This is a genomic window from Streptomyces sp. NPDC025806 (assembly GCF_055558275.1).
Map to the genome: position 1 here is coordinate 1 of NZ_JBVHMU010000016.1, position 55734 is coordinate 55734.

The window sequence follows — 55734 nt, forward strand, 5'->3', positions numbered from 1 at the left end:
GCAGCTGACCGAGGAGGTCAAGACCCGCAAGGGCTGACCCGCTCCACTGTCGACGGGGCCGCGTGGTGTTCATCACCGCGCGGCCCCGTCCGCGTGACGGGACCATGCAAGGGAGCCATTGACTGACGTCATCACGGCCGTTAACTTCACTATGCGGATTGTTGATTCCGTGGAGTGGAAACATCGAGCATATGGAGGGTGCAGTAATGGGTCAGCAGGAGAAGGTGTCGACGAGCCTCGCCGGAGCGGTCAGCGAGGGCATCAGCGCCTCACTCGCCTCGGTCGACGCGGAGCTCGGGCGCCGCTACCCGGGAGACCCCGGCACCCGCCAGCCGGTCCACACCGTCTACGTCCCGGGCGACGCCTTCGACGCCGGTACCATCCGGTCCTGGGGCGACCAGGCGCTCGCGATGCTCGACGAGCACGCGCCCGACGCCGCTTCGTTCGCCAAGGTCCTCGGCCTGAGCGACGAGCTCGCCGAGCCCGTCTACAGCCGCGTACGCGCCAAGCTGGAGCGCGAGCCCGTCGAGGACCTCCGGGTCGACTTCGAGGACGGCTACCGCCCCAAGTCCGACGCCGACGAGGACGAGACGGCCGCCCGCGCCGCCCGCGTCATCTCCGAGGCGTTCGCGAACGGCACCGCCGCCCCGTACATGGGCATCCGCATGAAGTGCATGGAGGCCCCGGTCCGCGACCGCGGCATCCGCACCCTCGACATCTTCCTCACCGGCCTCATGGAGCACGGCGGCCTGCCCGAGGGTCTCGTCCTCACGCTGCCGAAGGTGACGTACCCCGAGCAGGTCACCGCGATGGTGCGGCTCCTCGAGGCCTTCGAGAAGCAGCACGGCCTGGAGGCCGGCCGGATCGGCTTCGAGATCCAGATCGAGACCAGCCAGTCCATCCTCGGCGCCGACGGCACCGCCGCCGTCGCCAAGATGATCGACGCCGCCGAGGGCCGCGCCACCGGCCTGCACTACGGCACCTTCGACTACAGCGCCTGCCTCGGCGTCTCCGCCGCCTACCAGGCCAGCGACCACCCGGCCGCCGACTACGCGAAGGCCGTCATGCAGGTCGCCGCCGCCGGCACGGGCGTCCGCGTCTCGGACGGCTCGACCAACGTCCTGCCGATCGGCACGACCGCCAAGGTCCACGACGCGATGCGCCTGCACTACGGCCAAACCCGCCGCGCCCTGGCCCGCGCCTACTACCAGGGCTGGGACATGCACCCGGGCCACATCCCCACCCGCTACGCCGCCGTCTTCGCCTTCTACCGCGAGGGCTTCGAGGCCGCCGCCGCGCGCCTCGCCGCCTACGCCAAGCAGGCCGCCGGCGACATCGCCGACGAGCCCGCCACTGCCAAGGCCCTCGCCGGCTACCTCCTGCGCGGCATGGACTGCGGTGCCCTCGACTCGGGCGAGGTCGTCAGCCGGACCGGCCTCACGCTCGCCGGCCTGGAGCACTACGCGGGCCCGCGCCGCGGCGACCTGACGGTCAAGGGCAAGTAGCCCCCGCCGCACCAAGACTCTGCCCCTCCCCGGGGTCGGCCGGGGAGGGGCAGAAACGTGTCCGGGACCGGATCGCTCAGTCGGCGGGCGGCAGCTCGCCCGAGCCGCGCCGGATCAGCCGCGTCGGCAGCTCGATGCGCTCCGGGAGCAGCGTCGCCCCGTCCAGCTGACGGAACAGCCGCTCCGCGGCCGTGCGGCCCAACTGCGCCGCGTCCTGCGCGACAACGGTCACGCCGGGGCTCAGCAGGTCACCCAGCTCGATGTCGTCGAAGCCCACGAGCGCGACGGAGCGCCGCTGCTCGGCCAGGACGCGGATCACCGTGACCGTCACGCGGTTGTTGCCCGCGAAGATCGCGGTCACCGGGTCGGGCCCGGCCAGCATCTCCTCGGCGGCCCGCCGCACCCGCTCCGGGTCGGTGACCCCCAGCGACATCCAGCGGTCCGCCACCGGTATACCGGCGTCCTCCATCGCGGCGCGGTAGCCGCGCAGTCGTTCCGCGGCCGTGTGGATGCGCGGCTGGTCGCCGATGAAGCCGATCCGCCGGTGCCCGCCCGCGATCAGGTGCGCCACGCCGTGCCGGGCCCCGCCGAAGCTGTCGGAGAGGACCACGTCCGCGTCGATCCGCCCGGCCGGACGGTCCACGAACACCGTGGCCACACCCGCCGCGATCTCCGGCTCCAGATAGCGGTGGTCGTCGCCGGCCGGGATCACCACGAGGCCGTCCACGCGCCGCGCGCACAGCGCGAGCACCAGCTCCTGCTCTCGCTCCGGGTCCTCCGCGCTCGACCCGTTGATGAGCAGCGCGCCGTGCGCCCGCGCGACCTCCTCCACGGCCCGGCTGAGCGGCCCGTAGAACGGGTCGGCGAGATCCTCCAGGACGAGACCGATGCTCGCCGTACGGCCTTTGCGCAGGACGCGGGCGCTGTCGTTGCGCCGGAAGCCGAGTGCGGCGATCGCCTCCTGCACGCGCCGCTCGGTGTCCGGGGTGACGCCCGGCTCCCCGTTGACGACACGGGACACGGTCTTGAGGCCGACTCCGGCCCGCGCGGCGACGTCCTTCATCGTCGGGCGGTTGCCGTAGCGGCTCTCGGTGCGGCGGGCGGTACGGTCCACTGTGCGCTGTCCTGTCCTGTCGTCGCGGCCGTGCGACCGGTCGAGGCGACCGCACTCGGAGGCGGGGCGACGGCCGTTCGTCAGGTGTTCATGATGCGGTATGCCGGTGTGGCGTCGAGCATAGGGCCTGGACAACGTTGTCAGGGTCGGGGGAGACTGTCGACCGCATGCTCAGGCTTCCTTAGAGTTGCCTCCTCGACCTGCCTTTTCCCGGCCTTCCCCAGGGGGATCCGACACCGATGCACATGGACCTCGTCGCCGCGCTGGACATCGGCGGCACCAAGATCGCCGGCGCCCTGGTGGACGACCGGGGCCGCATCCTGCTGCGGGCACAGCGGCCGACGCCCGCGCAGGAGGACGGCGACACGGTGATGGGCGCGGTCGAGGCGGTGCTCGACGAGCTCGCGGCCTCCCCGCTGTGGTCCGGCGCCCGCGCCGTCGGCATCGGCAGCGCGGGGCCCGTGGACCGCCCCGCGGGCACGGTCAGCCCGGTCAACGTGCCCGGCTGGCGCGGCTTCCCGCTCGTCTCCCGGGTCCGGTCCCGCGTCGGCGGCCTGCCCGTCGAGCTCGTCGGCGACGGGGTGGCGATGACGGCCGCCGAGCACTGGCAGGGCGCCGCGCGCGGCCACGACAACGCGCTGTGCATGGTGGTGTCCACCGGCGTCGGCGGCGGCCTGATCCTGGGCGGACAGCTGCACCCCGGCCCGACGGGCAACGCGGGCCACATCGGCCACATCAGCGTCGACCTCGACGGAGACCTCTGCCCCTGCGGCGCGCGCGGCTGCGTCGAGCGCATCGCGAGCGGTCCGAACATCGCCCGGCGCGCGCTCTCCGACGGCTGGCGCCCGGGGCCCGACGGCGACGCGTCCGCCGCGGCCGTGGCCCGCGCCGCCCGGGCGGGCGACAAGGCGGCCGTCGCCTCCTTCGAGCGCGCGGCCCAGGCCCTGGCCGCGGGCATCGCCGCCACGGCGACGCTCGTCGAGATCGACATCGCCGTGATCGGCGGGGGAGTGGCGAAGGCGGGCGAGGTCCTCTTCGCGCCGCTGCGCCGCGCCCTGCGGGACTACGCCACGCTCTCCTTCGTCCAGCGCCTGGAGGTGGCCCCCGCGTCCACGGGCACCGACGCGGGGCTCGTCGGAGCGGCGGCCGCGGCACTGCGCACGGGCGCCCGCCCGGACGAGGCGCACCACCCGCAGGCCGTCTGACCCGACGCCGGCCGGCTTCCCGGCGCACCGCCGTTCACCTGCCCTTCGCCCAGGATTCGTACGCGATTTCCGGGCATCGCGGGCTTCTGACGCCGTGCTTGAAGTGCGTGCTCCTGTTCCCCTACGGTCGCTGGAACGCAGCGCCCCCACAGCGCTCGTCCCCCACCCCCCCTTACCCCCATGTACGCCGTCACGTCGTCTACCCGTGAGGGTCACCGAACCATGCGAGCGCTACTTTCCGGCAAGACCGCCCGACGGGCCCTGCGCCCGGTCGTCGACCTCATCGACCAGCGGATCGACCAGCGCGTCGAACGCCGCGTCGCCCCGCTGCGCAATCGCCAGCGACCTCTGGAGCTCCTGCTCGACGGCACCGGACGCGGCCCGTCCCGGCTCCCCGCCCAGGTCCATCTCGACCGTCTCGTCGGGGAGTTGGAGCAGCTGACCGGCGACCGGGACGGCGCGGAACGCAACGTCGCCCAGTCCTTCCGCCTCCTCATCGCCCTGGAGTCCCTCGGCGTCGGCCGCATCGCCGGCGGCACCATGAACATCTGCGGCAAGCTCTCCGCCGTACCGCTGCTCGACCCACCGAACGACGACGTCCTGGAGATCGGCACGCTCTACGGGATGTTCGGCGCGGCCCTGATCCGCATGCTGGAGCGCGCGGGACGCGATCCGCGCCTGACGATCGTCGATCCGCTCGCCGGACTCCAGCTCCAGCCCGGCACCACCGAGGGCGCCGACCCGACGGGCGCCCCCGTGCGGGGCGCCGCCGTCCGCACCAACCTCGCCCTCGCCGGCGAGGCGGGCGCCGCGGCCCGCATCCAGCGCGGCTTCTCCGGCGACCCGGACGTCCGCGCCGCCGTCGCCGACCGCGCGTACGGCGTGATCATCGTCGACGGCGACCACTCGGCACCGGGCGTGGCGGCGGACCTGGCCTGGGTCGAGGAGATCGCGGCGCCCGGCGCCATCGTGGTCCTCGACGACTTCGGCCACCCCAAGTGGCCCGGAATCAAGGAGGCGTTCGAGAAACACATGGCGGGCGACACCCGCCTGAAGTTCCTGGGCCAGGCGGCCAACTCGGGGTTCCTGCGGGCGGATTGACGTTCCGCCGACGGCCGCCGGGCCGCATGCGTGAAGCAGGCGGCCCGGGGCCGAGGCCTCAGCCGGTCAGGCGTTCCGCCAGCAGCAAGGCGCCGATGGCGATCATCATGGCGCCGCTGACGCGGGTGACCAGGCGGGCGGCCGAGGGGCGGGTGCTCAGGACGGTGCGGGCCAGGACGCCGACGGCCAGGTAGACGACGGCGCACGCGATCAGGTGCACTGTGCTGAGCAGGCCCGTCTGCGCGGCCGCCGGCCAGCCGGTGGTGGGGTCGATGAACTGCGGGAACAGCGAGAAGTACAGCAGCAGGGCCTTCGGGTTCAGGCCGCTGGTTCCGGCCCCCTTGATCACGGCCCGCAGCCGGGAGGTGTCGGGGCCCGCATCGACGGCCGCCGGCACGGCCGGCTGCCGCAGTACGCCCCAGCCCAGCCACAGCAGATAGCCGGCGCCCGCCACGGTCAGTGCGGTGAGCGCGGCCGGGTAGCTCGCCACGACGACCGCCAGGCCCGCGACGGCCACGAGGGCGTAGACCGCGTGTCCGGCGATGAGTCCGGTGACCGCCGGGACGACGGAACGTCCCCTCAGTCCGGCGGAGATCGCGTAGGCCCAGTCCGCGCCCGGAGTGAACACCAGCAGCAGGTCCACCATCAGGAAGGCCGCCAGCGTCGTCGTGTCCATCGATCGTTCCCTCTCGCGTTGTTGCTCTGGAGGGAAGGCTAGGTCGAATCACCCCGAAGGTGTTTGCATCTTTACCCCGCTGCGGCGGCATCTGGGGGAGAATCTTCGTCATGGACGCAATGGATCGGAAAATTCTTGCTGAGCTGCAGTTCGACGGCCGCCTCACGATCACCGAGCTCGCCGCCCGGGTGCAGCTCAGCGTCTCGCCCTGCCACCGCAGGCTGCGCGACCTGGAACGCGAGGGGGCGATCCGCGGCTACCGCGCGGTCGTCGACCCGGCAGCCGTGGGCCTCAACTTCGAGGCGCTCGTCTTCGCGACCCTGCGCTGGGAGACCCCGGACACCGTCACCGCGTTCGAGGAGGCCGTGTCGGCGGTCCCGCACGTCCTCCAGGCGCAACGCCTCTTCGGTGAACCGGACTACCTCCTGCGCGTGGCCACCAGCGACCTGGCCGCCTTCCAGCGCCTCTACGACGAACAACTGGCGCGCCTGCCCGGAGTCCAGCGCCTGACCTCGACCCTGGTCATGAAGAACGTCATCACGGACCGGCCGCTGCCCGAGTAGGCGCGGCCCGGCAGCCCGCCGGGCTCAGCGGAGCGCTTCGTGGAGGGTCGGGACCGGGGTCAGGAGGTCGGTCAGGCCTGCCACGTCGATGATGCGCAGGGTCAGGGGGTGGCGGCAGATCACGGTGGTGCGGGCGCCGCGGGCGCGGGTGCGGCGGCTGGCGCGGACCAGGAGGGTCAGGCCGGAGCAGTCGAGGAAGGTCGTGGCGGTCAGGTCCACGGCCACGACCCGGTACGGGCCCGCCGCGACCGTGTCCAGGAGCGGCGTCATCCGCTGGAGCGCGAGGATGTCGATCTCCCCGTCGAGCTCGACCACGACGCTGTCGCCGGTCTCGCGGATCACGGGCGGCGGGCCGGGGTCGGCGGCGGAACGGGTGAGGGTGAGGTGGTCTGCGCGGTGGCCCTGTCGCATGGGTCCCCCCGGGTTCGGGCACCTGTCCGACTCCGGGAGGGGAGCCGAGGGTGAGGTCACGGAATCTCGGTATGCGGACGAAAACGCGGACGCCGGGGGCTGGGGCGTCTGCGCGGTCACGGTAACGGCCGGGCCCCCGGGTTACCCCGAGGTCTCGAATTCCCGCACGGACTCGTCACTTGATGGAGTGAATCGGGTGGTGACAGGTTGACCGAAAGGGGCAGGGGGGGGGCGGTGGCGTGATGGCCGCTGCCTCGGTCCGGAGCTCGCGGAGCGTCTGCCGCGCCGCGCGGACGTGCGGGGGCGGGCGGGCGAGGGGTCGGCCTGGCTGCCCCGGCTCGCCCCGCGCCTGCCGCTCGCCGTGCCCGTGCCGGTGCCGGTGCCGGTGGTCTTGGGTCGGCCCGCTCCGGCCGTGCGGCGACCGTCGAGGAGGTCGGCGTCCCATCGTGTCGCACATCAACTGGCCGGATTCCTACGGGCGTTGCCCGTCGTGGTCCTGCCTGTCGAGCGGGCGGGAGACTGTGCGCGCGGGACGCCGGAACCCGTCCCGTCATTGCTCGGCTCGCCCCTGTCATGGCGGCGACTTCCGCACCGGGAACCTGCTGATCGTCGCCGGCCGGATCGGCGCGGGCGTCGGCTTCGGCGGCCTGGGCTCGGGCGACCCCGCCGTCGACCTCGGCACTGACGACACGGCCTGGCCGCGGGGCTGGGCGCGTACGCCGGCACCAGCCCGGCGATCGCCGCGCAGGCTGCCCGCCAGGTTCGCCCGCGAGATCCGCGCGGCGCTCGCCGGCTGACCCCGCCCGCGCCCGGCGCGCACGGCGTGTCCGACCCCTCATCGGTGCCTGGTTTCCGTGGCAGGGTGTTGCGGGCAAGCCTCTGAGGGCCGACGAAGAGGGGGAACCGTGATCGTCTGGGTCAACGGCGCGTCTCGTGCGGGCAAGACCACCGCCGCCCGGGAGCTGATCGATCTGATCCCGAACTGCACGCTCTTCGACCCCGAGGTGATCGACGCCGAACTGGAGCGCCTGCTGCCGCCCAAGCGGCTCGCGGAAGTCAGTGACCGGCAGGACCTGCGCATCTGGCGACGCCTCGTGGTCGACACCGCCGCCGCCCTGCACGCCGAACTGGGCGGGGTGCTCGTGGTGCCCCTGGCGCTGCTGCGCCAGGAGTACCGCGACGAGATCTTCGGCGGGCTCGCCGCCCGCCGCATCCCGGTCTGCCATGTGCTCCTCACTCCAGGGGAAACGATCCTGCGCGAGCGCGACCCCGCCGGCGAGGCGCCGGCGGACATCGAGCCGTACCGCGCCGCGTTCACGACCTGGCTCGCCGCCGACGCCTACCCCGTCGACAACGGCGGCCTGACCCCGCGCGAGACCGCCGTACGGATCGCCGCCGCCGTCCGCACGGGGGAGGCGGCGCCCTGCGACATCGTCCAGACGCCCGAACCGACCGCCGAGACCGTCGCGGCCGGTGTCCTCCTCTTCGACGCCGAGGACCGGGTGCTGCTCGTCGACCCGACGTACAAGCCGGGCTGGGAGTTCCCCGGCGGGGTCGTCGAACCGGGGGAGGCGCCCGCGCGGGCCGGGATGCGGGAGGTCGTCGAGGAGACCGGGATACAACTCGCCGACGTGCCCGCCTTGTTGGTCGTCGACTGGGAGCGGCCCGTGCCTCCGGCGTACGGGGGGCTGCGGATGCTGTTCGACGGGGGGCGGCTGGAGAGCGGAGTCGAAGTCGTCCTGCCCGGGCCGGAGTTGAGGGCTTGGCGGTTCGTCACGGAGGAGGAGGCGGCGGGGTTGTTGCCGCCCGTTCGGTTCGAGCGGTTGAGGTGGGCGCTCAGGGCGCGGGAGCGGGGTGCTGCGCATTATCTGGAAGCGGGTGTGCCCTTGGGGTGACCTGGGGGTGGGTGCGGGGAACTCGCCGTAGGGGTGCGGTGCGGTGCGTTGGCGGCTTGCGGTGCGTCGTGGCTGGTCGCGCAGTTCCCCGCGCCCCTGGAGGCATGCGGCTTCGCCGCGCCTCCTCCCACCGGTGTGCCCCTGGAGGCATGCGCTTTGCCTCGCGTCCCACCCTCGGTGTGCCCCTGGAGGCATGCGCTTTGCCTCGCGTCCCACCCTCGGTGTGCCCCGGAGGCATGCGTTGCGCCGCGCGTCCCCCAGGGGTGCGGTCCTCAGGCCGGGAGGTCGTAGGGTGCGGCTGCTGCGCGCAGGGTCGCGCCCGCGTTGCTCGTCACCGGGTCGCCGTGGCCGAAGCAGGCCAGGTCCGTGTCCAGGGACGCCAAGTGGTGGGCGGACTGGACCGTCTGGGAGCGGTTCTGGTTGAAGACCCCGAGGATGACCTGGGAGTCCACGGGGGAGGCGGCGATCGCGTCGCCGGTGAACAGGACTCCGTGGTGCGGGAGATGGAGGGCGATCGAGCCCTCCGTGTGGCCCGGGGCGGGGATCACCACCGCGCCGCCGCCGACGCCGTCGAGGAGTTCGCCGTCCTTCAGTTCCCGCACCGAGGGCGGGAACTCGGGGTGCGTGGGCGGGGCGGGGAGCGCGGCCAGGGCCGCTGCGTGGATCGGGCGCTCCCAGTCCTCGAAGACCGGCTCCGGGCCGGGGCGTTCGCCGCGGATGTAGGGAGCGTCGAGGTGATGGGCGAGGATCTCGGCGCCGCTGACGCGGGCGAACTCGACGGCGCCGCCCGCGTGGTCCTCGTGGAAGTGGGTGAGGACGATGCGGCGCACGTCCTGCGGGGCGTGCCCCCAGTCCCGTACGGCGTCGGCGATCGGCCCGCCCGCGCCGTACGCGCCCGCGTCGATCAGGGTCAGCTCGGAACCGTCCCGCCAGAGGTAGGCCTGGCCGACGGGGAAGCGCAGGAGGCGCAGGTGTGGGGTGAGGTCGCGGATCTCGGTCACGGGGTAGGGCTTCATGGCGTGACCGTAGGCGCGGAACAGGCCGAGGGCCGCCCGACTCTGCCCGGAGCAGAGAGGAGCGGCCCTCGGGAACGCGTCAGTGGGCGGCGGCCGCGTACTTCTGGAGGAACAGCGCCTCCGCCACCGAGAGCCGCTTGAGCTCGTCCGGCGACACGCTCTCGTTCACCGCGTGGATCTGCGCCTCCGGCTCGCTGAGCCCGATGAGCAGGATCTCCGCCTCGGGGTAGAGCGAGGCCAGCGTGTTGCACAGCGGGATCGAGCCGCCCTGCCCGGCGAACTGCATCTCCTGGCCGTCGTACGCCTCCGCCATGGCCTCGGCCATCGCCGCGTACGCCGGGCTCTTGGTGTTCGCGCGGAACGCCTGGCCCTGACCCACCTGCTCGACGCTCACCTTCGCGCCCCACGGGGTGTGCGCCTCGATGTGCCCGGTCAGGAGCTTGGTCGCCTCGGCGGCGTCCTGGCCCGGCGGCACCCGCAGGCTGACCAGCGCGCGGGCGCCGGCCTGCACGGACGGCGTCGCGCCGACGACCGGCGGGCAGTCGATGCCGAGGACGGTCACGGCGGGCCGCGCCCAGATCCGGTCGGCGACCGTGCCGGAGCCGATCAGCTCGACCCCGTCGAGCACCTTCGCGTCCTTGCGGAAGCTCTCCTCGTCGTACTGCAGCCCGTCCCACTGCGCACCGCCCGGCAGCCCGTCGACGACGGTCGAACCGTCCTCGTCGCGCAGCGAGTCCAGTACGCGGATCAGCGCGGCGAGCGCGTCGGGCGCGGCCCCGCCGAACTGGCCGGAGTGCAGATTGCCCCCCAGCGTGTCGACCTGGACCCGCACCAGCGTCATGCCGCGCAGCGTCGAGGTCGCCGTCGGCAGGCCGACCCGGAAGTTGCCCGCGTCGCCGATGACGATGGTGTCGGCCGTCAGCAGGTCCGGGTGCTGCTCGGCGTAGCGCTCCAGGCCGCCCGTGCCCATCTCCTCCGAGCCCTCGGCGATGACCTTGACGCCGACCGGCACGCCGCCGTTCGCCTTCAGCGCGCGCAGGGCGAGCAGGTGCAGCAGCACCCCGCCCTTGCAGTCGGCGGAGCCGCGCCCGTACCAGCGGCCGTCCTCCCGCTCGGTCAGCTCGAACGGGGGCGTGGCCCACGCGCTCTCGTCCAGCGGCGGCTGCACGTCGTAGTGCGCGTACAGGAGCACGGTCGGGGCGCCCGCCGGGCCGGGCAGGTAGCCGTAGACGGACTGGGTGCCGTCCGGGGTGTCCAGGAGCGCGACGTCCTGGAAGCCCTCGGCGCGCAGCGCGTCGGCGACCCAGTTCGCGGCGCCCTCGCTCTCGCTCTTCGGGTACTGGTCGAAGTCCGCCACCGACTTGAAGGCCACCAGTTCGGTCAGCTCCGCCTTGGCGCGGGGCAGCAGAGAGGCGACGGTCTCGGCGATCGGATGCGGCGACATGGGCACGCTCCTCGTGGGTGCGACGTTGTACGGGGTGTGCCGATGATCCTCCCACAGCGGGTCCGCGCGGAGCCGGTCGTAGGATGCGGGGGAGCAAGGCGGCAGGCAGTCCCATCAGTGGCGATTCGGGAGCAGTAGACCATCGTGAGCAGCGAGAACCCGGCGGACGGCAACGAGATGGGCGACGAGCGCGACCTGAGCGTGTGGGACGTCGTCGTGGTGGGCGCGGGACCCGCCGGGGCGTCCGCCGCGTACGCGGCGGCGGTCGCCGGCCGGCGGGTGCTGCTCCTGGAGAAGGCCGAGCTCCCCCGGTACAAGACGTGCGGCGGCGGCATCATCGGCCCCTCGCGCGACGCGCTGCCGCCGGGCTTCGAGCTGCCGTTCAAGGACCGGATCGACGCGGTCACCTTCTCGCTCAACGGCAAGTACACGCGCACGCGGCGCTCGCGCAGCATGCTGTTCGGTCTGATCAACCGTCCGGAGTTCGACGCCCAGCTCGTCGAGCACGCCCAGAAGGCCGGGGCCGAACTGCGCACGGGCGTCACCGTGTCGCGCGTCGAGCAGCACGGTTCGGCCGTCCCCGACCGGCGCACCGTCGCCGTCGTGCTGCAGGACGGCGAGACGGTCCTGGCGCGGGCCGTCGTCGGCGCGGACGGCAGCGCCAGCCGCATAGGAGCGCACGTCGGGGTCAAGCTCGACCAGGTGGACCTCGGTCTGGAGGCGGAGATCCCGGTGCCACAGACGGTCGCCGAGGACTGGCGCGGGCGCGTCCTCATCGACTGGGGCCCGATCCCCGGCAGTTACGGCTGGGTGTTCCCCAAGGGCGACACGCTCACCGTCGGCGTGATCTCGGCGCGCGGCGAAGGCGCCGCCACCAAGCGGTACTTGGAGGACTTCATCGGGCGGCTCGGCCTCGCCGGGTTCGAGCCCGCCCTCTCCTCGGGCCACCTGACCCGCTGCCGCGCCGACGACTCGCCGCTGTCGCGCGGCCGGGTCCTCGTGTGCGGTGACGCGGCCGGCCTGCTGGAGCCGTGGACCCGTGAGGGCATCTCGTTCGCGCTGCGCTCGGGGCGGCTCGCGGGGGAGTGGGCGGTGCGGGTCGCCGAGGCGCACGACGCGGTGGACGCGCGACGGCAGGCGCTGAACTACGCGTTCGCGATCAAGGCCGGGCTCGGTGTCGAGATGGCCGTGGGCCGGCGGATGCTGACCGTGTTCGCCCGGCGGCCCGGACTGATCCACACGGCGATCACCGGCTTCCGCCCCGCCTGGCACGCCTTCGCCAAGATCGTCCGCGGCTCGTCCTCGCTGGCCGAGATCGTGCGCACGCACCCGCTCGCGGGACGCGCGCTGTCCCGGCTCGACAAGCAGGAGGGCGACGCGGTCAGCTCGTGACCGTGATGCGGAAGACCGGGTGGTCGGGCGCGATGCGGCGCAGCTCCTCGTCGGAGGAGTCGGGGCCGACACCGTTGAAGAACACCCCGACCTCGGCCTTCCAGCGCTTCAGGTAGGACCGCAGCAGGGCCGGCTTGTCGTCGTCGGCGACCTCGACCGCCGTGAACGTGTCGGCGCGCTTGCCGAGGCGCAGCTCGCCGCCGCCCGCGGCCCGCATGTTATGCGTCCACTGCACATGGCCGCGCGGCGCGACGAGGTACTGCTGCCCGTCCACCGTCAGCAGGTTGACCGGCGTCGTGCGCCACTCGCCGCTCTTGCGGCCCCGGACGGCCAGCACCCGGGAACCCCAGACGCTCATGCCCCGGCGGGTGAACCAGGCGACGGCCCGGTTCATGACGTTGACGGTGAACCATCCGGGCTTCTGCACGTGCGGGGTCGACGCGGACATCGTGTCCTCCAGGAAAGTGTGAGCGGTGCTCTCGCTTGAGAGCAGTCTGCACCCGTGGGGTGTGCCGACGCAAGAGCAGTGCTCTCTTTTGTGTGCGGCGTTCCGCGATGTGTGCACCGCTCCGCTCGCGTGCGAGACTGGCCGCATGAGTACGACCCGCAGCACGCCTTCCCGGACCACCCAAGGGGCTCGCGCACGCGCCCGGATGGAGATCACCGCGGCCATCAAGGACGAGGCGCGCAGACAGCTCGCCGACGAAGGCGCGGCCAAGCTGTCACTGCGCGCCGTCGCCCGTGAGCTCGGCATGGCCTCCTCGGCCCTGTACCGGTATTTCCCGAGCCGCGACGACCTGCTGACCGCCCTGATCATCGACGCGTACGACTCCCTGGGCGAGGCCGCGGAGAGAGCGGACGCCGGCCGGGCCGAGGGAGCCACACCCCTCACGCGCTGGGTGGACGTCTGCGTCGCGGTACGGGTCTGGGCGCTCGCGCACCAGCAGGAGTACGCGCTCATCTACGGCTCGCCCGTGCCGGGCTACAGCGCGCCGCAGAGCACGGTCCCGGCGGCGGCCCGGGTCGGCCTGCTGCTGATCGGCCTGGTCCGGGAGGCCCACGAGGCGGGTGAGACCGTTCTGCCGCCGCTCGAAGGAGTGGCGCGGCCGGAGGCGGAGCGGATCGCCGCGGATCTCGCGCCCGATCTGCCGCCCGAGATCGCGGCGGCCCTGGTCACGGCGTGGGCGCAGCTCTTCGGGCTCGTCGGCTTCGAGGTGTTCGGCCAGTTCCAGCGCGTGGTGGAGGACCGCGCCGCGTTCTTCGCGCAGGCCGCGACGCGGCTCGCCGAAGGGGTCGGGCTCACGCGATGACCAGGGCGGGTCCGCCCACGACGCGGGCCGTCGGGCGGCGCGGCGGAGCGTGCGGCGCGTACTCCGCGGGGAGTATGTGTGATCGCCACGCCGGGCTGACGCCGGTCGCGGGGCCCGGCCCTTAGCGTGGCGGCATGGACGAACGACGCGAGCGCGCCGGCGGTCCGCCGCCCGGCGACCCGGGCGGCGGGCCGCCGTGGAGCGGGCCGGGCCCCGGGTGGTGGAACCAGGGGCCCGCCTGGTGGAACCGGACCGGCGGCCCGCGGTGGCCGTGGCGGTCCACGGTGTTCGTCACCGTGTTCGTGCTCGTCGGGTCGAGCTTCGCCGGGCACGGCCAGACCGACCGCGTGCAGCTCGACGTGTTCGCGCGCCTGCTGCTGCTCGCCGCCGGGCTCGCGCTGCTGTGGCGGCAGCGGTACCCCGTCGCCGTGGCCTTCGGCACGGCCGCGCTGGCGCTCGTCTACCTGGGCGCCGGATATCCGTACGGGCCCGTCTTCCTCACCGTGGCGCTGGCCTGCTTCTCCGCGATCGTCGCCGGGTACCGGTGGGCCGCCTGGGGTGCGGTCGGGCTGCTCTGGGCCGGGCATCTGGTCATCGCGCACTGGCTCTACCCGCACCTGCCGCCCGCCCACGACGACGCCGCGTCCTGGGGGCAGGAAGGCCTGATCCTCGCCTGGGTGCTCGCCGTCGTCGCCGTCGCCGAACTGGCCCGCGCCCGCCGCGAGCAGTGGCAGCAGGCCCGTGCCGAACGGGAACGGGCCGCGCGCCGGCGAGCCGACGAGGAGCGGCTGCGCATCGCCCGCGAACTCCACGACGTCCTCGCCCACTCCCTCTCCGTGATCAACGTGCAGGCGGGCGTCGGCCTCGCCCTCCTCGACGGCGACCCGGAACAGGCCCGCACCGCCCTCACCACCATCAAGGCCGCCAGCAAGGAGGCCCTCGGCGAGGTGCGCCAGGTCCTCGACACCCTGCGCACGCCCGGCGACGCGCCCCGCGCCCCGGCCCCCGGACTCGACCGGCTGCCCGAACTCGTCGAGCAGGCGGGCCACGCCGGACTCACCGTCGACGTCGCCACGGAGGGGCGGCCGGTGCCGCTCGCGCCCGGCGCCGACCTCGCCGCTTTCCGCATCGTGCAGGAGGCGCTGACCAACGTCGTACGGCACTCCGAGTCCCGGCGGGCCCGGGTGCGGGTGCGGCACGCCACCGACGACGTGACCCTCACCGTCGACGACGACGGGCCCGCGAGTCACGCCGAGGCCGGCGGCAGCGGCAACGGACTCGCCGGAATGCGGGAGCGGGCCGCGGCGCTCGGTGGCACCATCGAGGCGGGTCCGCGGGCCGACGGCGGATTCCGGGTCGTCGCCACGCTGCCGCGCACCCCGCCCGCCGCGTCGTCGGCGCCCGAACCGTCATCGGAGGCCCCCCGTTGATCCGCGTCCTGCTCGCCGACGACCAGTCGCTGGTCCGCGCCGGATTCAAGGCGCTGCTCGACGCCCAGCCCGACATCGAGGTGGCGGGCGAGGCCGCCGACGGGGAGGCGGCGGTGCGGATGGTCCGCGAACTGCGGCCCGACGTCGTGCTCATGGACATCCGGATGCCGCTGCTCGACGGGCTCGCGGCGACGCGGCGCATCGGTGACGATCCGGATCTGTCGGCCGTGCGCGTCGTCATGCTGACGACCTTCGAGCTCGACGAGTACGTCTTCGAGGCGATCCGCGCCGGGGCGTCCGGGTTCCTCGTCAAGGACACCGAGCCCGACGAACTGCTGCGGGCGGTGCGGGCCGTCGTGCACGGGGACGCGCTGCTGTCGCCCGGGGTGACGCGGCGGCTCATCTCGGAGTTCGCCGCGCGGTCGAAGGAGCCGGCCGCGGCGGGGGCGCTGGCGCAGCTCACCGAGCGGGAGCGGGAGGTGATGGCGCTGGTCGGGATCGGCCTGTCCAACGAGGAGATCGCACGGCGGCTCGTCGTCAGTCCCCTCACCGCGAAGACGCATGTGAGCCGGACGATGGTGAAGCTCGGGGCACGCGATCGCGCCCAACTCGTCGTCCTGGCCTACGAATCGGGCCTGGTCCGCCCGGGCTGGCTCGGCTGACCCGATCCCGTCGCCGGGCTCTCGCCGTGAGGTCCGGGCGGGTGCGCCGGCTGCCGCCCGGTGGGGCTTCTCGCGCCCCGCGGCGGAGCCGCTGATAGACACAGCCCCGCGCCCCTGACGGGGCACGGGCAGAGGGGCCGGCTCGCACCCCCGTGGCGGGCCGGTCCCTCTGGTGCGGGGTGGGGTCAGTCCCGTACGGGGACGCGGTCCTCCGCTGCCTCCGGTACGGAGCGGGCCACGACCACCGAGTCCTGCGAGCGGCTGCGCCGCAGGCCCGGCAGGGTGATCAGCAGGCCCGCCACCGCGATCGCGGTGACGACCACGAGGCCCGGCCGGAAGCTGTCGAGGACGGCCTGCGGGGAGGAGCCCTCCGGCGCGTTCGCGGTGACGACCGCGGTCACGACGGCCAGGAAGATCGCCCCGCCCACCTGCACGGACGTGTTCAGGAGGCCGGAGACCATGCCCTGTTCGTCGTCGTCGACACCGTTGGTGGCCTGGATGTTGAGGGACGGGAAGACCAGGGCGCACGCGGCGCCGATCAGCAGCATCGTCGGCAGGATGACGACCGCGTAGACGGGGTCGAGGTTGATCCGGAGGAAGAGCGCGTAGCCGACGACCATCAGCCCGAACCCGACGGCGATCAGCCGCGGGGTGCCGAACCGGTCCACGACCGCGCCGACCTTCGTCGAGGACAGCGCCACCAGCGCACCCGCGGGCAGGAACGCCAGCGCCATGCTGAGCGCCGACCAGCCGAGGAGCGACTGCAGGTACAGCGTCGCGAGGAACTGGAAGCTGACGTACGAGCCGAAGAAGGTCATCGCGCCGAGCTGGGCCCGGATCTGCGAGCCGGAGCGCAGCACGCCGAGGCGGATCAGCGGGCCGGGGGAGCGCCGCTCGATGCGGACGAAGAGGGTGAGGAGGACGGCGACGGCGAGGAAGGAGAGGAGGGTGCGGGGTGAGCCCCAGCCGGCCTCCGGTGCCTGGACCACGGTGAAGACGAGCAGCAGCATCGACAGGGTGCCGGTGACGGCGCCCGGGACGTCGTAGCCGCGGTGGTTCTCCTCCTTGGCGCTGTGCGGGATGAGCTTGATGCCGACGAGCAGCGCGATCAGGGCGATCGGCGCGGGCAGCAGCATGGTCAGGCGCCAGCTGGCCTCGGTGAGCAGTCCGGACAGGACGAGGCCCATGGAGAAGCCGGTGGCGGCGCAGGTGGTGTAGATGGACAGGGCGCGGTTGCGGACCGGGCCCTCGGCGAACGTCGTCGTGATGATGGACAGGCCGGCCGGTGCGGTGAAGGCCGCGCTGAGGCCCTTGATGAAGCGGCTCGCGATGAGCAGCGGTCCGGAGTCGACGAGTCCGCCGAGCACGGAGGCCAGGGCGAAGACGCCGAGCGCGATCAGGAAGACGCGGCGGCGCCCGAGCAGGTCGGCCGCGCGGCCACCGAGCAGCAGCAGGCCGCCGTAGCCCAGGATGTAGCCGCTGACGACCCATTGGAGGGTCGCCGTCGACAGGCCGAGTTCGGTGCCGATCGAGGGCAGGGCGACGCCGACCATCGAGACGTCGAGCGCGTCGAGGAACATCGCGGCGCAGAGTACGAGCAGGGTCCCCCACAGTCGGGGCGACCAGTGGGACTGATCCGGTGCGGTCGACTGAGCCTTGGCGGTCGGCTCCGGGGACGACGGAGCGGACGCCGCGGCGTCGGTGAGCGGAGAGGTCATGTGCAGCACACTACATGCACATGCATTGACTGCAAGTGCATTTAATTCCGATGCAACAAAGGGCGTCTTTTCTGCTACGGTGCGGTTATGACGGCACAGGAGTCGGGAGCGAGGGCCGGCGCGGGCCTCGTGGATCAATGGCGGGACATCCTCGCCAAGCACGCGCGCACCATGTGTGAGCTCGATCGTGAGCTGCACGGACACGGCCTGGGCGCCAGCGACTTCGAGGTGCTCGACGTGCTCGCCGAAGGCACCCCGCAGGACGACTCCGCCGGGTTCCGCGTGCAGGAGATCGCCGGCCAGGTCCACCTGAGCCAGAGCGCACTGTCCCGGCTCATCGGCCGCCTGGAGAAGGACGGCCTCGTCGCGCGCGGCATGTGCAGCGAGGACCGCCGCGGGGTGCGGGTGTGCCTGACCCCGAAGGGGCGCGCTCTGCACACCGAGGTGCGGCCGCTGCAGCGGGCCGTCCTGAGCCGGATGCTGGAGTCCGACGCCTGACGGCCCGCACGGCCCACCGGCTCAGCTCCAGGTGATCGCCGAGTTCTCCCGCCACAGCGCGGCGACGGCGGCGTCGCCACTCACGGACGGGAACGGGGCGCGGTTCCACAGCGCCACGTACAGTTGTGCGGCGGTCCCGGCAACTTCGCAGTCGGCCTCGCCCGGTTCGCCGAGCTCGGTCGCCGGGGGATCCTGGCTGATCCGCACGGTCCAGACGCGGTCCGCGTCCGTCGCGCGCACCCGCAGCGTCTTCGGCACGTCGGACCGCACCCGGCTCTTGGGGCGGGCGTGCATCCCGAGGAGCAGCTCCTCGATCCCGTCGACGGCGAGCTCGCGCGGGACGGTGTCCGGCGCGGTCGCGAGCGCCGACTGGGCGTCCACGCGGTGCACGGTCGTCTCGTGCGCCTGACGTCGCGCCCAGAACGCGAGCGGTGACGGAGCGGGCAGGAAGCTCCAGCACGCCACGTCGGGCCGGGCCCGCGTGAGCGTGTCCACGAGCCGCGCGTACCCCTCCCGGAACCAGGCGACGAGCGCCTCCCCGTCGAGATCGGGCAGCCCTCCGTCGGGGTGGTACGAGGTGTGGCCCTCCGCGACGAAGGCCGCGGCCCAGCGGTGCACCATGCCCGTGTGCCGCAGCAGGTCGCGGATCTGCCAGTCGGGGCAGGTGGGCACCTTGGCGTCGGTCCCGGCCCGCTCGGCGGCGTCCGCGAGCGCGCGGCCCTCACGGTCGAGGGCCTGAAGGTGTTCGGCGATGTCCATGCGGTGAGTGTGCCGGGTGGAGACCGCTTCGGGGCAGGAGTTTTCTCTGTTCTCCTGTGGCCTCAAATGCGTTGCCCGGGAAGGGCGGAGCCGCTAAGTTCGGTGCGCCGTCCGCCCGTTCGGGAGGACCGGCGCCGTCGACGAGGGGGTGTGGAGCACATGCGCAGGAGTGCCCGGCAGCTGGACCCGCGTACCGCCCATGACCGCATCCTCATCACGGAGACACCTTGTCGCTGCACCTCACCCCACTGACGGACCCCGCCGACGGGCCGCACAGCCGGCGCCTGGCATGGCTGGCGTCCGATGCCGACGAGCACCCCGTCGGCACCGCTTTCCTGCGCCTGTTCACCGACCCCGGCCAGGAGCACCTGGCCGAACTGACGCTGCGCGTCCATCCCGCCGAGCGCCGCAAGAGCGTCGGCTCCCGGCTCCTCGACGCCGCGGTGGCCGTCGCCCGGGAGGACGCCCGACGCTGCGTCGTCGCGCAGGCCGAGGCGGGATCGTCCGCCGACCGCTTCCTGCCCGCGCGCGGCTTCCGCAAGGTCCTCACCCTGCGGTACGCCCGCCTGCCGCTGGCCGGCCTGGACACCGCCGCACTCGCCGAGACCGTCGAGCGCCCGCATCCCGGCTACCGGCTGGAGGCCTGGCAGGGCACCGTCCCCGACGACCTGGCGCTCACGTTCGCCGCATCGCGCCGCGCCATGGACGACATGCCCATGGACGACACCGACTACGGCACCGTGACCTGGGACGTGGACCGGGTCCGGGCCGTGGCGCGGGCCGTCGCGGAGCGCGGCGACCGGTTGGACACCGTCGTGGCCGTCGACACCTCGGACGGTTCGATCGCCGGGTTCACCGAACTCGTCACGCCCGGCGACGGCACCGGTGACGGTCAGCACTACGGCACGGCCGTGCTGCCCGAGCACCGGGGCCACGGGCTCGGCCGGTGGATGAAGGCCGAGTCGATCCGTCGGGCCCACCGTGACGTCCCGGGCCTCGACGGCCTGCTGACCGACACGGCGGACAGCAACGCGCACATGCGGCACATCAACGACAGCCTCGGGTACGTGCCGACGCACACGACGCACCAGTACCAGCTGGATCTCTAGGGGTGTGCGGGCGGGCCGGTCGGGGCGAAGTCCCCGACCGGCCCGTCGTCGTGCGTGGGCGTGGGCCGGTCATGCCTCCGGGGCGCCAGGCCTTCCAGAGGCTCAACTGCCGACCGCCACCCGCCGCGTCGCGAACCCGATCGTCGCCGCCACCGCCGCGAGCAGCGCCACACTGGTCAGCGCCGTCGGCAGTGAGAACCAGTCCGCCATGAAACCGATGGCCGGCGGCCCGAGCAGCATCCCGCCGTAGCCGAGCGTCGACGCCGCGGCGACGCCCGTCGGACCCGCGAGCGCCCCGGCGCGCTCGACCGCCACCGGGAAGAGGTTCGCGAGGCCGAGCCCGGTGATCACGAGTCCGGCCAGGACGAGCCACACGGAGGGTGCGAGGGCGGTGAGCAGCATGCCGGCCGCGCCCGTCGCCCCGCCCGCCACCAGCGTCCGCGTCCTGCCCAGCCGTTCGAGCAGCGCCGTTCCGCTGAGCCGGCCGATCGTCATGGCGAACGCGAAGCACGCGTAGCCGGCCGCCGCGACGCCCGGGTGGGCGCCCAGGTCCTGCTCCAAGTGCAGCGCGCTCCAGTCCGCGAGCGCCCCCTCCCCGTACGCCGTGCACAGGGCGATGAGGCCGAAGACCAGCACGATGCCTCGGGTGCCGCGGCGCGTGTCCCGGGGCTGTTCGGCGAGGGCCGGCAGTTGCTCCGGCGGGCGCGGGGCGGGGTGGCGCAGCAGGGTCGGGGCCGTCACCGCCGTGACGACCAGGCCGATCACGGTGATCGCCAGAAGGTGCCGGGTGGGGGAGAGGTGCCCCGCGACCAGCCCGCCGAGGCCCGAACCCACCATGCCGCCCAGGCTGAACGCGGCGTGGAAACTCGGCATCACCGGGCGGCGCAGTGCGGCGACCAGGTCGACGGCGGCGCTGTTCATCGCCACGTTGATGCCGCCGTACGCGGCGCCGAACACGAGCAGCACCAGGCCGAGCGCGAGGGGGCTGTGCGTGAGCGGTGGCAGGGCCACGGTCAGCGGGAGCAGGACGCCACAGGCGACCGTGACCGCGTGACTGCCGAACCGGCGGCACAACCGCCCCGTCAGCATCATCGTCACCACGGCTCCGGCCGACACCCCGAGCAGGGCGAGCCCGAGCGCGCTCGCGGAGGCCCCGGTCTGCGCCTTGATCGCCGGAATCCGCACCACCCATCCGGCGAAGACGAACCCGTCGAGGGCGAAGAACACGGTCAGGGCGATGCGCAGCCAGGTCAGCGAGGTCGTGCGCGGGGCGTCGGCGTGGACGGTCCGAGGTTTGTTCAGTAGTGGCACAAACTCAGGGTAGGGGTGTGCGGCGGGGCGGGACAAGACGGCCTGGGTGAGAGGTGTGCCGCAGCGGGGGCGAGCGGTGGCCTCGGTGTCGATGCCGGCCTGGCGCCCGGTCGTGCGGCGGGGGCGGCGAGGCTGCGGGAATCCGGCTGGGCTCCGGAGTGGGTCGGCGTCCGGTCGCCGTGCGGGTGCGACGTGGTCAGGGACGGGCCTGCGTTCGAGGGGCGGGGCGCGGTGAGGGGGTTCCTGTCGTTCGGCCGTGACGGTCCCGGCTCGCGCCTCGGGTGTGCCCCGCGATGTTGGAGGAGCGCGATCCTGGCCGGACCGGACTCGAGAGCCTGGTCCGGCCGGGATCCTCAACTGCCCGACAGGGCCCCCGGCCCGATGATCGTTGCCGGTCCGGGGCGCCCCCGCCGCCCTTCCTCAGACCGCCACCACCGTCACGCCCGCCTCCTCGAAGCGGGCCAGGACCTCCGGGTCTGCCGCCGTGTCCGTGACCAGGACGTCCAGAGCGGACACGGCGCAGATCCGGGCGAAGGCGCGCTGGCCGAGCTTGCTGGAGTCGGCCGCCACGATCACGCGCTCGGCGCGCTCGCACAGGAGGCGGTTGATCGCGGCCTCCGCCTCGTCGTGCGCGGACGCGCCGTGCGTGACGTCCAGGCCGACGACGCCCAGCACGGCCGTGTCCATCGTGATCTGGCCGAGCACCCCGTCGGCGAGCGGGCCGATGAGCTCGTAGGACTGCGGGCGGGCCACGCCGCCGGTGAGCACGATCTTGAACTGGGGGCGCACCGCCAGCTCGTTCGCGATGTTCAGCGCGTTCGTGACGATCGTCAGCGCGGGCGTGCCCGAGGAGAAGTCGGGGCGGACGGCCAGCGCGCGGGCCACCTCGGTCGTCGTCGTACCGCCGGTGAGGCCCACCGCCTCGCCCGGTGTGAGGAGTTCGGCGACCGCCTTCGCGATGCGCTGCTTCTCGGCGGCGCCCAGCGCCGTCTTGTACCGCAGCGGCAGCTCGTAGCTGACGCCGTGCACGACGGCGCCGCCGCGCGTGCGCACGAGCATCTGCTGCTCCGCCAGTTGGTCGAAGTCGCGCCGGATCGTCGCGGCCGAGACGCCGAGCTCGGTCGCCGCGTCCTCCACGTCGAGCCGGCCGCGCTCGACGAGCAGCTCGAGAAGGGACTTCCAGCGGGCGTCGCGGGACATGCGCGGTCTCCATTCGTCGAGCGGCCCGTTCCTCACCGGAACCCTAGCCGGTGTGCGCACGAATGCTTGATAATGCTTGAAAGATAGCTATATCTTGCAGGAACAAGCAAGGGAATGTGTCGCGCTGCGTCAGCGCGCCGAACCGGGGAGTGGGGCACGGCATGAGCCATGTCGAGAACGAGCTGAACAGCCAGCCGGAGTGCTGGACGCGGGCCGCGGGCCTGGCGGCGCAGCACAAGGCGGCGCTGCCGCAGGCAGGGGAGCGGGTCGCGATCGTCGGCTGCGGCACCTCCTGGTTCATGGCCCAGGCCGCCGCCGTACTGCGCGAGGAGTCCGGACAGGGCGAGACCGACGCCTTCGCCGCCTCCGAGTTCCCAGCCGGCCGCCGCTACGACCGGGTCGTCGCACTCACCCGCTCCGGCACCACCACCGAGGTACTCGACCTGCTGGCCGCCCTCAAGGGCACGGTCCGCACCACCGCGATCACCGGCGACCCCGAGACCCCGATCCGCACGGCCGCCGACGACCTCGTCGTCCTGGAGTTCGCCGACGAGCAGTCCGTCGTGCAGACCCGCTTCGCCACCACCGCGCTCACCCTGCTCCGCGCCCACCTGGGCCTGCACACCGAGCAGGCCGTCGCCGACGCCCGCACCGCGCTCGCCGAGCCGCTGCCCGAAGGCCTCGACGCCTGCGAGCAGTTCACCTTCCTCGGTCGCGGCTGGACCGTCGGCCTCGCCAACGAGGCGGCGCTGAAGATGCGCGAGGCCTCCCTGTCCTGGACCGAGGCGTACCCCGCGATGGAGTACCGCCACGGCCCCATCAGCGTCACCACCGAGGGCACCGCCACCTGGATGCTCGGCGAGGCGCCCGAGGGCCTGGCCGAGCAGGTCGCCGGGACCGGCGCGCTCTGGGTCGAGGGCCGCCTCGACCCGCTGGCCGAACTGGTCCGCGCCCAGCGCCTCGCGGTCGCCGTCGCGGCCCGCCGGAACCTCGACCCCGACCAGCCGCGCCACCTCACGCGCTCCGTCATCCTCGACGCCAACTGACCCTCGCGCCACCGTACTTGAAAGGGGGCAACACGTGCCTCTCGCCACAACCGGGACACTCGTCGGCGCGGCGGCCGCCCGCCGCGGCGCGGTCGCCGCGTTCAACGTCATCACCCTGGAGCACGTCGAGGCCGTCGTCGCGGGGGCCGAGGCCGTCGAGGCCCCGGTGATCCTCCAGATCAGCGAGAACGCGGTGCGCTACCGCTACGGCCGGCTGCTGCCGCTGGCCCGCGCCGCCGCCGCCGTCGCCGAGTCCGCCGGCGTCGACGTCGCCCTCCACCTCGACCACGTGCAGAGCGACGAGCTGCTGCGCCAGGCCGCCGACGCCGGTTTCAGCTCCGTCATGTACGACGCGGCGAAGCTGCCCTACGACGAGAACCTGGCCGCGACCCGCGCCGCCGCCGACTGGGGCCACGCCAACGGCCTGTGGGTGGAGGCCGAGCTCGGCGAGGTCGGCGGCAAGGACGGGGCCGCGCCGCTCGACGCGCACGCGCCGGGCGCCTGCACCGACCCCGGCGAGGCCCGCAACTTCGTCACCGACGCGGGCGTGGACGCGCTCGCCGTCGCCGTCGGCTCCTCGCACGCCATGACGACCCGCACCGCCACCCTGGACCACGACCTGCTCAAGCGGCTGGCCGAGGGCCTCGACGTGCCGCTGGTCCTGCACGGCTCCTCCGGAGTCCCCGACGCCGAGCTCGCCGAGGCCGTGCGCGGCGGCATCGCCAAGGTGAACGTGGGCACCGCGCTCAACATCGCGATGACCGGCGCCATCCGCGAGTTCCTCGCGGCGCACCCCGACGCGGTGGACTCCCGCAAGTACCTCTCCGTCGGGCGCGAGGCCATGATCCGCACGGTCAGCGACCTGATCACGGTGCTGCGCGGCTGACCGGCCGCCCTCCCGCGGCCCCGGGCGAGAATGGCTCCATGAACGAGCTCTTCGCCCGGGACCGCAGGGAGGTCGCCCCCGGCGCCGTGCATCTGCCCGACTGGCTCGACGCCGACGCGCAGCGGCACCTCGTCGAGCGCTGCCGCACCTGGGCCGTACCGCCCGCGGGCCTGCGCGAGGTCGTCCTCCCCGGCGGCGCCACCATGACCGCCCGTCAGTTCTGTCTGGGGTGGCACTGGTACCCGTACGGCTACGCCCGCACCGCCGTCGACGGCGACGGGCAGCCCGTCAAACCGATGCCCGACGAGCTCGCGGACCTCGGGCGCCGGGCCGCCGAGGCAGCGCTCGGCGAGGCGCCCGCCGAGCCCTACGACATCGCGCTGATCAACCACTACGGTCCCGGCGCCCACATGGGCCTGCACCAGGACCGCGACGAACGCTCGCCCGCCCCCGTCGTCTCCCTCAGCCTCGGCGACACCTGCGTCTTCCGGTTCGGCAACACCGAGACCCGCACCCGGCCGTACACCGACATCGAGCTGCGCAGCGGCGACCTCTTCGTGTTCGGCGGCCCCTCCCGATACGCGTACCACGGAGTGCCCCGCACCGACCCGGGCAGCGCACCCCCGGAACTGGGCCTGAGCGGCCGTCTCAACATCACCCTCCGGGTGAGCGGCTACGATGCCTGACGGTGATCACGGCGAGGAGTTGCTGATGGGCGGCAGGGCGGCCTCCGGAAACGGGGGCCCTACGACGGGCGACGGTGCCGTACGGACACCGCGCCTGGAGCGGGGGCGCAGCGCGCTCGGCCCCGCACTCGAACTCGTCCACACCGGACGCGCCCCGACCCGCGCCGTCCTCACCTCCGAGCTCGGCGTGACCCGCGCCACGGCGGGCGCCGTCGCCGCCGAACTGGAGGCGCTCGGCCTCATCCGGATCGACGCGCGCCCCAGCGCCGCCGCCGGCGCCCAGGGCCGGCCCTCGCACCGCCTCTCCCTCGCCGACGACGGGCCCGTCGCGCTCGCCGCGCAGGTCCACTCCGACGGCTACCGCGCGGCGCTCGTCGCGCTCGGCGGTCGCATCGTCGCCAGCGCCCCCGGCCGCGAGATCATCGACCCCGACCCGGCGAAGGTCCTGCGCTCCGTCGTGGAGACCGGCATGCGGCTCCTGGAGGAGACCGGTCGGCGCTGCGTCGGCGCGGGACTCGCCGTGCCCTCCGCCGTCGCCGAGCCCGAGGGCACCGCCCTCAACCCCCTGCACCTCGCCTGGCCCGCGGGCTCCCCGGTCCGCGAGATCTTCGCCGACCGGGTGCGCGAGGCCGGACTCGACGGGCCCGCCTTCGCCGCGAACGACGTCAACCTGGGCGCGCTCGCCGAGCACCGGCACGGCGCCGGGCGGGGCGCCCGCGACCTCTTGTGCGTCGCCACCGGACACCGGGGCGTCGGTGGCGCCCTGGTCCTCGACGGCCGTCTGCACACCGGGAGTTCGGGCCTCGCCCTGGAGGTCGGCCACCTCACCGTGAACCCCGAGGGTCACCCGTGTCACTGCGGCAGCCGCGGCTGCCTCGACGTCGAGACCGACCCGCTCGCCCTGCTCACGGCCGCCGGCCGCGCCCCCGACCCGAACGGCTCGCTCCTCACCCAGGCCCGCGAGCTGATCCGTACCGAGAAGGACGACCCCCCGGTCCGCGCGGCCACCGAGGCGCTCATCGACCGCCTCGGCCTCGGCCTCGCCGGGCTGGTCAACATCCTCAACCCCGACCGGATCATCCTCGGCGGCCTGCACCGCTCGCTGCTCGATGCCGACCCGGAGCGGCTGCGGGCCGTGGTCGCCGACCGCAGCCTGTGGGGCCGCAGCGGCGGCGTCCCGATCCTGGCCTGCACCCTCGACCACAACAGCCTCGTCGGCGCGGCCGAACTGGCCTGGCAGCCCGTCCTCGACGACCCGCTCGGGGCGCTCACCGCGCAGACCTGAGCGCTCACGCCCAGTCGACGGCGAAAGCCCGGGCGGGATTGGCGACGAGCACCCGCTCCAGCCCGTCCGCGCCGAGCGCCGACTCCAGCCGGGGCCGCACCCGCCGCAGCAGATACGGCATCCCCGGCCCGCCGCTCACCGACCGGGCACCCGCCGTCGTCGTGTCCCCGCCGAGCAGCAGCCGGTCCGCGTACCCGACGTCGGCCAGCGCCGCCATCGCCTCCGGCATCCGCCAGTCCGTGGCGTGGTGGGCGCGCGACGGGCCGTCGAAGGCCAGATAGGCGCCCGAGCGGGCGGCCTCCTCCTGGAGCACGAGGTCGGGGGAACGGTTGAGGTGCCCGAGGATCACCCGGTCCGCCGGGACCTCGAACTCCCCGCACAACAGGTCCAGCACGTCCAGCGCGCCCGTCCCCATCTCGTGGTGGACCGCGATCGGGGCGCCCGTCGCGTGATGCGCCTCGGCGGCGGCCGACATGGTCCACCGGGCGTGCGCGTCGAGCGCGTGGAAGCCGCCCGCGACCTTGATCAGGCCCGCCCGCACCCCGCTCTCCCCGATGCCCTGGGTGAGCTCACGCACGAAGAGCGCGGCCAGGTCGGAGCGCCGGGCGTCCAGCAACTCCCTTGTGTAGTGCGCGGCTTGATGCATCCCCGTCGCGGCGACGATGTGCACTCCCGTGGCCGCCGACAGCGCCGGCAGTTCCTCGGCCCGGCGGCCGAGCCCGTACGGTGTCCACTGCACGACGGTCCCGCCGCCGACCGCCGCGAACGCCGCGAGCTCCTCCCGTGCGAGGTCGGTGTCGTCGAGCTCCTGCCCCTTCAACAGCGGGCTGCGGAAGAAGAGATGGTCGTGCGCGTCCACGACTCCGAGCAGCGCCGGATCGAGGTCGCCGCGCACGCCCCGCACGGTCGCGCTCACCACTGCCGCCCCGGCTTCAGCCCGTCCCGCTCCGGCTCGGACAGATGCAGGACGTGGAAGACCTCGCCCTCGGCCGTGGGCGCCGCATCCGACCACACCGAGAAGACACACCGCTCCCAGGTGCGCGGATCCACCGCGCCCGCCGCGAACACCGCGCCCTCGGAGGCGGCAAGGTCGGCGACCTCGCGCTCCAACTCCGGTATCAGTACGTCCAGTTCGGCGTCCTCGGCGATCGGCGTCCGGCGCCGCACCGCCGTCCGTGCCGGTGCGCCACCCGCTGGCCCCGGCTCGTACGTCACGCCCATCCAGTGCTGCACCACCGGACGGCCGAAGTCGGAGGCGAGACCACGGAATCCGGGGCCCCAGAGGAAGCTGTTCATGCCCTCGGCGGTGGCCCACAGGTAGAAGGGCGCGTACTGGTTCACGGGCGAGCCGGCGACGCCGCGCTCCCGCATCAGATACGCCTTCGCGGCCAGTCCGGGGAAGGCGTCGAGCAGATGCCCCTTCGTGGCGACCCGCTCCCGGATCACGTCCATGTCGTAGTCGGCGGGCAGGGTGATCTCGTACTGCAACGCGTGCATCGCGGGTTCCTCTCAGGCGTCTCGGAAGTCTCGGGCGTCTCTCAGGCGTCCGGGTAGGCGGCGGGGCCGACGTGCTCGCCCCAGCACACGGTCGTGCCGTCCTCGGCGGCCTCGACCGTGGCCAGATGGGTCATGGCGGTGCGCGGGCCCGCGCCGTGCCAGTGCCGCTCGCCCGGCTCGATCCACACCGAGTCGCCCGGCCGGATCACCTCCACCGCGCCGCCCTCGCGCTGCACCCGGCCCTCGCCCGCCGTCACGTGCAGCACCTGGCCGTGCGGGTGGGTGTGCCAGGCGGTGTGCGCGCCGGGCGCGAAGTGCACGTTGAACATCCGGAGTCTGGACGGCGGTTCGGGCGCGGCGACCGGTTCGAGGCGGACCGTGCCGGTGAAGTGTTCGGCCGGACCCTGCTGGGAGACGGTGCCGGTGCGCGTGATCTGCACGGATGAAGTCCTCACTCGTAGGAAGGGGAACTCGTCGGACTCGTAGGGCAGGAACTCGTAAGAAAGGAAAGGGGAGTCGGGTCAGGGGGTGAGCAGGGAGAGCAGGCCGCGGACGGCGCCGTCGAAGGCCTCCGTCGTGCCCGAGGCGCGGGCCAGCACATAGCCGCCCTGTACCGTCGCGAGGACCGTCGCCGCGATCTCGGCCGGTACGAGGCGTGCCGCGAACTCCCCGCTGTCCACGCCCTCTTGGACGATCGCGGCGAGCCGGCCCTCGATGTACGCGATCGTCTCGTCGACCGGGGCGCGCAGCTCCGGGTCGGCGATCACGTCCGGGTCCATCGTCAGCCGGCCCACAGGGCAGCCGCGCAGCACGTCGCGCTCGCGCAGCAGGTACGCCTCGATGCGGGCGTACGCCGTGGTGTCCGCGTCGAGCAGCCGGTCCACGGCCGCGCGCAGCTCCTCGCCGGTGCGCCGGATCGCGGCCAGCGCCAGGTCCTGCTTGCCGGTGAAGTGGTGGTACATGCTGCCCTGGCCGACGCCCGCGCGCTGCAGGATCGCCTTCGGGCTCGTCCCCACGTAACCGCGCTCCCACAGCAGCTCGCGCGTCGCCTCCACGAGGCGTTCCTGAGTGTTCGTGCCAGTGGCCATGCCCTCACTGTACATACTAGTAGTTACAGAATCGAGAGGGCGGGCCCGATGCCGGGGGAGCAGGTGCCACCGGCCCCCGTACTCCCGTGGAGGTACGGGCACAGCCGCCGGCCGCACGACGACGCGGACCCCCTTGCGGCGGGACGCTCGAAGGGTCGGAAAACCGGCAGCAACCCCCTCGGGAGATGAGTCAGATGCAGACCCTGGCGTACTTCGGCGGTGACGGGCCCGGCCCGTGGATCCTGTTCTTCCCGCTGATCTGGGCGGCCGTCGTGATCGGCGTCGTCACCCTGCTGCGCCGCACCGTGTGGCGCGGGCGCCGCGGGCCCTGGAACCAGGGGCCGCAGGCGCGGACGGACGAGACCTCGCCGATCACCGTGCTCGGCCGGCGCTTCGCCGCCGGTGAGATCGACGAGGACGAGTACTGGCGGCGCCTGAGCGTCCTCAACGAGGAGTTCGGCCGGCACGGCACGAAGGGCGGTGCGGCATGACCACCACGACGCTCACCCGCACCGCGGCGCGCGTCGAGAACGCCGTCAAGGTGTACGGCTCCGGCGACACCGCCGTCCGTGCCCTCGACGGCGTGACCGTCGGCTTCCGCGCCGGACGCTTCACCGCGATCATGGGGCCCTCCGGCTCCGGCAAGTCGACCCTCATGCACTGCGCGGCCGGGCTCGACACCCTCACCGAGGGCTCCGCCCACATCGGCGACACCGAACTGAGCGCCCTCGACGACCGGCGGCTCACCCTGCTGCGCCGCGACCGGATCGGCTTCGTCTTCCAGGCCTTCAACCTGGTGCCGACCCTCACCGTCGCCGAGAACATCACGCTGCCGACCGACCTGGCCGGACGCCGGCCCGACACGGAATGGCTCGACGCGCTCATCGACGTCGTGGGGCTGCGCGACCGGCTGCACCACAGGCCCGCCGAACTCTCCGGCGGCCAGCAGCAGCGCGTCGCCGTGGCCCGGGCCTTCGCCGGCCGGCCCGAGGTCGTGTTCGCCGACGAACCCACCGGCAACCTGGACTCCCGCTCCGGAGAGGAGGTCCTCGGACTGCTCGGCGACACCGTGCGGCAGACCGGACGCACCGTCGTCATGGTCACCCACGACCCGGTCGCCGCCGCCCACGCCGACGAGGTCGTCTTCCTCGCCGACGGCCGCCTCGTCGACCGCATGGAACAGCCCACCGCCGACAAGGTCCTCGACCGCATGAAGGCCTTCGACACCGCCGCGTCCCGGCCGGGAGGCCCGTCATGAACGCCTCGGTACGCCTCAGCCTCAGCTCCCTGCGCGCCCACAAGCGGCGCTTCGCCGGAACGTTCACCGCCGTCCTGCTCGGCGTCGCGTTCCTCGCCGGCACCCTCGTCATGGGCGACACGCTGCGCGCCAGTTTCGACTCCCTCTTCGCGGGCGCCACCAGCGGCACCGACGCCGTCGTGCGCAGCGCCGACGCCATCACCACGCCCGGCGAGGCCCAGGGCACCCGGCAACCGGTGTCCGCCGCGCTCGCCGACGACCTCGCCCACGCGCCCGGCGTCGCCGCCGCCGTCCCCAACATCCAGGGCGCGGGCCAGCTCGTCGGCGCCGACGGCAAGCCCATCGGCGGGCAGGGACCGCCCACCCTCGCCGGGAACTGGATCACCGACCCGAAGCTCAACCCGTACCGGCTCGCCGAAGGCCACGCCCCGCAGAAGACCGGCGAGGTCGTCGTGAACCGGGGCGCCGCCGACAAGGGCGGCCTGAAGATCGGCGACACCACCACCCTGCGCACGCCCGACCCGGTGCGCGTCACCGTCGTCGGCCTCGCCACCTTCGGCGGCGAGGACGGCATGGCCCAGGTGACCTTCACCGGCATGACCCGCGCCGACGCCGAGAAGTACCTCACCGCGAAGCCCGGCGAGGCCGCGTCCGTGCAGGTCCGCGCAAAGCCCGGGGTCAGTCAGCGGCAACTCGTCGACGACCTGCGCCCCGAACTGCCGCGCGGCGTCGAGGCGATCACCGGGCAGGCCTCGGCGCAGGAGAACACGGACATGATCTCCGGCCAGTTCCTGACCCTGTTCACCACCTTCCTGCTCGTCTTCTCCGGCATCGCGCTGCTCGTCGCCACCTTCTCGATCCACAACACCTTCGCGATCGTCGTCGCCCAGCGCACCCGCGAGAACGCCCTGCTGCGGGCGCTCGGCGCCGCACGCCGCCAGGTCACCTCGATGACACTCGTCGAGGCCGGCGCCGTGGCCGTCGTCGCCTCCGCCGCGGGGCTCGCGGGCGGCATCGGCATCGCGGCCGGACTCCAGGCGCTGTTCCCCGCCATCGGATTCCCGTTCCCCGACGGCGCGTTGGTGATCAGCGCGCTGTCCATGCTGCTGCCCCTGGCCGTCGGCATCGTCGTCTGCCTCGGCTCCGCGCTCGTGCCCGCCCTCAAGGCCGGCCGCACCGCGCCGCTCGCCGCGCTCCGCGAGACCTCGGTCGACGACTCCGGCGCCTCCCGCGCCCGCGCCGTCACCGGCATCGCGCTCGGCGTGATCGCCCTCGCCACCGCGCTCGTCGGCGTCCTCGCCAGCCCGTCGCTGACCCTCGCGGCCGTCGGCGCGGTCCTCGCCCTCGCGTCGTTCGTCGTGCTCGGCCCGGTCGCCTCGACCTCCGCCGTCCGCGCCCTCGGCAGCCCCCTCGCCCGGCTGCGCGGCGTGACCGGCGCCCTCGCCCGCCGCAACGCGCTGCGCAGCCCCAAGCGCACCGCCGCCACCGCGAGCGCGCTGATGATCGGCGTCGCCGTCGTCTCCCTGTTCACCGTCTTCGGGGCCTCGCTCAAGGCGACCATGAACCAGACCGTCGACCGCTCCTTCGCCGGTGACGTCGCCGTCTCCGCCCCGTCCTTCGGCGCCGGCGGCAGCGGCCTCAGCCCGAAACTCGCCCCCGCGCTCGCCCAAGTGCCCGAAGTGGACACCGCCGTCGGGCTCGGCAAGGGCGTCGCGAAGGTGGACGGCGCCGGCCGCGCCCTGACCGTCACCGACCCGGTCGCCCTCGCCCGCTCCTTCGACCTCGGCAGCGTCCAGGGCTCCCTCGACCACCTCGGGACGAACGGCCTCGCGCTCACCCGCGACGAGGCCGACCGGCAGCACCTCTCCGTCGGTGACACGGCCCGCGTCACGTTCACGGACGGCACGACCACGCCCTTCACGGTCCGCGCCGTCTACGGGCAGTCCGAACTCGCGGGCGACTACGTCATCACGCGCCAGGCGTGGGCCCCGCATCGCGTCCAGGACTCCGACACGCTTGTCTCCGTCATGTTCAAGGACGGCGTGAGCACCGCCGACGGCAAGGCAGCGGTGGAGAAGGTCGCCCAGCAGTACGGCAACCCGGACGTGCAGACCCGCGACGCCTACGCGCAGTCCTCGGCGGGCGGCATCGACATGATGCTGACGCTGGTCTACGCGCTGCTGGCCCTGGCCGTGCTCATCGCCCTGCTCGGCATCGCCAACACGCTGACCCTCGCCGTGCACGAACGCACGCGCGAGCTCGGCCTGCTGCGGGCCGTCGGCCAGACCCGGTCCCAGCTGCGGGCCATGGTCCGCTGGGAGTCGGTGCTCGTCGCCGCCTTCGGCACCGCGGGCGGCATCGTGCTCGGCGGCTTCCTCGGCTGGGTCCTCGTGAAGGCCTCCGACGCGGCGAGCGACAGCGCGTTCGCCTTCGCGCTGCCGCCCGTGCAACTCGTCGTCGTGGCCCTCGTCGGGCTCGCCGCCGGCGCCCTCGCGGGACTGCGCCCGGCCCGCAGGGCGGCACGACTCGACGTGCTGCGTGCCATCGCGACGGAGTGAGACCTCCGCCGGTGGAGGATCACCGCCCGGTCAGCCTGCGACGGCGGACCGGGCGGGAGTCTGTAAGGGAGCCTCGGCGCTGAGCATCGCCGCTGTCCGGTACACCGGGTACGGGGCCACCGCAGCCGTCGCGGCGGGCGCGGGCAGCGCGAACCACACGACCTTCCCCTCGACGCCGTGCCGGTGCGCGCCCCAGCTCTCGCTGACCGCCGCGACCATGGCGAGGCCGCGCCCGCACGTGGCGAACGTCTCGGCGTCCCGCACCTCGGGCAGCCGGGGATCCTGGTCGTGCACCGAGACCGTCAGCCGCTCGCTGAGCAGCTCGATCTCCACGGTGCACTGCTTGTCCGGCCCCGCGTGCCGGTGGACGTTGGTCAGCAGCTCGGTCACCCCGAGCACCGCCAGGTCGATCAACGGCTCCAGATGCCAGTGGCGCAACTGCGCCGAAACGATGGACCGGACCTGCCCGATCCGCGACGGCAGGGCCTGGAGCTCCACCGTGCAATGCCTGCTCGGCTGGCTGATCACGACTGCCTCCCCGAATGAGTCCGGAAGACCGAATGAGTCCGGAAGAAGACGAGAACGGATCGAGCGGAGCGACCACACCGTGCCGGAACCGCCCGCTGCATGTCCGGCGGGCTGGTTCGCAGCGTCATCGCCGGTAAACCCTGAGTAGTGATGTGAGACCAGCGTGACTCAGGGGGCGTGTGCGTGCAACTCCGGCGGGTGACCGCGCCGGTGGAGGGGAGAACGGGGCCGGGCCGGTCTCAGCCGGAGCGGCCCGTCGCCTTGCGGACCGCCTCGATGAAGCGCCGCGCCGCGCGCGGCCCCCCGTCGCCGCCCGGGTCACCGCTCTGATCGTCGCTCTGGCCACCGAGCCGCAGCAGATAGCGCCGGCCGTCGACCTCGGCCGTGGCCCGGTCGTCGGACCCGAACCAGGGCTTGCCCGCGCGGACTTCACCGATCGGCGCGCTGTCGATCTCGCGCCCGTAACTCGTCAGGAGCTCGAGTCTGCCGCCCCTGATCCGGACCTGCCCCGCCCGGGTCAGCGAGCGCAGCCGCCGCCCGATCCGTACGCCTGTGGCCGTGAACTCCGGTTCCGTCATGCCGCTCGCCCCCTTGGCCGTATCCGTCATACCCGTCGTGTCCGTCGTACCCGTCGTATCTGTCGCGTCGTGCCGGGTCCGATGCGCGTGCACCGTGCAGTGCAGTCTGCACGTGCCCGGCCACCAGTACCAGTATGCCCACTCCACCAGGCCTTGCTTTGAGCTGCCCAAAGCAGTGTTTATGCAGGTGAGAAGCGTGTGGAAGGTGTCTATCATCGGGGGCGGACGCTCGGGACGATGCGAAGGAGTCGCGCGGTGAGCACGATGCAGCAGGGCCATCCTCAAGGCGAGGGCCCGGCCGGCGGGCCGATGCCGACGCTCGACGTCGACCACACCGACCCGGACTACCGCGCCTGGCTCAAAGAAGCCGTCCGCAAGGTCCAGGCCGACAGCAACCGCTCGGCCGACACCCACCTCCTGCGCTTCCCGCTCCCCGAGCACTGGGGCATCGACCTCTACCTCAAGGACGAGTCCACCCACCCCACCGGGAGCCTCAAGCACCGGCTGGCCCGCTCGCTGTTCCTCTACGGCCTGTGCAACGGCTGGATCCGGCCGGGCCGCCCGGTCATCGAGGCGTCCAGCGGCTCGACGGCCGTCTCCGAGGCCTACTTCGCGAAGCTGATCGGCGTCCCCTTCATCGCGGTGATGCCGCGTACGACGAGCGCCGAGAAGATCCGGCTGATCGAATTCCACGGCGGCCAGTGCCACTTCGTCGACGACTCCCGCACCATGTACGAGGAGTCGGCGGCCCTCGCGGCCCGTACCGGCGGCCATTACATGGACCAGTTCACCTACGCGGAGCGGGCCACCGACTGGCGCGGCAACAACAACATCGCGGAGTCGATCTACCGGCAGATGGAGCTGGAGCGCTACCCCTGTCCGACCTGGATCGTCGCCACCGCCGGCACCGGAGGCACCTCCGCGACCCTCGCCCGCTACGTCCACTACATGCAGCACGACACCCGCATCTGCGTCGCCGACCCGGAGAACTCCTGCTTCTTCGAGGGCTGGACGACGGACAACGCGGACGCGCGCAGCGACTGCGGCTCCCGCATCGAGGGCATCGGCCGGCCGCGCATGGAGCCGAGCTTCGTGCCCGGTGCCATCGACCGCATGATGAAGGTCCCCGACGCGGCCAGCGTCGCCGCGGTCCGCGCGCTCGAGCACGCCATCGGCCGCAAGGCGGGCGGCTCCACCGGCACCGGCCTGTGGAGCGCCCTGAAGATCGTCGCCGAGATGGTGGCCGAGGGCCGCAGGGGAAGCGTCGTCACCCTGCTGTGCGACCCGGGCGACCGCTACCTCGACAAGTACTACTCCGACACCTGGCTCGCCGAACAGGGCCTGGACATCGGCCCGTACGCCGAGGCGATCGACCTGCTCCTGGAGACGGGCAACTGGCCGGGGTGAGGTTCTAAGCCGTGGCCGAGGCGAGGCGGCGCTCCAGTGCGCCGACCGCGTCGCGGAACGCGCGGCCGAGCCCGGCCCGCGCCGCCTTGAGCCCGAAACGGAACGGGGCGGCGCCGTCCGCCGCGAACGTCCACTGCACCCGCGAACCCCCGGGCACCGCGACGATCCGCCACTCCTCCAACAGGGCCCGCATCCCCGGCGCGTTGGTCTCGTCCACCCGGTACGCGTAGACCTCGTCGGGCTCCGCGGCCACGACCGTCTCCACGAAACGCGTGCCGCCCTTGAGCCGCACCTCGCGCCGCGCCCCGTCGTCCAGCGACCGGGCCGAGGTCACCGCCGAGAACCACTGGGGCCAGCCGGCGACATCCTCCGCCAGCGCGCGGTACACGGCGCCGGGCGGCGCGGACACCTCACGGGCGAAGACCAGACGCAGCGGCGCGGTCTCCGCGAAGTCCGGGCCGACGGGCAGCAGACGACGTGCCATGAACGTTCAGCTCCCACAGAGGACGACGGCTCGGGCAGGCTTGCGCGACACACCCGGCGACCGGGCTCGCGCCACCATAGCGGCCGTGCCGTCAGATGTCTGTACCGCTCTCCGGCTCACCCGCGACGACCAGCCGCATGTGCTCGGAGGCCTCCGCACGCGCCTCCGGAGCCAGCCCGCGGTCCGTGACCAGCGTGTCGACCTGGTCGAGCGCGGCGAACGAACTCAGGCCCACCGTCCCCCACTTGGTGTGGTCCGCGACCACCACGACCCGGCGCGCGGACTGCACGAGCCGCCGGTTCGTCTCCGCCTCCGCCAGGTTCGGCGTCGACAGACCCGCCCGCGGGCTGATCCCGTGCACCCCGAGGAACAGCACGTCGAAGTGGAGCGCCGCGATCGCCTGGTCCGCGACCGGCCCCACCAGCGAGTCCGACGGCGTGCGCACCCCGCCGGTCAGCACCACCGTCGCCGCCCCCGGCCGGCTGCCCGCGCTGCGCTGCGCGGTGTGGAACACGTCGGCCACCCGCACCGAGTTGGTCACCACCGTCAGGTCCGGCACGTCCAGCAGGTGCTGCGCCAGCGCGTACGTCGTCGTACCGCCGGACAGGGCGATCGCGGAGCCGGGCGCGGCCAGCGCCGCCGCCGCCCGCGCGATGTCCTCCTTGGCGCTCAGCTCCAGGCCCGACTTCGCCTCGAAGCCCGGCTCGTGGGTGCTCGCGTCGACGACCGGGACCGCGCCGCCGTGCACCTTCTCCAGGACCCCCTGACGGGCCAGCGCGTCCAGATCGCGGCGCACCGTCATGTCGGACACGCCGAGCTGCCTGGTCAGTTCGTTGACCCGGACGCCGCCGCGGCGCCGGACCTCGTCGAGGATCAGGGTGCGGCGCTGCTCCGCGAGCAGGTTCTGATTCTCGCTCACGTCCCGTCGGGTCCCTTCGCCTCGTCACACCGGTCGCACCGCCGTCGTCCACGGCCTGCCCGTCATCCTCGCACGTGGCACCGACACCGGTGGCACCACCTGTCCCACGCCCGAAGACCACCCGGGTGACAGGTCGGGGAGATTCGGTGACGAGGGGTACGCACGCAAGCGGAGAGCCGGGATCCTGGTCCCCTGAAGAACGGGGGACACATCAATATGGCGCAAGAACAGCACGAACAGCACGACAGAGAAGGCGGCGGCCGGCACCCGAGGCGCGCGGACGAGACCGCACTCGAACTCCTGGTGCACGGCGTCGGCGGCACCACGCCCGAAGCGATGCTCGACGATCCGCGCACCGTGCGGATCTCCGGCGACGACACCTCGGCCCTCTTCCGCCGCGTCACCGACCGCGACGCCGAGAAGCGGCCCGACGACTACCGCGGCAAGCCGGTCCCCGAGGCGTACGTGTGGTGCAACCTCACCTCGGGCAACGGCTCCCGCGCCCTGTGGCTGCTCCTGCTGCCCTTCATGGTCGTGAACCTGGCGCACTGGATGCGCCCCAACGCCCGCCGGAAGCCGCAGGCCGTGCGCCTGTACGGCCTGCTCATCCGCTTCATCGGCCTCACCCTGACCGTCCTGCTCGTCGCCGCCGCCTGCGAGGTCGCGCTCGACCTGGCCGCCTGGCAGTGCGCGGGCACCGTCGCGTGCGCCGAGCGGCACAGCTGGCTCGGCTTCCTCGCCGCCGGGCCGGACGGCAGCGGCGGCTGGTGGAGCCAGCCCGGCCGCCGCCTCGCCCTCGCCGCGATCGTGCCGACCGCGCTGACGACCCTCCTGTGGTACCTCTCGCACCGGACCTGGAGCGCCTACGAGTCGCAGCGCCCCCTGCCGCACGAGCCCGACGCCGACGACAGCGGCCCCACCTCCGCCCTCGGCAAGCCCGGCTTCTGGTACGGCCGCCGCCTCGTCGCCCGGCTGCGGGCCGCGCACACCGCCGCCGGACTGCTCACGGTGTCCGCCGCCGTCGGCCTCTCCGCCGCCCGGTACGACCGCGGCTCCGGCGGACCCGTGCTCCTGAACGTCCTCGGCTGGGCCTTCGTCGGCGCCCTGATCGCGGGCACCGCCACCGTCATCGTCGTCGTGGCCCGGCGCGGCCGCAGCGAGAACCGCCTCGACACCACGATCGACCGCACCGTCCTGCGGGCCCTCCCGCGCGGCGCCCTCGCCCTCCTCGCCCTGACCGTGCTCTACGCGGCCTGGTCCCGGCCCGGCTGGCAGTCCGCCGGACGGCTGCCGGGCGACACGACGTTCGGCGGCATCGCCCTCGTCGAGGGCGCCCTCGTCCTGTGCGCCGCGCTCGTCGCCCGCGCGCTCTACCGCACGGCGCCCGATCGGCGCACCGCGCTGCGCGGGCTCGGCGGACCCGCCACCGCCATGCTGGCCTGCGCCCTCGGCGGCGTCATGACCGGCGGCGTCGCCCAGCGCGTCGCCGACTGGCTGGACGGCACCGGCCACACCATCGCGGGCCCGCCCGTCCTGCTGTCCTGGCAGGCCTCCGTCATCCCGCCGCTCCTCGTCGTCCTCGCGGTCCTCGGCGCCTACCTCGCCGTCCGCACCCTGCGCATGAAGAAGGAGGAGGTGGGGCAGGTCCTGCGCGACTACGACCTGCACGACGACGCCGACCTCCAGGGCGAGCACCGCCCCGACCACGCCCGTACCGAACGCATCGCCGGCACGCGCGCGCGGGCCGCCCTCACCGACCGGGCCCCCCTGATGATCGGCGCCGTCGGTGCCGTCAGCCTGCTGCTCGGCGCGCTGGCCGTGGCCGGCGCCTGGGCCACCGGGAAAGTGCCCGGCGCCGCCGCCGACGGCACCTACCCGATCGTCGAGGGCGCCGCCGAGGCCGCTCAGGCACTCGGCTCCTGGCTCGTCGGCCTCGGCTTCATACTTCTCGTCACCTCGGGCCGCCGCGCCTACAAGGACGCCTCCGCCCGCCGCACCATCGGCATCCTGTGGGACGTCGGCACCTTCTGGCCGCGCGCCGCCCACCCCTTCGCGCCGCCGTGCTACGCGGAGCGCGCCGTGCCCGACCTGACCTGGCGCATGGCCGGCTGGACCCGCGCCACCGGCGGCCGTCTCGTCCTGTCGGGCCACTCCCAGGGCAGCGTCCTCGCCGCCGCGGCGGCCTGGCAGCTGCACCCCGCCGTCCGCAAACGCGTCGCGCTCCTCACCTACGGCTCCCCGCTGGAACGGCTCTACGGGCGCTGGTTCCCCGTCCACTTCGGCCCGTCCGCGCTCGCCTCCCTGCACCACCAGGTCGACTGCTGGCGCAACCTGTACCGCAGGACCGACCCCATCGGCGGGCCCATCGGCCTGCCCGGCGAGGGCGCCGAGCAGGTCGACCACCCGGCCCTGCTCGACCCGCTCGCCTACGGGCGCACCGAGCGGCACCCGCTGCCCGCGCCGATCCTGGGCCACAGCGACTACCAGGCCGACCCGGTCTTCGCCGAGGAACGCGCCCGGCTGCTCGCGCGGCTGCGGCCCGAAGTGCCGCAGCCGCGTCCCGAAGGCGAGCTGCCTCCCGAAGGGGCGGTTCGCGAGAGCGGCGAGGCTCAGGGCAGCGCCGGAAGGTCTTCCGGATAGAGCAGGGTGAGGTCGTCCGTGCTCGGCTCCGGGAGCTGGGCGACCCGCCCCGCGTGCCGCTCCACCATCGACTCGAAGGTCTGCCTCGCCGTTCGGCCGTTGCCGAACGCGGGGCCCTTCGGCATCTCGGTGAAGTACTTCAGGAGCGTCTCGCCCGTGCCGTCGCCCAGCCGGTACTCGTGCTCGTCGGCCTGCTGCTCCACGATGCGCAGCAGCTCCTCCGGCAGGTAGTCGCAGAAGGTGATGGTGCGTGAGAAACGGGACGCCACACCGGGGTTGACCGAGAGAAAGCGCTCCATCTCCGCCGTGTACCCGGCGACGATCACCACGACCGCGTCCCGCTGGTCCTCCATCAGCTTGACCAGCGTGTCGATGGCCTCGCGTCCGAAGTCCCGCCCCGAGTCCTCGGGCGACAGGGCGTACGCCTCGTCGATGAACAGGACGCCGCCGTGGGCCCGTTGGAAGGCCTCCTGGGTGCGGATCGCCGTCGAGCCGATGTGCTCACCGACCAGGTCGACCCGGGACACCTCGACGAGGTGGCCCTTCTCCAGCACGTTCAGCGAGGCCAGGATCTCTCCGTACAGCCGCGCCACCGTCGTCTTGCCGGTGCCGGGGGAGCCGGTGAAGACCAGATGGCGGCGCACGGACGCGGCCTTGAGGCCCGCCTCCTGGCGCCGGCGCCCCACCTCGATCATGTCGGTGAGCGCCCGCACCTCCCGCTTCACGCTCTCCAGACCCACCAGCGCGTCGAGTTCACCGAGCACGTCCTTCGACGAGCGCGCCGCGGACGCGGGGTCCTCGGCGGTGGCCGCCGGCCGCTGATCGGGCACCGCGCTCAGCAGGCCGACGGTCTGCGTCGCCGTCTGGACGACCGGCTCGGGCGCGGGGGCCTTGGCGCCCGGCCGCAGCCCGCCGCTCTCGTCGCTGGTGCAGTCCTCCACCTGAGGCCCGTCCTCCGCGAACTCGTAACCACCGCGCGCGCACCGCTCGGTGCGGCACTTGCGCAGGGTGGTGCGGCAGCCGTCGATCACATGGAAGCCGTAGCCGCCGCTGCCCGTCACCCGGCAGCCGGTCAGCGTGCCGCGGCCGCCCGCCGACACGTAGAAACCCGCCTCCGCGGGGGAGGTGACCGTGCAGCGCTCGATCGTCGGGTCGGCGCCCTTGGTGACGATCACGCCCGTCTGCGTCGTGTCCACCGTGCAGTTGGCGAGCGTGCCGCCGCTGCCGTGGTCACGGAACCAGGCGCCCGTCGCCGCTTCACGGATGCGGCAGTCGTCGAGCTGCGCGGTCGCGCCGTCGCTCACCGACACCGCCGTGTTCCGCACCTGCGACAGGTCGCTGTCCACGACATCCACGCGCGAGCCGCGGTCGAGCACGAACAGCGCGTCCGGCACGTCGTGCACCCGGCACGATTCCAGGACCGCCGTCGCCCCGTCGCTCACCCACACCGCCGGGTAGTCGCCCGTACTGTCGTGGATCTCGCACTGGTTGGCGTCGACGCGCGTGCCCGGGTCCCACACCGACAGGCCGTTGCGCCCGAAGCGGCCCACCGTGGAGCGGGTCAGCGTCAGGACGGAACGGGACCGGAGGTCGATCGCGTTCTCCGGGATGTCGTGGATGCGGCAGTCGGCCAGCGTGAGCACCGCGTCGGTGTCCATCGTGACGCCGTCGGCGGTGGTGCGGTGCACGTCGCAGTCCGTGAGGTGGGCGACCGCCCGGCCGGTGATCTGCACCCCGGCGCCCTTGACCTCGTACACCTCGCAGCCCACGGCCTCCAGGCCGCTGTGCTCGCCGGTCGCGGAGAGTCCGGCGCCGGACGCGTGATGCACGCGGCAGCGCTCCAGGCGCGGGTGGGCGCCGCCGCGCACCGCGACACCGGCCTGGCCGGCCGCCACGATCTCGCACTCCTCGAAGACGCCGCCCCCGCCGTCGAGCACGGCGATCCCGATGCCCGCCGGGTTGTCCACGGTGCAGCGGCGGACCGTCGGGCGGGCGCCGCCGCGCACCTCGATGCCCGAGGCGGACCGGGTCACGATCCGTATGTCGGTGATCTCCGGCGCGCCCTCCTCGATCAGCAGGGCCGGAGCCGCGGCGTCCTGGCCCTCCAGATGCAGGTCCTGGACCGTCGCCGACGAGCGGACCGTCAGCGGCACCCCGTCGACGGGCGCGATGCGCACCGAACCGGGGGAGCCCTCGGGGCCACGGAGCGTGACCGCCCGCTGCACCACCAGGTTCTCCCGGTAGGTGCCCGGGGCGATCGTCAGGACGTCGCCGTCGCCCGCCGCGTCCAGGGCCGCGGCCAGGGAGGCGTACTCGCCTGTGCGGCGGCGCCACCGCGAAGTGCCCGTGTGCGTCACCTGGACCGTGCCCTGTGCCATGGCGCTGATCTGCCCCCACCTCGTCGTACGCGGGTCCGTTCGCGCCCTGCCCGGCGCTGCTTCTGCCAAAGGTGGGTCCACCGTAGCGTGCGTGCGGCACCCTGGTTGACCAGAGTCGAGAGCCCGTCAGCTGCCCGTGCCGGTCCGGCCCCAGTCGGGTCCCGCGATGTCCCAGGCGTGGTCCCAACGCGCGTACCGGCGGCGGATCATGCGCCAGACGACCACTCTGCGTGTACCTTCGACCAGACCTCCGAGGGCGACCGCGGCACCGAATCCGGCCAGGACCGCGTGCGTCGTCGCCGTCGCCTTGTCCAGCGGCCGGCCGACGACATGACCCTGCTCGTCGGTCCACAGCGGGAAGGTGTCACCGCTCTGCGGGGACTTGAGGGCGGCCACGACCCGGTCACGGTGCGCCGAGCCGTCCGGCGCCGTCCACGTGGCGACGACGCGGCTGTGCGCGTCCCGCGCGGTCGCGGTCTCGGGGTCCGTGTCCAGAGGCGGCTGCGCCACCTTCTTCACGACCGTCGCGACGACTTCCTGCCGGTGACTGTGCTGCTCGTCCACCGATCTGTACAGGGCGTCCCGCGACAGGGATCCCGCGACGACCCCGACGACGGGGCCCGCCACGACGATGAGGATCAGGGCGGCCAACGCGATCCAGGCCTCGGCCAGATCGGTGCCGCGGCGCAGCGGATTGTGGCGCCAGCGCCAGAGTCCGACGATCGCTCGCACGGTCCGCACCCCCTTCCGCTCCCGTCATAGCCCGCGGCGCCGGCGTTCACGCGCCGGACGGGCGAAGAGAGAGCGACATCACCCCACCCGCCGCAGAAGGCCGATGGCTCCGCGGTGCCATTGTCCCGCCATTGTCTCCTAACGGCGGGTCGAGGCTCCGGGTTCCCCTGGGGGTGACGCTTATTCGAGGGTCACAGGACGATCAGCGGATCGCCGACGCGGACCGTGCCCGTGGTCTCGGGCACGAGATTGGTCCCGAAGCACAACTGGTCGCCGAAACGGCGGTGGCGGGCGAGCGTGCGCAGCGGCTCCTTGCCACGCTGCGCGGTCGCCTGGTCCGTGGTCGTCACCACGCAGCGGCCCGACTTCTTGGCGACACGGAAGGTGACGTCACCGATGGCGATGCGTGACCAGTCGTCCTCCGCCCAGGGGGCGGTGCCGGACACGACGACACTCGGCCGGAAACGGTCCATCGGCAGGGGGCCCTCGTCCGCGTGATCACCCTGGGCGATCAGCGAGTTGAGCGCGTCCAGGGAGGACACCGTCGTCAGCAGCAGCGGATACCCGTCGGCGAAGCTGACCGTCTCGCCCGGGCGGGCGTAGGCCGGATCGATGGGCCGTCGCGTCGCCGGATCGTCCAGGTGCAACTGGCGCACGTCGGCGTCGAGGTACGCGCTCCACCAGGCGTGCGCGGCGTCGTCCGCGAGGACCGCCTCGACCTTGTCGCCCCAGACGTCGATGGTGGTCGTGGCCACGGGCGCGGGCACGCCGACCGCCAGCGGGTCCATTCCCGGCGCGGACAGCCGGACACCGCCGCCGGGCAGCAGCTCGGCGGCGGCCAACGCCAGACGCGGGTGCGGGCGTTGGGTGACGATCTTGCCCGCGGCGTCGACCAGCACCCAGCGCCGGTCGCCCGCGAGCCCCCAGGGCTCCACGTCCGCCGCCTGTGGCGCGTGCCCCCGAACCGCCTTGAGCGGGTGGACGTGGATCGAACTGAGTGCGGGATTCGGCATGGGGCCATCCTGCCAGCAGGCACCGACAGCCCCCGAGTTCGGGCCCGGTCCGGGCCCGAACCGTCAGTAGCCGCGGTACTGCTGCCGGTTGTACGGGTCCTCGTACGGGGCCGGGGCGGGCGCGGGACGCGGGGCGGCCGGACGCATCGCCTCGTAGCCGGTGCTCTGCATCGGGCGCTGCTGCTGGACCTGCGGGCCCGGGTAGCCGCGCGGAGCGCTCGCCTGCTGCGGGATGTAGGCGGTCGGCGCGGCCTGCATCGGGGCGGGCTGCGGGGCCGCGTAACCGTACTGGGGCTGGGGCGCGGAGGGTGCGGCCGGGAGCGCGGGCAGCGCCGACGGCAGCGCGGGCAGATGACTGCCGGTGTCGTACGCGGGCGAGACCCGGATCGGTGCGATCTGGGGTGTGCCCCGCTCTGCGACGAGAGAATCGTAGATCGGAGTGTCCGGGAAGGACGGGGCGGAGTAGTAACCGCCGCCATAGGTGGAGCGGGGGGAGGTCATGGCACATAAGTTAAGCCCACGATGTGGTGGTTGGGGTAGACCGATAAGAGGGTTCTTTTGAGCGCCGGGTGTGACCACGCGTCCCCAATCCGAGCGAACTTGGGAAAATCGGTCGTCCGGCGGCGTCGGAATCGTGTAAAGGCCGAGTACGGGCGGGTTACCGGCGGTTGGCCGGCGATCTTCGGACCTGCCTCTGGGGTGTCGTGAGGGCCTCGGAATAGGTTGACCGGGAAGCCGGAGACGAGCGTTGGGGGATACATGACAATGATCAAAGGATCGAATGTCGCGGTGCCGGCTCCGGCGGTGCGCGTCGAATTGGGATGGCGGTCCGGGCCCGGCGTTCCCGACGCCGACGCGTCCGCTCTCCTCCTGGTGGCCGGAAAGGTCCGCTCGGACGCCGACTTCGTGTTCTACAACCAGCCCGTGCACGCCTCCGGCGCGGTCCGGCACGAGGGGAAGAACGCTGCCGGCGGCGCCGTGACGGACACGCTCGCGGTCGACCTCGCGCGCGTGGAGCCGGGCATCGAGCGGATCGTCCTCGCCGCGTCGTCCGACGGCGGCGCCTTCGGCCAGGTCCCCGGCCTGTACGTCCGGGTCCTCGACGCGGCCGGCGGCGCCGAGCTCGCCCGCTTCGACAGCACCGACGCCTCCGTGGAGACCGCCTTCGTCCTCGGGGAGCTGTACCGGCGCCAGGGCGCCTGGAAGTTCCGCGCCGTCGGCCAGGGCTACAGCACCGGCCTCGAAGGCCTCGCCACGGACTACGGCATCACGGTCGACGAGCCGCAGCACGCCGCACCGCCCCCGCCTCCCGCGCCCCAGGCACCGGCCCGCCCGGCGACGGTGCCGCCGCCCGTCGCCCCGGCGCCCCCGATGCCTCCCGCGCCCCCGGCTTCCGGGCCGGTCCGCCTCACGAAGGTCACGCTCACCAAGGCCGCGCCCTCCGTCTCCCTCGCCAAACAGGGCGGCACCTCGGGCGCGATGCGCGTGAACCTCAACTGGGAGATGCGCAAGCAGTTCAGCGGCTGGGGGAGCAAGCGCGGCCGTGCCACCGCGATGCACCGCGACCTGGACCTCGACCTGTGCGCCCTCTTCGAACTCGCCGACGGCCGCAAGGGCGTCGTCCAGGCCCTGGGCAACGCGTTCGGGGCGCTGCACCAGCCGCCGTACATCCACCTCGACGGCGACGACCGCACCGGAAGCATCGCCACCGGTGAGAACCTCACCATCAACCTGGACCACAAGCAGGCGTTCCGCCGCATCCTCATCTTCGTGACCATCTACGAAGGCGCGCGCAGCTTCGCCGACCTCCACGCGACCGTCACCCTGACCCCGCAGGGCGGTGCGCCGATCGACTTCTCCCTGGACGAGTGCACCGTCCCGTCCACCGTCTGCGCCCTCGCCCTGATCACCGGCACGGGACAGGACCTGACCGTGCAGCGCGAGGCCCGCTATCTCGTACCGGAGCGCGGCGTCAGCCCGCAGCGCACCGTGGACCAGGTCTACGGATGGGGCATGAACTGGACGCCCGGCCGCAAGTGACGCTCCCCGGACGTGCTGTTCACCGCTGTTCGGGCGCCGCGTCGGGACGGGCGTACGTACGCCCCTTCCATGCGGCGCCGCGCCCCCTGTAGTGCTGCACGGCGGAGTCCACCGTCATCAGGAGGTAAAGGAACGCGGTGAAGGGAAGGAGCGGGGCGAGCCACAGCGGCTGTCCGTAGTAGCGCAGCATCGGCGTGTAGGTGCCTGCCATCACGGCCCAGGCGAGCCCGCCGAGGACGGCCGTCGCCGCGCTGCCCGTCACCGCTCCGGCGATCAGGGCGAGCGGCGGGACGAGATAGACGAGCGCGAGGCCCAGCACCGTGCCCAGCAGGACGACCGGGTTGTGCCGCAACTGCGCGTACGCGCTGCGCGACACCATCTGCCACAGGTCGGCGAGCCGGGGGTAGGGGCGCACGCTGTCCACGTGGTCGGCCAGGCCGAGCCAGATGTGGCCGCCGGAACCCTTCACCGCGCGGGCGAGCGACACGTCGTCGATGACCGCCTGACGGATCGCGTCGGGGATCCGGGCCCGCTCCGCCGCCTCGGTGCGCAGCAGCACGCAGCCGCCCGCCGCCGCGGCCGTGCGCGAACCCCGTACCGCGATCCGGCGGAAGGGATAGAGCTGCGCGAAGAAGTACACGAACGCGGGGACCACCAGGCGCTCCCACGCGCTCGCCACCCGCAGCCGCGCCATCTGGGAGACCAGGTCGTAGCCTCCGGCGTGCGCCGCCGCCACCAGCTCGCGCAGGCTCCGCGGCCCGTGCGCGATGTCGGCGTCCGTGAGCAGCAGGTACTCCGGTTCGCGCGCGCGTGCCAGGGTGATGCCGTGCCGCACGGCCCACAGCTTTCCGGTCCAGCCGGCCGGCGGTTCACCGGGCGAGGCGAGGGTCAGCGGCAGTCCGCCGTGGCGCTCGGCGAGGGTGCGGGCCACGTCCCCGGTGCCGTCCGTGCTGCCGTCGTCGATCAGGAAGATCTCCGCGCGTCCGGGATAGTCCTGGGCCAGGAGCGAGGGGAGACTGTCCGGCAGCACGGCCGCCTCGTCGCGGGCCGGCACCACGACGCAGACGTCCGGCCACGCGGCGGGCTCCGCGCGCGGCGGGAGCCGCAGGTCCGTGCGCCAGAAGAACCCCTGGCAGAGCAGCAGCCACACCCACGCGGCGAGCGAGGCCGCGGTGATCCACGCAACGACGTCCATCCGTCGCAGTCTGCCCCACGGGCGGTGCCGTGTCGGCGGCATCGTCTATGGTTTCCGGGTGAAGATCGCGCTGATGGACTCGGGAATCGGACTGCTCGCGGCCGCCGCCGCGGTACGGACCCTGCGGCCGGACGCCGACCTCGTGCTCTCCTCGGACCCGGACAACATGCCGTGGGGCCGCGGCACCTCCGAGGACGTCACGCGGCGTGCCCTGGCCGCCTGTGAAGCCGCCGCGGCGCACGGCCCGGACGCCCTGATCATCGCGTGCAACACGGCGACGGTGCACGCGCTCCCCGCCGTCCGCGCGCTGCTCGAGCCGGAGATCCCCGTCATCGGCACCGTGCCCGCGATCAAGCCCGCGGCCGCCGGCGGCGGTCCCATCGCCATCTGGGCCACCCCCGCCACGACCGGCAGCCCGTACCAGCGCGGACTGATCCGCGACTTCGCCGCGGGTGTCGAGGTGACCGAGGTGCCCTGCCCGGGTCTCGCCGACGCGGTGCAGTGGGCCGACGAGGACGGCATCGACCGGGCCGTCGCGGCAGCCGCCGCGCTCACGCCGCGTGACGTGCGCGCGGTCGTGCTCGGCTGCACCCACTACGAGCTCGTCGCCGAGCGCATCCGGGCCGCCGTGCAGCGGCCCGGCGCCGAGCCGCTCGTGCTGCACGGCAGTGCCGGCGCCGTCGCCGCGCAGGCCCTGCGCCGGATCGGCGCGCGCCCCGAGCCGGCCACGGAGGTCCGCGGCGGGCTCACCGTGATCCTCAGCGGGCGGCACGAGACGCTGCCGTCGGCCGCGCTCACGTACGCCGAGGGGCGCGGACTGCAGGCGGTCAGCCACGCCGGGTGACGCCCGACGCCGTACGGGGGAGTCACCCTCCGCAAGCCGGTGCTTTCGCAGCGGAACCTGAGTACGCTCGATGACATGAGGCAACACGCCGCAGGAGAGCATCCCGGGCGCCGTACGACCGCGCCGGGCAGCGACATCTGGACCGGCCACGCGCACAACCGGGTGCAGTGGCTGCTGGCGCTGGGCGGCCTCGCCTGTCTGGCCCTGGGCATCGAGCTGGCCGTGGACAGCTCCTGGGCGACGGGCATCGCGGCGCTCGTCATGTCGGTGGTCGGCCTCATCGCGGTCGGCCTGCTCATCCTCTTCGGCACGCTCGCGTTCCTGCACGTCGCGGTGAAGGTCGACAAGGACCACCTGGAGGTGCGCTGCGGCCATGTCGGACTGCCGCGCCGCCGCATCCCGCTCGACCATGTCGTCGACGCGGACTTCGCGCCCCGGGTCACGCCGCGCCAGTGGGGCGGCTGGGGCTACCGCTGGCGCCCCGACATCGGCACCGCCGTCGTGGTGCGGCGCGGTGAGGGCCTCGTCCTGAGCCTCGGCGACGGCCGCAAGTTCACCGTCACCGTCGACAACGCGGAGAGCGCGGTCCGGCACATCCGTGACCGCCTGAAGCCCACCGCGGCGCTCTGAACCGGATGGGTCAGCGGCCGTCCCGGACTCGTTCCGGGGCCGCCGCCTCGTCGTGCGGGGGCTCCTGGGCGAGGGGCTCCGCCGTCGCGATGCCGGCGAGCAGGCCCACGCCCGCCGTCACGCTGGTGAAGCTCAGTGCGTTGCCGACCGTGGCCAGCACGGCGACCGCGGTCAGGGCCGCGCCCGCGCTGAGGACGACCGGGGTCGGACGGGCGGAGCGCCACAGGACGTAGAGCACCCAGCAGTAGGCGGCGGTCAGCAGGATCAGGCCGACGGTGCCCTGCTCGGCGGCGACCTGGAGGACGGCCGAGTGCGGCTTGCCGTCCGGCGGCGCGGTCGTGACGAGGCTCGTGTCGAGTTCGCCGAAGCGGCCGGGTCCGACGCCGAGCGCGGGATCGGACTTCGCCAGCCGCAGCGCCTCCTGCCAGAGCTGGAGGCGGTGCCGGGTGATCCGGCCCTCCAGGGTGTCCGTGAGGCCCGAGGGCAGCGCGCCCTCGGCGAGGGCCAGGCTCACCGCGACGACGAGCGCGGTGCCGAGCCCCAGTCCGGCGAGGCCCAGCGCCCGCCGTCGCATCCGGGCCGCCGCGAGCGAACACAGGACGACGGTGGTGCAGGCGGCGACCCCGGCGCCCGAACCGGTGACCGCGGCCAGGACGACGACGCCGGCCGCCGCGACGTGCAGCACGACCCGCAGCTCCCGGCGGCGGGCCGACCAGGCGGCACAGCACAGCGCGCCCGCCGACAGGGCGAGCAGGGCGGCGGTCGCTCCGGAGCGGCCCAGGGGGGCCAGGGTGTCGGGCGCCGGCACCGAGCCGGGGGCGAGGAGCGCGATGCCCAGGCCGCCGCAGCCGACCAGGGCCGACGCTCCTACGGGGACGAGCGCGCCGCCGATCCGCCCGCAGGCGTAGCCCGCGGCGACGGCGAGGACCGCGAGGAGCACGCCCTCGGGACGCCCCGCCCGCGCGGTCGCGCTGATCAGTGCCCACACGGCGCAGGCGCCGAGCACCGCGATGCCCACGGCGTCCGGCAGACCTCGGCGCCGCCGGGCCGGTTCCGGGCCCGTGCGCGCAGGCCACCCCGTCGTTCCCACCCCGTAGCCCCCCGACTAGTGACGGGCACCCCGCGCGATGGCCGGATCCGGTCGTTCGCGGGGAACCCGGGCACACGGTAACGGCTGACGCGACGGATTGGGCCCGCCTTGCGCAGGAACGTTGCGGCACGGTCACACGCGCGACCTGCCGGGACCCGGGTCGCCGCCTCGCCCGGCATGTTCCGCGGCGGGCCCCGCGCCGTAGACTCCCCGCGTGACCGCCACCGCACCTCCCGTCGCCCCGTCGGACGAGCCCGAGCAGACGCCCGCCCGCCGCTCCCACCTGCGACGGTTCGCGCCCGTCGGCCTCGCGGCCGTCGCCGGACTGCTGCTGTACCTGAGCTTCCCGCCGCGCGAGCTGCCGTGGCTGGCGCCGCTCGCGTTCGCGCTGTTCGGGATGGCCGTGTACGGGCGGCGCATGAGGGCGGGTTTCGGCCTCGGCCTGGTGTTCGGTCTCGCCTATCTGGTGCCCTTGCTGTCGTGGACCGGCGTCGACGTCGGCCCGCTGCCGTGGCTCGCGCTCGCCCTGGCCGAGGCGCTGGTCCTCTCCCTGGCGGGGCTCGGGATCGCGTACGTCTCCCGGCTGCCGCTCTGGCCCCTGTGGGCGAGCGGCGTGTGGATCGCGGACGAGGCGCTGCGCGCCCGCTTCCCCTTCGGCGGTTTCCCGTGGGGCAAGGTCGCGTTCGGGCAGCCGAGTGGCGTGTTCCTGCCGCTCGCCTCGCTCGGCGGCACCCCGCTGCTCGGCTTCGCGGTCGTCCTCAGCGGCTTCGGGCTCGGCGCGCTCGCCCTGCGCCTCAAGGCCCTCCGCGGCCGGGACCGCGCCCGGGTGCTGCGCGACGGCGGGGTCGTCGCGGCAGCCGCCTTCACCGTCGCCCCGGTCGTCGCCGGAGCCGTCATGCTGCCCTTCGTCCCGACCGGCGCCGAGGCCGGCACCGCGCGCGTGGCGCTCATCCAGGGCAACGTGCCCCGCATGGGCCTCGACTTCAACGCCCAGCGGCGTGCCGTGCTCGACTACCACGTGCGCGAGACCATGAAGCTCGCCGAGCGCGTCAAGAAGGGCGAGACGAAGCGCCCCGACCTGGTGCTCTGGCCCGAGAACTCCTCCGACATCGACCCGTACGTGAACATGGACGCCTACGACGAGATCAGCAAGGCCGCCGAGGCGGTCGGCGCGCCGATCTCCGTGGGCGCGGTCGTCACGGCGAAGGACGGTTCGGTCCGCAACCGGCTCATCCTGTGGGACCCGGAGAAGGGCCCCGGCGCCACCTACGACAAGCGGCACCTGCAGCCGTTCGGCGAGTACATGCCGTACCGGAGCTTCTTCCGGATCTTCAGCAAGGACGTGGACCGCGCCGGGAACTTCGTGCCCGGCGAGAAGGCCGTCGCCTTCGACATGAACGGCACGAAGATCGGCAACATCACCTGCTACGAGGCCGCCTTCGACGACGTCGTGCGCGACCAGGTCGACGCGGGCGCCGAGATCCTCTCCGTGCCGAGCAACAACGCCACGTTCGAGCTCAGCCAGATGACGTACCAGCAGCTCGCGATGGACCGGGTGCGCGCCGTCGAGCACGGCCGGGCCGTGATGGTGCCGGTCACCAGCGGGGTCAGCGCCGTCATCCGGCCCGACGGGTCGATCGCCCAGCGCACCGGCATGTTCGAGCCCGACACCCTGATCGCCGACGTGCCCCGGCGCACCGGCAAGACGCTCGCCACGCGCGCGGGGGTCTGGCCCGAGGTGCTGCTCGTCGCGATCGGCGCGGGCGGTCTGGGCTGGGCCGTGACGCGCTCGCGCAGCGCTCGCCGCACGCGGGCCTGACGCGGCGGCGCGTCAGGACGGGGCGGCGGCCCGGTTAGGCTCGCGGGCATGGCTACTCCTGAGTTCATCCGCACCATCCGGGCCACCGCGGGCCACCAGCTGCTCCTCCTGCCGGGAGTCAGCGCGATCGTCTTCGACGACGAGGGCCGCGTCCTGCTCGGCCGGCGCGCGGACACCGGCAAGTGGTCGATCATCGGCGGCATCCCCGAGCCGGGCGAGCAGCCCGCGGACGTCGCCGTGCGCGAGGTGTACGAGGAGACGGGCGTCGAGTGCGTCGTCGAGCGGGTCGTGCTCGTCCAGGCCCTGCCCCCGGTCACGTATCCGAACGGCGACACCTGCCAGTTCATGGACACGACGTTCCGCTGCCGGGCCACCGGCGGCGAGGCGCGGGTCAACGACGACGAGTCCCTCGACGTCGGCTGGTTCGCCCTCGACGCGCTGCCCCCGCTGCAGGAGTTCGCCCTGTTCCGCATCAAGCAGGCCCAGTCGGACGGGCCGACATGGTTCGAGACCATGTCCGGGCGCTGAAGTATGGGTGCTCACCACATCGGGCGGCGGGGAGCGGCTGCCTAATGTGCGGAGCATGACCCCGCGCACCCCCCTTGCCGCAGCCCACGCCGCACCCCTCGACCTCGGCGGCCGTACCGCACTCGTCACCGGCGCCGCCGGGGGCATCGGACGGGCCTGCGCGCAGCGGCTCGCCGCGGCGGGCGCCAAAGTCAGAGCCGTCGACCGGGACCCGGAGGGACTGGCGGCCCTGGCCGAGGAGACCGACGGCGTCGAACCGGTCGTCCTCGACCTCACTGACCTCGACGCCGCCGAGGCCGCGGCGGCCGGCTGCGACATCCTCGTCAACAACGCCGGACTCCAGCTGGTGCGCCCCATCGAGGAGTTCCCCCCGGACGTCTTCCACACCGTCCTGACCGTGATGCTGGAGGCCCCGTTCCGGCTCCTGCGCGGCGCGCTCCCGCACATGTACGAGCAGGGCTGGGGCCGGATCGTGAACGTGTCGTCCGTGCACGGACTGCGGGCCTCCGCGTTCAAGTCCGCGTACGTCGCCGCGAAGCACGGACTGGAGGGCCTGTCGAAGACCGCGGCGCTGGAAGGCGCCCCGCACGGCGTGACCTCGAACTGCGTGAACCCCGGTTATGTGCGCACTCCGCTCGTCGAGCGGCAGATCGCCGACCAGGCCGCCGCGCACGGCATCCCCGAGGAGCGGGTGCTGAGCGAGATCATGCTGCGGGACAGCGCGCTGAAGCGGCTCATCGAACCCGCCGAGGTCGCCGAGGCCGTGGCGTACCTGTGCTCGCCCGCCGCCTCGTTCATGACCGGCGCCTCCCTCGTCCTCGACGGGGGCTGGACCGCCCACTGACCCACCTCGTCCACAGGCCCGCTCACCGCCCGCTCACTCGGACGAGCGAGCGGAATTCTGTGCCGTCCAGAGTTGTCCACAGGGCTGGCGGCGCCGGCCGTACGGCGGGTAATCCTGTTGAGCATGTCGCACCACCGACCGCACCCAGCCCCGGCCTCCACCCCGGTGACCACCACCGACGCGGAGGCCCCGTTCCTGGAGCTCCTCGCCAGGGGCGCCTCCGCCGACGCCTACGAGCAGCCGGCGCTGCTCGCACGCGCCGAGGGCGCCGCCCCCGAGCGGACCGCCGCGCTGGAGCGGGCCAAGCTCCTCGCGCTGACCGTGCGCGCGGAGATGGAGGGCAGAAGGCGCCGCGAGGCCGAGCTGTCCGCCCTGTTCGAGACCGCGCACGACCTGGCGGGACTGCGTGACCTCGACTCGGTGCTGCAGGCCATCGTGCAGCGCGCCCGCTCCCTGCTCGGCACGGACGTCGCCTATCTGACGCTCAACGACCCGGCCCGCGGCGACACGTACATGCGGGTCACCGAGGGCTCGGTGGCGGCCCGCTTCCAGCAGCTGCGGCTCGGCATGGGCGAGGGGCTCGGCGGCCTCGTCGCCCAGACCGCCCGCCCGTACGTCACCGACGACTACTCCCAGGACGTGCGCTTCCAGCACACCCGCACGATCGACGCGGGCGTCGGCGACGAGGGGCTCGTGGCCATCCTGGGCGTGCCGCTGATGCTCGGGCCACAGGTCATCGGCGTGCTCTTCGCCGCCGACCGGCGGGCCCGCGTCTTCGAGCGGGAGCAGATCGCGCTGCTCGGCTCGTTCGCGGCGCTCGCCGCCGCGGCCATCGACACCGCGAACCTGCTCACGGAGACCCGCCAGGCGCTCGCCGAGCTGGAGCGGGCCAACGAGATCATCCGGGCCGGCAGCGCCGTCGTCGAGCGCGCCTCGGAGGTCCACGACCGGCTCGGCGAGCTGGTGCTGCGCGGCGGCGGTGTGCACGACGTGGCCGCCGCCGTGTCCGAGGTCCTCGACGGCACCGTGGAGTTCGCCGACGTCGAGGACGCGCCGGGCGACGCGCTGGAGGCCTCCCGCGCCGAGGGCCACGCCGTGCGCCGCGGCGCCGACTGGGTCGCCGCCGTCGCGGCCGGCGGGGAGCTGCTCGGCGCCCTCGTGCTGCGGGGGCACCCGGGCCTCGACCCCGTCGACCAGCGCACCCTGGAGCGCGCCGCCCTGGTCACCTCGCTGCTGCTGCTCGCCCGGCGCTCCGCCTCCGAGGCCGAGCAGCGCGTCCGCGGCGAGCTCCTCGACGACCTCCTGGACGCGCGTGACCGCGATCCGCGCCTGCTCCGGGAGCGGGCCGCCCGGCTGCACGCCGACCTGGACGCCACCCACGTGGTGCTCGTGGCCCGCATCGAGGCCACGGCCGCCGACGCGGAGGAGGAAGCCGAGACCCGCCGGCGCCTCTGGTCCGCCGCCGACCACGTCGCGGCCACCCGGCACGGTCTCGCCGCCGCGCGGGACGGCCAGGCCGTGCTGCTCCTGCCGCTCGGCTCGGGCACGGCCTCCGCGATCGCCGCGCAGGTCGCCGGGCGCCTGTCCGAGGCGATCCACGAGAAGGTCACGGTCGGCGCGTCCGCCCCGGTCACGGGCCTGGCCGGACGGTCCGAGCGCGCGGCTGCCGCCCACACCGAGGCGCGGCGCTGCCTGGACGCGCTGCGGCTGCTCGGCCGGGCGGGGGAGGGCGCGGCGGCCGAGGACTTCGGCTTCCTCGGGCTGCTGCTGTCCGACAGCCGGGACATCGCCGGGTTCGTCGCCCGCACGGTCGGCGAGGTCGTGGACTACGACGCGCGCAGAGGGACCGACCTCGTGCGGACCCTGGACGCGTACTTCGACTCGGGGATGAGCCCGGCCCGCACCAAGGACGCCCTCCACGTCCACGTGAACACGGTGGCGCAGCGCCTGGAGCGGATAGGCCGCCTCCTCGGCCCCGACTGGCAGGCCCCGGCCCGGGCCCTGGAGATCCAGCTCGCCCTGAGACTGCACCGCCTGGCCGGTTCCTCGCTGCCCATACGGTGACCCCCGCACGCCGGGCGGCGTACGGGGGTCGAGAGGCCGGATGCGGGCCGTGCGCGGGTGGGACGGCGGGCGTCAGACCTGGTGCGCGTCGGCCGGCCGGTCCGCGGGGGCGGGGGCCGCGTCCTCCTCGGTGCCGACGGCGGCGAGGTCGCGGTGGCGGGTCTCCTGGGCGACGCCGACCGCGATCAGGGTGAGGAGCGCGGCGGCGATCACGTACAGGCAGATCATCGTGGCGTCGCCGTACTCGGACAGCAGAGCCGTCGCGATGAGCGGGGCGGGTGCGCCCGCCGCCACGGAGGCGAACTGGGCACCGATCGACGCCCCCGAGTACCGCATCCGCGTCGCGAACATCTCGGAGAAGAAGGCCGCCTGCGGGGCGTACATGGCGCCGTGCAGGATCAGGCCGACGGTGATGGCGAGCAGCAGCTTGCCGAAGCCGCCGGCGTCGATGAGCGCGAAGAACGGGAAGATCCACAGGCCGACACCGGCGGCCCCGAGCAGGTACACGGGGCGGCGGCCGACGCGGTCGGAGAGGGCGCCCCACAGGGGGATGACGGCGAAGTGCACGACGGAGGCGATGAGGACGGCGTTCAGCGCGGTCTGCTTGGAGACCCCGGCCTCCAGCGTCGCGTAGACGAGGACGAAGGCGGTGATGACGTAGTAGCTGATGTTCTCGGCCATGCGGGCGCCGATCGCGACGAGGACGTCGCGCCAGTGGTGGCGGAGCACGGCGACGAGCGGCATCTTCTCCACCGTGCCGCTCTCGGTGGCCTTGCGCTCCTCGGCGCGGGCCAGCGCCTGCTTGAACACGGGCGACTCGTCGACGGAGAGCCGGATCCACAGGCCGACCATCACGAGGACACCGGAGAGCAGGAAGGGGACGCGCCAGCCCCAGGAGGTGAACGCGGCGTCCGAGATGAGCGCGGTGAGCGCCGACAGCACACCGGTCGCGAGCAGTTGGCCGGCGGGCGCGCCGGTCTGCGGCCACGAGGCCCAGAAGCCGCGCCGGTTCGCGTCGCCGTGCTCGGAGACGAGCAGGACGGCGCCGCCCCACTCGCCGCCGAGCGCGAAGCCCTGGACGAGGCGGAGCACGGTCAGCAGGACCGGGGCGGCCGTTCCGACCGTGGCGTGCGTGGGCAGCAGACCGATCGCGAAGGTCGCGCCGCCCATCATCAGGAGGCTGATCACCAGCAGCTTCTTGCGCCCCAGCCGGTCGCCGTAGTGGCCGAAGACCAGTGCGCCCAGCGGTCGCGCGGCGAAGCCGACCGCGTAGGTGAGGAAGGAGAGCAGGGTGCCGACGAGCGGGTCGGACTCGGGGAAGAAGAGCTTGTTGAACACGAGCGCGGCGGCGGAGCCGTAGAGGAAGAAGTCGTATTCG

At 73.6% G+C, this 55734-nt stretch carries 53 protein-coding genes (1 of these 53 only partly in view); 28 read left to right on the forward strand and 25 right to left on the reverse strand.

Going from position 1 to position 55734, the window contains the following annotated elements; all coding sequences use genetic code 11:
* Nucleotides 1-206: 206 nt before the first annotated feature.
* Nucleotides 207-1505 (forward strand): DUF6986 family protein, encoded by a 1299-nt coding sequence (locus tag ACZ4E1_RS30050; protein WP_467545364.1) that lies wholly within the window; start codon nt 207-209, stop codon nt 1503-1505.
* 76 nt (nt 1506-1581) lie between these two features.
* Here the strand turns inward: ACZ4E1_RS30050 and ACZ4E1_RS30055 are convergent, their stop codons facing one another.
* Nucleotides 1582-2619, reverse strand: a complete 1038-nt coding sequence (locus ACZ4E1_RS30055) for a LacI family DNA-binding transcriptional regulator (protein ID WP_467545367.1) — start codon at nt 2617-2619, stop codon at nt 1582-1584.
* 239 nt (nt 2620-2858) lie between these two features.
* Here ACZ4E1_RS30055 and ACZ4E1_RS30060 point away from each other — a divergent pair, with 239 nt between their 5' ends.
* Together ACZ4E1_RS30060 and ACZ4E1_RS30065 are read left to right on the forward strand one after the other, a co-directional pair.
* On the forward strand, nt 2859-3824 hold the full coding sequence (locus ACZ4E1_RS30060) for an ROK family protein (protein ID WP_467545369.1): 966 nt from the start codon (nt 2859-2861) through the stop codon (nt 3822-3824).
* A gap of 222 nt (nt 3825-4046) precedes the next feature.
* Nucleotides 4047-4925 carry a class I SAM-dependent methyltransferase gene (locus tag ACZ4E1_RS30065; RefSeq protein WP_467545371.1) on the forward strand — a complete coding sequence of 293 codons (879 nt, stop codon included), beginning with the start codon at nt 4047-4049 and terminating at the stop codon, nt 4923-4925.
* 58 nt (nt 4926-4983) lie between these two features.
* Here the strand turns inward: ACZ4E1_RS30065 and ACZ4E1_RS30070 are convergent, their stop codons facing one another.
* Nucleotides 4984-5601: a LysE family translocator gene (locus ACZ4E1_RS30070; protein ID WP_467545373.1), complete on the reverse strand. Its 618-nt coding sequence runs from the start codon at nt 5599-5601 to the stop codon at nt 4984-4986.
* Between the two features lie 110 nt (nt 5602-5711).
* On the opposite strand from ACZ4E1_RS30070, the gene ACZ4E1_RS30075 reads away from it, so the two are divergent.
* Nucleotides 5712-6164 carry an Lrp/AsnC family transcriptional regulator gene (locus ACZ4E1_RS30075; protein ID WP_467545375.1) on the forward strand — a complete coding sequence of 151 codons (453 nt, stop codon included), beginning with the start codon at nt 5712-5714 and terminating at the stop codon, nt 6162-6164.
* A 24-nt stretch (nt 6165-6188) separates the two neighbouring features.
* Here ACZ4E1_RS30075 and ACZ4E1_RS30080 read toward each other — a convergent pair whose 3' ends face one another.
* Nucleotides 6189-6575, reverse strand: coding sequence for an anti-sigma factor antagonist (locus ACZ4E1_RS30080; protein WP_467545377.1), 387 nt, complete (start codon nt 6573-6575; stop codon nt 6189-6191).
* Nucleotides 6576-7021: 446 nt separating this feature from the next.
* Here ACZ4E1_RS30080 and ACZ4E1_RS30085 point away from each other — a divergent pair, with 446 nt between their 5' ends.
* Both ACZ4E1_RS30085 and ACZ4E1_RS30090 read left to right on the forward strand, forming a co-directional pair.
* Nucleotides 7022-7372, forward strand: a complete 351-nt coding sequence (locus tag ACZ4E1_RS30085; RefSeq protein ID WP_467545379.1) for a hypothetical protein — start codon at nt 7022-7024, stop codon at nt 7370-7372.
* A gap of 108 nt (nt 7373-7480) precedes the next feature.
* Nucleotides 7481-8470: an NUDIX domain-containing protein gene (locus ACZ4E1_RS30090; RefSeq protein WP_467545381.1), complete on the forward strand. Its 990-nt coding sequence runs from the start codon at nt 7481-7483 to the stop codon at nt 8468-8470.
* A 272-nt stretch (nt 8471-8742) separates the two neighbouring features.
* Here the strand turns inward: ACZ4E1_RS30090 and ACZ4E1_RS30095 are convergent, their stop codons facing one another.
* Entirely contained in the window at nt 8743-9486 is a 744-nt protein-coding gene (locus ACZ4E1_RS30095) for an MBL fold metallo-hydrolase (RefSeq protein ID WP_467545383.1), read from the reverse strand.
* Nucleotides 9487-9565: 79 nt separating this feature from the next.
* Nucleotides 9566-10930 (reverse strand): M20/M25/M40 family metallo-hydrolase, encoded by a 1365-nt coding sequence (locus ACZ4E1_RS30100; RefSeq protein ID WP_467545385.1) that lies wholly within the window; start codon nt 10928-10930, stop codon nt 9566-9568.
* A gap of 177 nt (nt 10931-11107) precedes the next feature.
* Between ACZ4E1_RS30100 and ACZ4E1_RS30105 the strand changes: the two genes are divergently transcribed.
* Entirely contained in the window at nt 11108-12322 is a 1215-nt protein-coding gene (locus tag ACZ4E1_RS30105) for a geranylgeranyl reductase family protein (RefSeq protein ID WP_467545786.1), read from the forward strand.
* Here ACZ4E1_RS30105 and ACZ4E1_RS30110 read toward each other — a convergent pair.
* A complete protein-coding gene (locus ACZ4E1_RS30110) occupies nt 12312-12770 on the reverse strand; it encodes a nitroreductase family deazaflavin-dependent oxidoreductase (RefSeq protein ID WP_467545387.1) in 459 nt (152 codons plus the stop codon). The genes ACZ4E1_RS30105 and ACZ4E1_RS30110 overlap by 11 nt on opposite strands.
* 145 nt (nt 12771-12915) lie before the next feature.
* Between ACZ4E1_RS30110 and ACZ4E1_RS30115 the strand changes: the two genes are divergently transcribed.
* The 3 genes from ACZ4E1_RS30115 (at nt 12916) to ACZ4E1_RS30125 (ending at nt 15724) form a co-directional block, all read left to right on the forward strand.
* On the forward strand, nt 12916-13632 hold the full coding sequence (locus ACZ4E1_RS30115; RefSeq protein ID WP_467545390.1) for a TetR/AcrR family transcriptional regulator: 717 nt from the start codon (nt 12916-12918) through the stop codon (nt 13630-13632).
* 134 nt (nt 13633-13766) lie between these two features.
* Nucleotides 13767-15062 carry a sensor histidine kinase gene (locus ACZ4E1_RS30120; RefSeq protein ID WP_467545392.1) on the forward strand — a complete coding sequence of 432 codons (1296 nt, stop codon included), beginning with the start codon at nt 13767-13769 and terminating at the stop codon, nt 15060-15062.
* Nucleotides 15059-15724 (forward strand): response regulator, encoded by a 666-nt coding sequence (locus tag ACZ4E1_RS30125; protein ID WP_467545394.1) that lies wholly within the window; start codon nt 15059-15061, stop codon nt 15722-15724. The genes ACZ4E1_RS30120 and ACZ4E1_RS30125 overlap by 4 nt, the downstream gene beginning before the upstream one ends.
* A gap of 185 nt (nt 15725-15909) precedes the next feature.
* Here the strand turns inward: ACZ4E1_RS30125 and ACZ4E1_RS30130 are convergent, their stop codons facing one another.
* A complete protein-coding gene (locus ACZ4E1_RS30130; protein WP_467545396.1) occupies nt 15910-17442 on the reverse strand; it encodes an MFS transporter in 1533 nt (510 codons plus the stop codon).
* Nucleotides 17443-17529: 87 nt separating this feature from the next.
* On the opposite strand from ACZ4E1_RS30130, the gene ACZ4E1_RS30135 reads away from it, so the two are divergent.
* The gene (locus ACZ4E1_RS30135; RefSeq protein WP_467545398.1) at nt 17530-17940 is read left to right on the forward strand and encodes a MarR family winged helix-turn-helix transcriptional regulator; all 411 of its coding nucleotides are present in this window, start codon (nt 17530-17532) and stop codon (nt 17938-17940) included.
* Between the two features lie 21 nt (nt 17941-17961).
* Here the strand turns inward: ACZ4E1_RS30135 and ACZ4E1_RS30140 are convergent, their stop codons facing one another.
* On the reverse strand, nt 17962-18699 hold the full coding sequence (locus ACZ4E1_RS30140) for a maleylpyruvate isomerase family mycothiol-dependent enzyme (protein WP_467545400.1): 738 nt from the start codon (nt 18697-18699) through the stop codon (nt 17962-17964).
* 227 nt (nt 18700-18926) lie between these two features.
* Here ACZ4E1_RS30140 and ACZ4E1_RS30145 point away from each other — a divergent pair, with 227 nt between their 5' ends.
* The gene (locus tag ACZ4E1_RS30145) at nt 18927-19808 is read left to right on the forward strand and encodes a GNAT family N-acetyltransferase (RefSeq protein WP_467545402.1); all 882 of its coding nucleotides are present in this window, start codon (nt 18927-18929) and stop codon (nt 19806-19808) included.
* 102 nt (nt 19809-19910) lie between these two features.
* Here the strand turns inward: ACZ4E1_RS30145 and ACZ4E1_RS30150 are convergent, their stop codons facing one another.
* Nucleotides 19911-21119, reverse strand: coding sequence for an MFS transporter (locus ACZ4E1_RS30150; RefSeq protein WP_467545404.1), 1209 nt, complete (start codon nt 21117-21119; stop codon nt 19911-19913).
* Between the two features lie 420 nt (nt 21120-21539).
* Nucleotides 21540-22319, reverse strand: a complete 780-nt coding sequence (locus ACZ4E1_RS30155) for a DeoR/GlpR family DNA-binding transcription regulator (RefSeq protein ID WP_467545407.1) — start codon at nt 22317-22319, stop codon at nt 21540-21542.
* 161 nt (nt 22320-22480) lie between these two features.
* On the opposite strand from ACZ4E1_RS30155, the gene ACZ4E1_RS30160 reads away from it, so the two are divergent.
* From ACZ4E1_RS30160 to ACZ4E1_RS30175, 4 genes are read left to right on the forward strand one after another with little or no spacing between them, the layout of a single operon-like run.
* Nucleotides 22481-23365, forward strand: coding sequence for an SIS domain-containing protein (locus ACZ4E1_RS30160; protein ID WP_467545410.1), 885 nt, complete (start codon nt 22481-22483; stop codon nt 23363-23365).
* Nucleotides 23366-23399: 34 nt separating this feature from the next.
* A complete protein-coding gene (locus ACZ4E1_RS30165; RefSeq protein WP_467545413.1) occupies nt 23400-24251 on the forward strand; it encodes a class II fructose-bisphosphate aldolase in 852 nt (283 codons plus the stop codon).
* Nucleotides 24252-24289: 38 nt separating this feature from the next.
* A complete protein-coding gene (locus tag ACZ4E1_RS30170; RefSeq protein ID WP_467545415.1) occupies nt 24290-24937 on the forward strand; it encodes an alpha-ketoglutarate-dependent dioxygenase AlkB family protein in 648 nt (215 codons plus the stop codon).
* A gap of 25 nt (nt 24938-24962) precedes the next feature.
* A complete protein-coding gene (locus tag ACZ4E1_RS30175; RefSeq protein WP_467545788.1) occupies nt 24963-26222 on the forward strand; it encodes an ROK family protein in 1260 nt (419 codons plus the stop codon).
* Nucleotides 26223-26226: 4 nt separating this feature from the next.
* Here ACZ4E1_RS30175 and ACZ4E1_RS30180 read toward each other — a convergent pair whose 3' ends face one another.
* The 4 genes from ACZ4E1_RS30180 to ACZ4E1_RS30195 form a co-directional block, all read right to left on the reverse strand.
* Complete coding sequence (locus ACZ4E1_RS30180) at nt 26227-27141, reverse strand: phosphotriesterase family protein (RefSeq protein ID WP_467545416.1); 915 nt, start codon at nt 27139-27141, stop codon at nt 26227-26229.
* The gene (locus ACZ4E1_RS30185) at nt 27135-27719 is read right to left on the reverse strand and encodes a DUF4865 family protein (protein WP_467545418.1); all 585 of its coding nucleotides are present in this window, start codon (nt 27717-27719) and stop codon (nt 27135-27137) included. Before ACZ4E1_RS30185 ends, ACZ4E1_RS30180 begins: the two co-directional genes overlap by 7 nt.
* Before the next feature lie 41 nt (nt 27720-27760).
* The gene (locus ACZ4E1_RS30190) at nt 27761-28159 is read right to left on the reverse strand and encodes a (R)-mandelonitrile lyase (RefSeq protein WP_467545420.1); all 399 of its coding nucleotides are present in this window, start codon (nt 28157-28159) and stop codon (nt 27761-27763) included.
* Nucleotides 28160-28240: 81 nt separating this feature from the next.
* A complete protein-coding gene (locus ACZ4E1_RS30195) occupies nt 28241-28807 on the reverse strand; it encodes a TetR/AcrR family transcriptional regulator (RefSeq protein ID WP_467545422.1) in 567 nt (188 codons plus the stop codon).
* A 194-nt stretch (nt 28808-29001) separates the two neighbouring features.
* Between ACZ4E1_RS30195 and ACZ4E1_RS30200 the strand changes: the two genes are divergently transcribed.
* From ACZ4E1_RS30200 to ACZ4E1_RS30210, 3 genes are read left to right on the forward strand one after another with little or no spacing between them, the layout of a single operon-like run.
* Nucleotides 29002-29298, forward strand: a complete 297-nt coding sequence (locus ACZ4E1_RS30200; RefSeq protein ID WP_467545790.1) for an SHOCT domain-containing protein — start codon at nt 29002-29004, stop codon at nt 29296-29298.
* Nucleotides 29295-30065, forward strand: coding sequence for an ABC transporter ATP-binding protein (locus ACZ4E1_RS30205; protein WP_467545424.1), 771 nt, complete (start codon nt 29295-29297; stop codon nt 30063-30065). The genes ACZ4E1_RS30200 and ACZ4E1_RS30205 overlap by 4 nt, the downstream gene beginning before the upstream one ends.
* Nucleotides 30062-32623 (forward strand): ABC transporter permease, encoded by a 2562-nt coding sequence (locus tag ACZ4E1_RS30210; RefSeq protein WP_467545425.1) that lies wholly within the window; start codon nt 30062-30064, stop codon nt 32621-32623. Before ACZ4E1_RS30205 ends, ACZ4E1_RS30210 begins: the two co-directional genes overlap by 4 nt.
* Nucleotides 32624-32653: 30 nt before the next feature.
* Here the strand turns inward: ACZ4E1_RS30210 and ACZ4E1_RS30215 are convergent, their stop codons facing one another.
* Entirely contained in the window at nt 32654-33151 is a 498-nt protein-coding gene (locus tag ACZ4E1_RS30215; protein ID WP_467545427.1) for an ATP-binding protein, read from the reverse strand.
* A 239-nt stretch (nt 33152-33390) separates the two neighbouring features.
* Nucleotides 33391-33729 (reverse strand): hypothetical protein, encoded by a 339-nt coding sequence (locus ACZ4E1_RS30220; protein WP_467545429.1) that lies wholly within the window; start codon nt 33727-33729, stop codon nt 33391-33393.
* 264 nt (nt 33730-33993) lie between these two features.
* Here ACZ4E1_RS30220 and cds1 point away from each other — a divergent pair, with 264 nt between their 5' ends.
* Nucleotides 33994-35136, forward strand: a complete 1143-nt coding sequence (gene cds1, locus ACZ4E1_RS30225; RefSeq protein WP_467545792.1) for an L-cysteine desulfhydrase Cds1 — start codon at nt 33994-33996, stop codon at nt 35134-35136.
* Between the two features lie 4 nt (nt 35137-35140).
* On the opposite strand, the gene ACZ4E1_RS30230 is transcribed toward cds1, so the two are convergent.
* Together ACZ4E1_RS30230 and ACZ4E1_RS30235 are read right to left on the reverse strand one after the other, a co-directional pair.
* A complete protein-coding gene (locus ACZ4E1_RS30230; protein ID WP_467545431.1) occupies nt 35141-35620 on the reverse strand; it encodes an SRPBCC family protein in 480 nt (159 codons plus the stop codon).
* Nucleotides 35621-35711: 91 nt separating this feature from the next.
* Complete coding sequence (locus tag ACZ4E1_RS30235) at nt 35712-36539, reverse strand: DeoR/GlpR family DNA-binding transcription regulator (RefSeq protein ID WP_467545433.1); 828 nt, start codon at nt 36537-36539, stop codon at nt 35712-35714.
* A 216-nt stretch (nt 36540-36755) separates the two neighbouring features.
* On the opposite strand from ACZ4E1_RS30235, the gene ACZ4E1_RS30240 reads away from it, so the two are divergent.
* Complete coding sequence (locus tag ACZ4E1_RS30240) at nt 36756-39179, forward strand: hypothetical protein (protein WP_467545436.1); 2424 nt, start codon at nt 36756-36758, stop codon at nt 39177-39179.
* Here the strand turns inward: ACZ4E1_RS30240 and ACZ4E1_RS30245 are convergent.
* The 4 genes from ACZ4E1_RS30245 to ACZ4E1_RS30260 form a co-directional block, all read right to left on the reverse strand.
* Entirely contained in the window at nt 39149-41557 is a 2409-nt protein-coding gene (locus ACZ4E1_RS30245) for a right-handed parallel beta-helix repeat-containing protein (RefSeq protein WP_467545439.1), read from the reverse strand. The two genes, ACZ4E1_RS30240 and ACZ4E1_RS30245, sit on opposite strands and share 31 nt — an antisense overlap.
* Before the next feature lie 126 nt (nt 41558-41683).
* Nucleotides 41684-42289 carry an Rv1733c family protein gene (locus tag ACZ4E1_RS30250; protein WP_467545441.1) on the reverse strand — a complete coding sequence of 202 codons (606 nt, stop codon included), beginning with the start codon at nt 42287-42289 and terminating at the stop codon, nt 41684-41686.
* 191 nt (nt 42290-42480) lie between these two features.
* Complete coding sequence (locus ACZ4E1_RS30255; protein WP_467545443.1) at nt 42481-43302, reverse strand: MOSC domain-containing protein; 822 nt, start codon at nt 43300-43302, stop codon at nt 42481-42483.
* A gap of 63 nt (nt 43303-43365) precedes the next feature.
* The gene (locus ACZ4E1_RS30260) at nt 43366-43803 is read right to left on the reverse strand and encodes a DUF6643 family protein (RefSeq protein WP_467545445.1); all 438 of its coding nucleotides are present in this window, start codon (nt 43801-43803) and stop codon (nt 43366-43368) included.
* A 264-nt stretch (nt 43804-44067) separates the two neighbouring features.
* Here ACZ4E1_RS30260 and ACZ4E1_RS30265 point away from each other — a divergent pair, with 264 nt between their 5' ends.
* The gene (locus ACZ4E1_RS30265) at nt 44068-45342 is read left to right on the forward strand and encodes a TerD family protein (protein WP_467545447.1); all 1275 of its coding nucleotides are present in this window, start codon (nt 44068-44070) and stop codon (nt 45340-45342) included.
* 19 nt (nt 45343-45361) lie between these two features.
* Here ACZ4E1_RS30265 and ACZ4E1_RS30270 read toward each other — a convergent pair whose 3' ends face one another.
* Nucleotides 45362-46537 (reverse strand): glycosyltransferase, encoded by a 1176-nt coding sequence (locus ACZ4E1_RS30270; protein ID WP_467545449.1) that lies wholly within the window; start codon nt 46535-46537, stop codon nt 45362-45364.
* A 58-nt stretch (nt 46538-46595) separates the two neighbouring features.
* Here ACZ4E1_RS30270 and ACZ4E1_RS30275 point away from each other — a divergent pair, with 58 nt between their 5' ends.
* Complete coding sequence (locus ACZ4E1_RS30275) at nt 46596-47381, forward strand: glutamate racemase (protein WP_467545451.1); 786 nt, start codon at nt 46596-46598, stop codon at nt 47379-47381.
* A 75-nt stretch (nt 47382-47456) separates the two neighbouring features.
* A complete protein-coding gene (locus ACZ4E1_RS30280; protein ID WP_467545453.1) occupies nt 47457-48011 on the forward strand; it encodes a hypothetical protein in 555 nt (184 codons plus the stop codon).
* Nucleotides 48012-48021: 10 nt separating this feature from the next.
* Here the strand turns inward: ACZ4E1_RS30280 and ACZ4E1_RS30285 are convergent, their stop codons facing one another.
* Nucleotides 48022-49029 carry an O-antigen ligase family protein gene (locus ACZ4E1_RS30285; RefSeq protein WP_467545455.1) on the reverse strand — a complete coding sequence of 336 codons (1008 nt, stop codon included), beginning with the start codon at nt 49027-49029 and terminating at the stop codon, nt 48022-48024.
* A gap of 286 nt (nt 49030-49315) precedes the next feature.
* Here ACZ4E1_RS30285 and lnt point away from each other — a divergent pair, with 286 nt between their 5' ends.
* The 4 genes from lnt to ACZ4E1_RS30305 all read left to right on the forward strand — a co-directional run bounded on the left by lnt (nt 49316) and on the right by ACZ4E1_RS30305 (nt 54356).
* Nucleotides 49316-50920: an apolipoprotein N-acyltransferase gene (gene lnt / locus ACZ4E1_RS30290; RefSeq protein ID WP_467545457.1), complete on the forward strand. Its 1605-nt coding sequence runs from the start codon at nt 49316-49318 to the stop codon at nt 50918-50920.
* A gap of 48 nt (nt 50921-50968) precedes the next feature.
* Complete coding sequence (locus tag ACZ4E1_RS30295) at nt 50969-51448, forward strand: NUDIX hydrolase (RefSeq protein ID WP_188340434.1); 480 nt, start codon at nt 50969-50971, stop codon at nt 51446-51448.
* Between the two features lie 55 nt (nt 51449-51503).
* Nucleotides 51504-52292, forward strand: coding sequence for a 3-hydroxybutyrate dehydrogenase (locus ACZ4E1_RS30300; protein ID WP_467545459.1), 789 nt, complete (start codon nt 51504-51506; stop codon nt 52290-52292).
* Nucleotides 52293-52415: 123 nt separating this feature from the next.
* Complete coding sequence (locus tag ACZ4E1_RS30305; protein ID WP_467545462.1) at nt 52416-54356, forward strand: helix-turn-helix domain-containing protein; 1941 nt, start codon at nt 52416-52418, stop codon at nt 54354-54356.
* Between the two features lie 72 nt (nt 54357-54428).
* Here ACZ4E1_RS30305 and ACZ4E1_RS30310 read toward each other — a convergent pair whose 3' ends face one another.
* Nucleotides 54429-55734: the 3' portion of an MFS transporter gene (locus ACZ4E1_RS30310; protein ID WP_467545794.1), read on the reverse strand. Its footprint extends 26 nt past the window's final position; 1306 of the gene's 1332 nt are visible here — the last part of the coding sequence; the start codon falls outside the window, past its right edge; the stop codon is at nt 54429-54431.

Coding starts and splice junctions, on each gene's coding strand:
- ACZ4E1_RS30050 (WP_467545364.1), top strand. CDS start 207: ATGGGTCAGCAGGAGAAGGTGTCGACGAGCCTCGCCGGAGCGGTCAGC.
- ACZ4E1_RS30060 (WP_467545369.1), top strand. CDS start 2,859: ATGCACATGGACCTCGTCGCCGCGCTGGACATCGGCGGCACCAAGATC.
- ACZ4E1_RS30065 (WP_467545371.1), top strand. CDS start 4,047: ATGCGAGCGCTACTTTCCGGCAAGACCGCCCGACGGGCCCTGCGCCCG.
- ACZ4E1_RS30070 (WP_467545373.1), bottom strand. CDS start 5,601: ATGGACACGACGACGCTGGCGGCCTTCCTGATGGTGGACCTGCTGCTG.
- ACZ4E1_RS30075 (WP_467545375.1), top strand. CDS start 5,712: ATGGACGCAATGGATCGGAAAATTCTTGCTGAGCTGCAGTTCGACGGC.
- ACZ4E1_RS30080 (WP_467545377.1), bottom strand. CDS start 6,575: ATGCGACAGGGCCACCGCGCAGACCACCTCACCCTCACCCGTTCCGCC.
- ACZ4E1_RS30095 (WP_467545383.1), bottom strand. CDS start 9,486: ATGAAGCCCTACCCCGTGACCGAGATCCGCGACCTCACCCCACACCTG.
- ACZ4E1_RS30100 (WP_467545385.1), bottom strand. CDS start 10,930: ATGTCGCCGCATCCGATCGCCGAGACCGTCGCCTCTCTGCTGCCCCGC.
- ACZ4E1_RS30105 (WP_467545786.1), top strand. CDS start 11,108: ATGGGCGACGAGCGCGACCTGAGCGTGTGGGACGTCGTCGTGGTGGGC.
- ACZ4E1_RS30110 (WP_467545387.1), bottom strand. CDS start 12,770: ATGTCCGCGTCGACCCCGCACGTGCAGAAGCCCGGATGGTTCACCGTC.
- ACZ4E1_RS30115 (WP_467545390.1), top strand. CDS start 12,916: ATGAGTACGACCCGCAGCACGCCTTCCCGGACCACCCAAGGGGCTCGC.
- ACZ4E1_RS30120 (WP_467545392.1), top strand. CDS start 13,767: ATGGACGAACGACGCGAGCGCGCCGGCGGTCCGCCGCCCGGCGACCCG.
- ACZ4E1_RS30130 (WP_467545396.1), bottom strand. CDS start 17,442: ATGACCTCTCCGCTCACCGACGCCGCGGCGTCCGCTCCGTCGTCCCCG.
- ACZ4E1_RS30135 (WP_467545398.1), top strand. CDS start 17,530: ATGACGGCACAGGAGTCGGGAGCGAGGGCCGGCGCGGGCCTCGTGGAT.
- ACZ4E1_RS30140 (WP_467545400.1), bottom strand. CDS start 18,699: ATGGACATCGCCGAACACCTTCAGGCCCTCGACCGTGAGGGCCGCGCG.
- ACZ4E1_RS30155 (WP_467545407.1), bottom strand. CDS start 22,319: ATGTCCCGCGACGCCCGCTGGAAGTCCCTTCTCGAGCTGCTCGTCGAG.
- ACZ4E1_RS30160 (WP_467545410.1), top strand. CDS start 22,481: ATGAGCCATGTCGAGAACGAGCTGAACAGCCAGCCGGAGTGCTGGACG.
- ACZ4E1_RS30170 (WP_467545415.1), top strand. CDS start 24,290: ATGAACGAGCTCTTCGCCCGGGACCGCAGGGAGGTCGCCCCCGGCGCC.
- ACZ4E1_RS30175 (WP_467545788.1), top strand. CDS start 24,963: ATGGGCGGCAGGGCGGCCTCCGGAAACGGGGGCCCTACGACGGGCGAC.
- ACZ4E1_RS30185 (WP_467545418.1), bottom strand. CDS start 27,719: ATGCACGCGTTGCAGTACGAGATCACCCTGCCCGCCGACTACGACATG.
- ACZ4E1_RS30195 (WP_467545422.1), bottom strand. CDS start 28,807: ATGGCCACTGGCACGAACACTCAGGAACGCCTCGTGGAGGCGACGCGC.
- ACZ4E1_RS30200 (WP_467545790.1), top strand. CDS start 29,002: ATGCAGACCCTGGCGTACTTCGGCGGTGACGGGCCCGGCCCGTGGATC.
- ACZ4E1_RS30205 (WP_467545424.1), top strand. CDS start 29,295: ATGACCACCACGACGCTCACCCGCACCGCGGCGCGCGTCGAGAACGCC.
- ACZ4E1_RS30210 (WP_467545425.1), top strand. CDS start 30,062: ATGAACGCCTCGGTACGCCTCAGCCTCAGCTCCCTGCGCGCCCACAAG.
- ACZ4E1_RS30220 (WP_467545429.1), bottom strand. CDS start 33,729: ATGACGGAACCGGAGTTCACGGCCACAGGCGTACGGATCGGGCGGCGG.
- cds1 (WP_467545792.1), top strand. CDS start 33,994: ATGCAGCAGGGCCATCCTCAAGGCGAGGGCCCGGCCGGCGGGCCGATG.
- ACZ4E1_RS30230 (WP_467545431.1), bottom strand. CDS start 35,620: ATGGCACGTCGTCTGCTGCCCGTCGGCCCGGACTTCGCGGAGACCGCG.
- ACZ4E1_RS30240 (WP_467545436.1), top strand. CDS start 36,756: ATGGCGCAAGAACAGCACGAACAGCACGACAGAGAAGGCGGCGGCCGG.
- ACZ4E1_RS30245 (WP_467545439.1), bottom strand. CDS start 41,557: ATGGCACAGGGCACGGTCCAGGTGACGCACACGGGCACTTCGCGGTGG.
- ACZ4E1_RS30255 (WP_467545443.1), bottom strand. CDS start 43,302: ATGCCGAATCCCGCACTCAGTTCGATCCACGTCCACCCGCTCAAGGCG.
- ACZ4E1_RS30260 (WP_467545445.1), bottom strand. CDS start 43,803: ATGACCTCCCCCCGCTCCACCTATGGCGGCGGTTACTACTCCGCCCCG.
- ACZ4E1_RS30265 (WP_467545447.1), top strand. CDS start 44,068: ATGATCAAAGGATCGAATGTCGCGGTGCCGGCTCCGGCGGTGCGCGTC.
- ACZ4E1_RS30270 (WP_467545449.1), bottom strand. CDS start 46,537: ATGGACGTCGTTGCGTGGATCACCGCGGCCTCGCTCGCCGCGTGGGTG.
- ACZ4E1_RS30280 (WP_467545453.1), top strand. CDS start 47,457: ATGAGGCAACACGCCGCAGGAGAGCATCCCGGGCGCCGTACGACCGCG.
- ACZ4E1_RS30295 (WP_188340434.1), top strand. CDS start 50,969: ATGGCTACTCCTGAGTTCATCCGCACCATCCGGGCCACCGCGGGCCAC.
- ACZ4E1_RS30300 (WP_467545459.1), top strand. CDS start 51,504: ATGACCCCGCGCACCCCCCTTGCCGCAGCCCACGCCGCACCCCTCGAC.
- ACZ4E1_RS30305 (WP_467545462.1), top strand. CDS start 52,416: ATGTCGCACCACCGACCGCACCCAGCCCCGGCCTCCACCCCGGTGACC.